Annotated in this window: 62 protein-coding genes (2 of these 62 cut by a window edge); 43 read left to right on the forward strand and 19 right to left on the reverse strand. The window is 66.9% G+C overall.

Annotation, left to right across the window (positions count from 1 at the left end; genetic code table 11):
- The 3 genes in view from QA609_RS08010 to QA609_RS08020 are tightly spaced (each overlapping or abutting the next) and all read right to left on the reverse strand, a layout consistent with a single transcriptional unit that may run on beyond the window.
- Positions 1 to 131 carry the beginning of a Mut7-C RNAse domain-containing protein gene (locus tag QA609_RS08010; protein WP_278302071.1) on the reverse strand. It extends 334 nt beyond the left edge of the window, so only the first 131 of its 465 coding nucleotides appear in the window; it begins with the start codon at positions 129 to 131; the stop codon falls past the left edge of the window.
- Positions 132 to 1,883 (reverse strand): DNA polymerase/3'-5' exonuclease PolX, encoded by a 1,752-nt coding sequence (gene polX / locus QA609_RS08015; RefSeq protein WP_278302072.1) that lies wholly within the window; start codon positions 1,881 to 1,883, stop codon positions 132 to 134.
- Entirely contained in the window at positions 1,880 to 2,320 is a 441-nt protein-coding gene (locus QA609_RS08020) for a DUF5788 family protein (protein WP_278302073.1), read from the reverse strand. Before QA609_RS08020 ends, polX begins: the two co-directional genes overlap by 4 nt.
- A 181-nt stretch (positions 2,321 to 2,501) precedes the next feature.
- Here QA609_RS08020 and QA609_RS08025 point away from each other — a divergent pair, with 181 nt between their 5' ends.
- The 4 genes from QA609_RS08025 (at position 2,502) to QA609_RS08040 (ending at position 6,471) form a co-directional block, all read left to right on the forward strand.
- Complete coding sequence (locus QA609_RS08025) at positions 2,502 to 3,440, forward strand: rhomboid family intramembrane serine protease (protein WP_278302074.1); 939 nt, start codon at positions 2,502 to 2,504, stop codon at positions 3,438 to 3,440.
- 57 nt (positions 3,441 to 3,497) lie between these two features.
- Positions 3,498 to 4,289 (forward strand): endonuclease V, encoded by a 792-nt coding sequence (locus QA609_RS08030; protein ID WP_278302075.1) that lies wholly within the window; start codon positions 3,498 to 3,500, stop codon positions 4,287 to 4,289.
- Positions 4,290 to 4,897: 608 nt separating this feature from the next.
- On the forward strand, positions 4,898 to 5,845 hold the full coding sequence (locus QA609_RS08035) for an SDR family oxidoreductase (RefSeq protein ID WP_278302076.1): 948 nt from the start codon (positions 4,898 to 4,900) through the stop codon (positions 5,843 to 5,845).
- A 59-nt stretch (positions 5,846 to 5,904) separates the two neighbouring features.
- A complete protein-coding gene (locus tag QA609_RS08040) occupies positions 5,905 to 6,471 on the forward strand; it encodes a hypothetical protein (protein ID WP_278302077.1) in 567 nt (188 codons plus the stop codon).
- Here QA609_RS08040 and QA609_RS08045 read toward each other — a convergent pair whose 3' ends face one another.
- A complete protein-coding gene (locus QA609_RS08045; RefSeq protein ID WP_278302078.1) occupies positions 6,472 to 6,702 on the reverse strand; it encodes a winged helix-turn-helix transcriptional regulator in 231 nt (76 codons plus the stop codon).
- Positions 6,703 to 6,855: 153 nt separating this feature from the next.
- Positions 6,856 to 8,658, reverse strand: coding sequence for a DASS family sodium-coupled anion symporter (locus QA609_RS08050; RefSeq protein WP_278302079.1), 1,803 nt, complete (start codon positions 8,656 to 8,658; stop codon positions 6,856 to 6,858).
- Between the two features lie 157 nt (positions 8,659 to 8,815).
- Between QA609_RS08050 and QA609_RS08055 the strand changes: the two genes are divergently transcribed.
- The 3 genes from QA609_RS08055 (at position 8,816) to QA609_RS08065 (ending at position 11,039) form a co-directional block, all read left to right on the forward strand.
- On the forward strand, positions 8,816 to 9,202 hold the full coding sequence (locus QA609_RS08055; protein WP_278302080.1) for a tautomerase: 387 nt from the start codon (positions 8,816 to 8,818) through the stop codon (positions 9,200 to 9,202).
- Positions 9,203 to 9,301: 99 nt separating this feature from the next.
- Positions 9,302 to 10,498 (forward strand): MFS transporter, encoded by a 1,197-nt coding sequence (locus QA609_RS08060; RefSeq protein WP_278302081.1) that lies wholly within the window; start codon positions 9,302 to 9,304, stop codon positions 10,496 to 10,498.
- 67 nt (positions 10,499 to 10,565) lie between these two features.
- On the forward strand, positions 10,566 to 11,039 hold the full coding sequence (locus QA609_RS08065) for a universal stress protein (RefSeq protein ID WP_278302082.1): 474 nt from the start codon (positions 10,566 to 10,568) through the stop codon (positions 11,037 to 11,039).
- A gap of 18 nt (positions 11,040 to 11,057) precedes the next feature.
- Here the strand turns inward: QA609_RS08065 and QA609_RS08070 are convergent, their stop codons facing one another.
- Entirely contained in the window at positions 11,058 to 11,783 is a 726-nt protein-coding gene (locus tag QA609_RS08070) for a glycerophosphoryl diester phosphodiesterase membrane domain-containing protein (protein WP_278302083.1), read from the reverse strand.
- Between the two features lie 145 nt (positions 11,784 to 11,928).
- A complete protein-coding gene (locus tag QA609_RS08075) occupies positions 11,929 to 13,077 on the reverse strand; it encodes a TRC40/GET3/ArsA family transport-energizing ATPase (RefSeq protein WP_278302084.1) in 1,149 nt (382 codons plus the stop codon).
- A gap of 178 nt (positions 13,078 to 13,255) precedes the next feature.
- Between QA609_RS08075 and QA609_RS08080 the strand changes: the two genes are divergently transcribed.
- Positions 13,256 to 13,546 carry a hypothetical protein gene (locus QA609_RS08080; protein WP_278302086.1) on the forward strand — a complete coding sequence of 97 codons (291 nt, stop codon included), beginning with the start codon at positions 13,256 to 13,258 and terminating at the stop codon, positions 13,544 to 13,546.
- A gap of 101 nt (positions 13,547 to 13,647) precedes the next feature.
- On the opposite strand, the gene QA609_RS08085 is transcribed toward QA609_RS08080, so the two are convergent.
- Positions 13,648 to 14,748, reverse strand: a complete 1,101-nt coding sequence (locus QA609_RS08085; protein ID WP_278302087.1) for a pyridoxal phosphate-dependent aminotransferase — start codon at positions 14,746 to 14,748, stop codon at positions 13,648 to 13,650.
- A 123-nt stretch (positions 14,749 to 14,871) separates the two neighbouring features.
- Here QA609_RS08085 and QA609_RS08090 point away from each other — a divergent pair, with 123 nt between their 5' ends.
- Positions 14,872 to 15,390 carry a CinA family protein gene (locus QA609_RS08090; RefSeq protein ID WP_278302088.1) on the forward strand — a complete coding sequence of 173 codons (519 nt, stop codon included), beginning with the start codon at positions 14,872 to 14,874 and terminating at the stop codon, positions 15,388 to 15,390.
- Positions 15,391 to 15,492: 102 nt separating this feature from the next.
- Positions 15,493 to 15,978, forward strand: a complete 486-nt coding sequence (locus tag QA609_RS08095) for a metal-dependent hydrolase (RefSeq protein ID WP_278302089.1) — start codon at positions 15,493 to 15,495, stop codon at positions 15,976 to 15,978.
- 3 nt (positions 15,979 to 15,981) lie between these two features.
- Here QA609_RS08095 and QA609_RS08100 read toward each other — a convergent pair whose 3' ends face one another.
- Complete coding sequence (locus QA609_RS08100; protein WP_278302090.1) at positions 15,982 to 16,851, reverse strand: hypothetical protein; 870 nt, start codon at positions 16,849 to 16,851, stop codon at positions 15,982 to 15,984.
- Between the two features lie 117 nt (positions 16,852 to 16,968).
- Here QA609_RS08100 and QA609_RS08105 point away from each other — a divergent pair, with 117 nt between their 5' ends.
- From QA609_RS08105 to QA609_RS08120, 4 genes are all read left to right on the forward strand, one after another.
- A complete protein-coding gene (locus QA609_RS08105) occupies positions 16,969 to 17,256 on the forward strand; it encodes a DUF5789 family protein (protein WP_278302091.1) in 288 nt (95 codons plus the stop codon).
- A gap of 6 nt (positions 17,257 to 17,262) precedes the next feature.
- A complete protein-coding gene (locus QA609_RS08110; RefSeq protein ID WP_278302092.1) occupies positions 17,263 to 17,961 on the forward strand; it encodes a CPBP family glutamic-type intramembrane protease in 699 nt (232 codons plus the stop codon).
- Positions 17,962 to 18,018: 57 nt separating this feature from the next.
- The gene (locus QA609_RS08115; protein WP_278302093.1) at positions 18,019 to 18,483 is read left to right on the forward strand and encodes a DUF302 domain-containing protein; all 465 of its coding nucleotides are present in this window, start codon (positions 18,019 to 18,021) and stop codon (positions 18,481 to 18,483) included.
- 106 nt (positions 18,484 to 18,589) lie between these two features.
- Positions 18,590 to 19,672 (forward strand): AI-2E family transporter, encoded by a 1,083-nt coding sequence (locus QA609_RS08120; RefSeq protein WP_278302094.1) that lies wholly within the window; start codon positions 18,590 to 18,592, stop codon positions 19,670 to 19,672.
- 69 nt (positions 19,673 to 19,741) lie between these two features.
- Here the strand turns inward: QA609_RS08120 and QA609_RS08125 are convergent, their stop codons facing one another.
- Both QA609_RS08125 and nreA read right to left on the reverse strand, forming a co-directional pair.
- Positions 19,742 to 19,900 carry a hypothetical protein gene (locus QA609_RS08125; protein WP_278302095.1) on the reverse strand — a complete coding sequence of 53 codons (159 nt, stop codon included), beginning with the start codon at positions 19,898 to 19,900 and terminating at the stop codon, positions 19,742 to 19,744.
- A gap of 54 nt (positions 19,901 to 19,954) precedes the next feature.
- Positions 19,955 to 21,313 (reverse strand): DNA repair protein NreA, encoded by a 1,359-nt coding sequence (nreA, locus tag QA609_RS08130; RefSeq protein WP_278302096.1) that lies wholly within the window; start codon positions 21,311 to 21,313, stop codon positions 19,955 to 19,957.
- Between the two features lie 151 nt (positions 21,314 to 21,464).
- On the opposite strand from nreA, the gene QA609_RS08135 reads away from it, so the two are divergent.
- The 3 genes from QA609_RS08135 (at position 21,465) to QA609_RS08145 (ending at position 23,314) form a co-directional block, all read left to right on the forward strand.
- Positions 21,465 to 21,644, forward strand: a complete 180-nt coding sequence (locus QA609_RS08135; RefSeq protein WP_005560033.1) for an HVO_2753 family zinc finger protein — start codon at positions 21,465 to 21,467, stop codon at positions 21,642 to 21,644.
- A 2-nt stretch (positions 21,645 to 21,646) separates the two neighbouring features.
- Positions 21,647 to 21,913 carry an elongation factor 1-beta gene (locus QA609_RS08140; RefSeq protein WP_278293490.1) on the forward strand — a complete coding sequence of 89 codons (267 nt, stop codon included), beginning with the start codon at positions 21,647 to 21,649 and terminating at the stop codon, positions 21,911 to 21,913.
- A gap of 117 nt (positions 21,914 to 22,030) precedes the next feature.
- Entirely contained in the window at positions 22,031 to 23,314 is a 1,284-nt protein-coding gene (locus QA609_RS08145; protein WP_278302097.1) for an MFS transporter, read from the forward strand.
- 42 nt (positions 23,315 to 23,356) lie between these two features.
- Here the strand turns inward: QA609_RS08145 and QA609_RS08150 are convergent, their stop codons facing one another.
- From QA609_RS08150 to QA609_RS08160, 3 genes are all read right to left on the reverse strand, one after another.
- Positions 23,357 to 24,367 (reverse strand): tripartite tricarboxylate transporter substrate-binding protein, encoded by a 1,011-nt coding sequence (locus QA609_RS08150; protein WP_278302098.1) that lies wholly within the window; start codon positions 24,365 to 24,367, stop codon positions 23,357 to 23,359.
- A gap of 176 nt (positions 24,368 to 24,543) precedes the next feature.
- Positions 24,544 to 25,218 carry an RNA ligase partner protein gene (locus QA609_RS08155; RefSeq protein ID WP_278302099.1) on the reverse strand — a complete coding sequence of 225 codons (675 nt, stop codon included), beginning with the start codon at positions 25,216 to 25,218 and terminating at the stop codon, positions 24,544 to 24,546.
- A 49-nt stretch (positions 25,219 to 25,267) separates the two neighbouring features.
- Positions 25,268 to 25,708, reverse strand: a complete 441-nt coding sequence (locus QA609_RS08160) for a hypothetical protein (RefSeq protein WP_278302100.1) — start codon at positions 25,706 to 25,708, stop codon at positions 25,268 to 25,270.
- 92 nt (positions 25,709 to 25,800) lie between these two features.
- Here QA609_RS08160 and QA609_RS08165 point away from each other — a divergent pair, with 92 nt between their 5' ends.
- Entirely contained in the window at positions 25,801 to 26,193 is a 393-nt protein-coding gene (locus QA609_RS08165; RefSeq protein WP_278302101.1) for a zinc ribbon domain-containing protein, read from the forward strand.
- Between the two features lie 69 nt (positions 26,194 to 26,262).
- The gene (locus tag QA609_RS08170; RefSeq protein WP_278302102.1) at positions 26,263 to 27,381 is read left to right on the forward strand and encodes an RNA ligase; all 1,119 of its coding nucleotides are present in this window, start codon (positions 26,263 to 26,265) and stop codon (positions 27,379 to 27,381) included.
- A 13-nt stretch (positions 27,382 to 27,394) separates the two neighbouring features.
- Here the strand turns inward: QA609_RS08170 and QA609_RS08175 are convergent, their stop codons facing one another.
- From QA609_RS08175 to QA609_RS08185, 3 genes are all read right to left on the reverse strand, one after another.
- A complete protein-coding gene (locus tag QA609_RS08175; RefSeq protein ID WP_278302103.1) occupies positions 27,395 to 27,886 on the reverse strand; it encodes a DUF3995 domain-containing protein in 492 nt (163 codons plus the stop codon).
- Positions 27,887 to 28,021: 135 nt separating this feature from the next.
- Positions 28,022 to 28,708 (reverse strand): MBL fold metallo-hydrolase, encoded by a 687-nt coding sequence (locus tag QA609_RS08180; RefSeq protein WP_278302104.1) that lies wholly within the window; start codon positions 28,706 to 28,708, stop codon positions 28,022 to 28,024.
- A 42-nt stretch (positions 28,709 to 28,750) separates the two neighbouring features.
- Positions 28,751 to 29,935 (reverse strand): cystathionine gamma-synthase, encoded by a 1,185-nt coding sequence (locus tag QA609_RS08185; protein ID WP_278302105.1) that lies wholly within the window; start codon positions 29,933 to 29,935, stop codon positions 28,751 to 28,753.
- A 120-nt stretch (positions 29,936 to 30,055) separates the two neighbouring features.
- On the opposite strand from QA609_RS08185, the gene QA609_RS08190 reads away from it, so the two are divergent.
- The 8 genes from QA609_RS08190 (at position 30,056) to QA609_RS08225 (ending at position 36,090) form a co-directional block, all read left to right on the forward strand.
- Positions 30,056 to 30,364, forward strand: coding sequence for a 50S ribosomal protein L21e (locus tag QA609_RS08190; protein WP_005560014.1), 309 nt, complete (start codon positions 30,056 to 30,058; stop codon positions 30,362 to 30,364).
- A 6-nt stretch (positions 30,365 to 30,370) separates the two neighbouring features.
- On the forward strand, positions 30,371 to 30,727 hold the full coding sequence (locus tag QA609_RS08195; protein WP_005560011.1) for an RNA polymerase Rpb4 family protein: 357 nt from the start codon (positions 30,371 to 30,373) through the stop codon (positions 30,725 to 30,727).
- A 45-nt stretch (positions 30,728 to 30,772) separates the two neighbouring features.
- Positions 30,773 to 31,369 (forward strand): DUF655 domain-containing protein, encoded by a 597-nt coding sequence (locus tag QA609_RS08200; protein ID WP_278302106.1) that lies wholly within the window; start codon positions 30,773 to 30,775, stop codon positions 31,367 to 31,369.
- Positions 31,370 to 31,505: 136 nt separating this feature from the next.
- A complete protein-coding gene (locus tag QA609_RS08205; RefSeq protein ID WP_278302107.1) occupies positions 31,506 to 31,979 on the forward strand; it encodes a universal stress protein in 474 nt (157 codons plus the stop codon).
- Between the two features lie 136 nt (positions 31,980 to 32,115).
- Entirely contained in the window at positions 32,116 to 32,955 is an 840-nt protein-coding gene (locus QA609_RS08210) for a 16S ribosomal RNA methyltransferase A (RefSeq protein WP_278302108.1), read from the forward strand.
- Between the two features lie 79 nt (positions 32,956 to 33,034).
- On the forward strand, positions 33,035 to 34,201 hold the full coding sequence (locus tag QA609_RS08215) for a mechanosensitive ion channel family protein (protein WP_278302109.1): 1,167 nt from the start codon (positions 33,035 to 33,037) through the stop codon (positions 34,199 to 34,201).
- A complete protein-coding gene (locus QA609_RS08220; protein ID WP_278302110.1) occupies positions 34,202 to 34,804 on the forward strand; it encodes a HemK2/MTQ2 family protein methyltransferase in 603 nt (200 codons plus the stop codon).
- A 62-nt stretch (positions 34,805 to 34,866) separates the two neighbouring features.
- On the forward strand, positions 34,867 to 36,090 hold the full coding sequence (locus QA609_RS08225) for a PQQ-binding-like beta-propeller repeat protein (RefSeq protein WP_278302111.1): 1,224 nt from the start codon (positions 34,867 to 34,869) through the stop codon (positions 36,088 to 36,090).
- A 27-nt stretch (positions 36,091 to 36,117) separates the two neighbouring features.
- Here the strand turns inward: QA609_RS08225 and QA609_RS08230 are convergent, their stop codons facing one another.
- Positions 36,118 to 36,696, reverse strand: coding sequence for a hypothetical protein (locus QA609_RS08230; RefSeq protein WP_278302112.1), 579 nt, complete (start codon positions 36,694 to 36,696; stop codon positions 36,118 to 36,120).
- A 55-nt stretch (positions 36,697 to 36,751) separates the two neighbouring features.
- Here QA609_RS08230 and QA609_RS08235 point away from each other — a divergent pair, with 55 nt between their 5' ends.
- From QA609_RS08235 to QA609_RS08275, 9 genes are all read left to right on the forward strand, one after another.
- The gene (locus tag QA609_RS08235) at positions 36,752 to 37,072 is read left to right on the forward strand and encodes a hypothetical protein (protein WP_278302113.1); all 321 of its coding nucleotides are present in this window, start codon (positions 36,752 to 36,754) and stop codon (positions 37,070 to 37,072) included.
- 28 nt (positions 37,073 to 37,100) lie between these two features.
- On the forward strand, positions 37,101 to 38,105 hold the full coding sequence (locus tag QA609_RS08240; protein WP_278302114.1) for a 5-methyltetrahydropteroyltriglutamate--homocysteine methyltransferase: 1,005 nt from the start codon (positions 37,101 to 37,103) through the stop codon (positions 38,103 to 38,105).
- On the forward strand, positions 38,102 to 39,175 hold the full coding sequence (locus QA609_RS08245; RefSeq protein WP_278302115.1) for a methionine synthase: 1,074 nt from the start codon (positions 38,102 to 38,104) through the stop codon (positions 39,173 to 39,175). The genes QA609_RS08240 and QA609_RS08245 overlap by 4 nt, the downstream gene beginning before the upstream one ends.
- A 194-nt stretch (positions 39,176 to 39,369) precedes the next feature.
- Complete coding sequence (locus QA609_RS08250) at positions 39,370 to 40,398, forward strand: hypothetical protein (RefSeq protein WP_278302116.1); 1,029 nt, start codon at positions 39,370 to 39,372, stop codon at positions 40,396 to 40,398.
- 163 nt (positions 40,399 to 40,561) lie between these two features.
- On the forward strand, positions 40,562 to 41,389 hold the full coding sequence (locus QA609_RS08255) for a ZIP family metal transporter (protein ID WP_278302117.1): 828 nt from the start codon (positions 40,562 to 40,564) through the stop codon (positions 41,387 to 41,389).
- A 122-nt stretch (positions 41,390 to 41,511) separates the two neighbouring features.
- Entirely contained in the window at positions 41,512 to 42,126 is a 615-nt protein-coding gene (locus QA609_RS08260) for a nitroreductase family protein (protein ID WP_278302118.1), read from the forward strand.
- Positions 42,127 to 42,292: 166 nt separating this feature from the next.
- On the forward strand, positions 42,293 to 43,711 hold the full coding sequence (locus QA609_RS08265) for a TIGR00366 family protein (protein WP_278302119.1): 1,419 nt from the start codon (positions 42,293 to 42,295) through the stop codon (positions 43,709 to 43,711).
- A 5-nt stretch (positions 43,712 to 43,716) separates the two neighbouring features.
- Positions 43,717 to 45,141 carry a TIGR00366 family protein gene (locus tag QA609_RS08270; RefSeq protein ID WP_278302120.1) on the forward strand — a complete coding sequence of 475 codons (1,425 nt, stop codon included), beginning with the start codon at positions 43,717 to 43,719 and terminating at the stop codon, positions 45,139 to 45,141.
- Between the two features lie 49 nt (positions 45,142 to 45,190).
- On the forward strand, positions 45,191 to 46,150 hold the full coding sequence (locus QA609_RS08275; RefSeq protein ID WP_278302121.1) for a carbohydrate kinase: 960 nt from the start codon (positions 45,191 to 45,193) through the stop codon (positions 46,148 to 46,150).
- Between the two features lie 2 nt (positions 46,151 to 46,152).
- On the opposite strand, the gene QA609_RS08280 is transcribed toward QA609_RS08275, so the two are convergent.
- Entirely contained in the window at positions 46,153 to 46,974 is an 822-nt protein-coding gene (locus QA609_RS08280) for a hypothetical protein (protein ID WP_278302122.1), read from the reverse strand.
- Positions 46,975 to 47,184: 210 nt separating this feature from the next.
- On the opposite strand from QA609_RS08280, the gene QA609_RS08285 reads away from it, so the two are divergent.
- The 7 genes from QA609_RS08285 to QA609_RS08315 form a co-directional block, all read left to right on the forward strand.
- Entirely contained in the window at positions 47,185 to 48,261 is a 1,077-nt protein-coding gene (locus tag QA609_RS08285; protein ID WP_278302123.1) for a TrmB family transcriptional regulator, read from the forward strand.
- Positions 48,262 to 48,405: 144 nt separating this feature from the next.
- Positions 48,406 to 49,884 carry an extracellular solute-binding protein gene (locus tag QA609_RS08290; RefSeq protein ID WP_278302124.1) on the forward strand — a complete coding sequence of 493 codons (1,479 nt, stop codon included), beginning with the start codon at positions 48,406 to 48,408 and terminating at the stop codon, positions 49,882 to 49,884.
- A gap of 2 nt (positions 49,885 to 49,886) precedes the next feature.
- Positions 49,887 to 50,906: a sugar ABC transporter permease gene (locus QA609_RS08295; RefSeq protein WP_278302125.1), complete on the forward strand. Its 1,020-nt coding sequence runs from the start codon at positions 49,887 to 49,889 to the stop codon at positions 50,904 to 50,906.
- 1 nt (position 50,907) lies between these two features.
- A complete protein-coding gene (locus QA609_RS08300; RefSeq protein ID WP_278302126.1) occupies positions 50,908 to 51,906 on the forward strand; it encodes a carbohydrate ABC transporter permease in 999 nt (332 codons plus the stop codon).
- 3 nt (positions 51,907 to 51,909) lie between these two features.
- Entirely contained in the window at positions 51,910 to 53,106 is a 1,197-nt protein-coding gene (locus tag QA609_RS08305; protein WP_278302127.1) for an ABC transporter ATP-binding protein, read from the forward strand.
- Entirely contained in the window at positions 53,099 to 53,302 is a 204-nt protein-coding gene (locus QA609_RS08310) for a hypothetical protein (protein WP_278302128.1), read from the forward strand. Before QA609_RS08305 ends, QA609_RS08310 begins: the two co-directional genes overlap by 8 nt.
- Before the next feature lie 161 nt (positions 53,303 to 53,463).
- On the forward strand, positions 53,464 to 54,013 hold the 5' portion of the coding sequence (locus tag QA609_RS08315; protein WP_278302129.1) for a sugar phosphate isomerase/epimerase. It continues 419 nt past the right edge of the window; the window shows 550 of its 969 coding nt (coding positions 1-550); the start codon lies at positions 53,464 to 53,466; its stop codon lies off the right edge, out of view.

Below are 54,013 nucleotides of genomic sequence, written 5' to 3' on the forward strand. Positions count from 1 at the left end.
TCATCCCGCGCGACGGCGAGCAGTGCGTCGTCGGCCTCGAGTCCCCGATCGCCGGCGTAAGCGGTGTCGTGGCCGCACATTCGAAGGTAGGCGGGCAGGCCGCCGCACATGACGTCGAGGAGGATTCGCATTCAGTGCAGGAACTCGCATAGCTCCTCGAGCGTCCAGGTGTTGATCACGTCCGCGGGCTCGGCCCAGCCGCGACGAGCGGTGTGGACGCCCCAGCGCATGTACTCCAGCGTCGTGGGCTGGTGGGCGTCAGTGTTGACCGAGATGGGCGCGCCCGCCTCGACCGCAGCCTGGACGGCGCTGCCCCAGAGATCGAGCCGTCGCGGGTTGGCGTTGACCTCGAGTGCCGTCCCGTGTTCGGCCGCGGCTTCGCCGAGCGCGGTCGCGTCGAAGTCGAGCCCGGAGCGCTCGTTGAGCAGCCGCCCGCTGGGGTGGCCGAGCACGTCGACGGCTGGGTTCTCGATCGCCGCGACGAGTCGAGCCGTGGCCGTCGTGGCGTCCTGGCCGAGCCCGCTGTGGGGCGAGGCGACGATCACGTCGAGGGCCTCGATGACCTCCTCGCCGAGGCCGATCCCGCCGTCGGCGTCGACGTTGGCCTCGATTCCCGCGAAGACCTCGATCTCGGCGGCAGCGGCGACCTCGCGGATCGCCTCGACCTGCTCGAGGATTTCCGTATCAGTGAGACCCATGTCGGCGACGACGCCCGGTCCCTCGGCGTGGTCGGCGACGCCGTAGTAGTCGTAGCCCATCTCCGCGGCCGCCTCGACCATCGCCTCGATCGAGGTGTTGCCGTCGGACCACTCGGTGTGCGTGTGGAGGTCGCCCCGAATATCGTCGCGGGTGAGCAACTCGGGGAGTTCGCCAGCAGCCGCGGCGTCGATCTCGCCGCGATCCTCGCGCAGCTCGGGCGGGATCCACTCGAGGTCGAGCGCCTCGTACATTCCCTCCTCGGTTTCGCCGGCGACCCGCTCGCCGACGCGCTGACCGGCGTCGGGATCGTCGATCTCCGAGACGTCGAACGCGCCGTACTCGTTCAGCTTGACGTCGCGGTCGATCGCGTAGTTGCGAAGCGTGATGTTGTGGTCCTTACTCCCCGTAAAGTACTGCAGGGCAGAGCCGAACTCCTCGGGGACCACGGTCCGCAGATCGACCCGGATCTCCCCGACGCGGACGCTGGCCTTCGCGGGGCCGGACTCGATCTCGCTGTCGACGGAGTCCCAGCCGACGAACGACTCGATGACGTCCTCGGCGTCCTCGGTCGCGACGAGGACGTCGACGTCGCCGATCGTCTCGCGCCACCGTCGAATGGAGCCGGCGACCTCGCAGCGCCGGACGTCCTCGAGGGACTCGAGGAAGGCCAGCACGTCGTCGGCTAGCGGTCGGGCCTCCCCGAGCAGCTGGCGCTGGCCGATCGTGCGGGCGAACTCGAGGTTCTCCGTGATGTTCTCCTCCGTCTTCGGGCCGAACCCCTTGACCTCCTGGATCTCGCCGGCCTCGGCGGCCTCCTCGAGGTCGTCGAGCGTCTGGACCCCGAGTTCGCGGTAGAGCTTGCCCGCCGTTTTGGGGCCGACGCCCTCGATCCGGGTGAGGTCGGCGATGTCGATCGGTAGTTCGGCGCGAAGCTCCTCGAGTTCCTCGATCTCTCCGGTCTCGACGTACTCGACGATCTTCGAGGCGATGGCGTCGCCGACGTGGTCGAGCGTCTCGATCGACTCCCGATCGTCCGCGCCGACGTAGTCGGCGATCGGCGTCGGGTGGGCGCGGACGCTCTCGGCCGCCCGCCTGTAGGCGCGGGGTTTGTACTCGACGTCGTCGGCCTCGAGCAGGTCGGCGAACTCCTCGAACCGGCCCGCGAGTTCTGCGTTGGTCGTCATCGTCCTCGCCCCTGGCTGTTTGCGTCCTTCTGGCCGAGTGCCTTCTTCAGGAACGACATCCAGCGCTTCTTGTCGGCGGCCTGCTGGGCCTTCTGTTCCTGTTCGAGGTTCGTCGGCCCGAGGTTCTCGAGGGCGTTCAGCGCGCGATCGATCCCGATAATCCCCTGGGCGAGCTCCTCGCCCTCCTCGCGGGAGACTGCGCCCTCCTCGATGGCCTCGACGCGCTCGACGCGCTCGCGGCGCAGGTTCCGTTTGGCCTGCTCGACGCGGTCGCGCTCGCCGGGGGGTACCGTGTCGCGGCGCTTGATCTCGAAGACGAACGTTCGGAGGTCGATCTCCTCGCCCTGAACGGTGATCGTCTCCGGGATGTCCGCGCCGACGGTGGCGCCCTCGCGCTCGACGCGCTCGAGCAGCTGCTTGCGCTCGTACTCTTGCACACCCCTCCGTTGGGGGCTGAACGGCAAAAGTGTACGTCACGAGCTCGCCGACCACGGGCCGATCGCCGCTCGAGGCACGCGTCGACCGGGCTCCGCTCTCGGCCACCGTCCAGGAGATTCGCCCGCAAGCGTCGGAGCTGAACCCCAAATCCCTTGAGAGTGCCACTCCTATCTCGGCGCAATGGCCACGTGCGACGTGTGTGGGAGAGAGGAAAGCATGCCCTACAACTGCCGGCACTGTGGGGGCACCTACTGTTCGGAACATCGACTGCCGGAGAACCACGACTGTACCAGTCTCAACAACTGGAACGATCCTCAGGGGGTCTTCGACAGCGGGTTCGACGACAGCGTCGACAACGGGGGGACGGCGAAGAGCTCGGGTCTGACCGACAAGCTCCCGATCGACACCGGGCCGGGCGGCCCCTTGGGGTACTTCCGCGGGAACATGACCTACACGGTGCTGGCGCTGATGTGGGTCACGTTCGCGCTTCAGGGGATCGTCGAGCTTACGCTCGGCTCGGGCGTCCATCGATCGCTGTTCGTTCTCGCCCCCGAGAGTCCGGAGTACGTCTGGACGTGGATCACCTCCATCTTCGCCCACGGCGGGTTCCTGCATATCGTCTTCAACAGCATCGTGATCTTCTTCTTTGGCCCGCTGGTCGAGCGCTACGTTGGCTCGCGGGACTTTCTGGGGCTGTTCCTGATAAGCGGTGCCGTCGCCGGTCTCAGCCAGATCGGGATCCAGATCCTGCAGGGCGTGCCGCCGGGTTTCGGCGGCGTGGTCGGCGCCAGCGGCGCCGCACTGGCGATCATGGGCGTGCTCACGATCCTGAACCCTAACCTCACCGTCTACCTCTACTTCATCCTGCCCGTCCCGCTCTGGATCCTCGCGGCGGGGACGGCGCTGATCAGCGTCATCTTCATCGGCACCGGCGGCGGCGGGAACATCGCCCACGCGGCTCATCTCGTCGGGCTCGTGATCGGACTGGCCTACGGCGAGTACATCAAACGCACACAGAACGTGCGAGCACCCGATCAGTTCCAGCTCGGCGGTGGCGGCCCTGGCGGCCCTGGCGGTCCCGGTGGCCCCGGTGGACCGGGCGGGCGCCGTCGCTTCTGAGCGCGCAGCCGAAAGCCCAGGCACTGATTTTCCCGCGCCGTCAATCCCGCCGTACCGATGCACGTCTCCCGCCCCGACCTCGTTCCCGACGCCTCGCTCGAGCGCTCGGAGATGGAAACCCTCCAGCGCGAGATCGCCGACGCCGCGGTTTTCGAGGACGACCTCGAGTTCGATCCCGCCGTACTTGGCGATCCGCTGGCCGCGTCCTCGAACGCGGGCGACCCCCCGATCGTCGCCGGGGTCGATCAGTCGTTTCTCACGAACGAGGCGGGCGACCAGGATCGAGCGCTGTCGGCCGTCGTCGCCGTGCAGGGCGGCGAGGTGATCGAACGGGTCCACGCGGTGACCCCCCTCGAGATCCCCTACATCCCCGGCCTGCTCTCCTTTCGCGAGGGCGCGCCGATCATCGACGCGCTCGAGGAACTCTCCGTCGACCCCGACCTCTTGCTGTTCGACGGCAGCGGCCGCATCCACTTCCGACAGGCCGGGATCGCGACCCACATGGGCGTCGTGCTGGACGCGCCAAGTATCGGAATCGCGAAGAGCCTGCTCTGTGGTAGCCCGCGCGAGGACCTCGAGGACCTCCCTGAGGGGACGCGTGTCGGAATCGAGGCGAACTCGAGGGTCGACGCCGAGGACGGCACCCTGCTTGGTTACGCCGTTCAGACCCGCCAGTACGACTCGCCGGATCGGTACATCAACCCGCTGTACGTCAGCCCGGGCCATCGCGTCGGCCCCGAGACGGCGGCCGACGTCGCCCTCGCGCTGTCGTCATCGTACAAGCTTCCCGACCCCGTTCGGCTGGCCGACAGCTACGCCGACGAGGCGAAACGCGGGCTCGAGGAGTAGGCGACGGGAACGAGTGTCGCGACGTGCCCGCGTTCGTCAACATCTCGGCGAGTACGGGGCCGAAATCCGAATCCGGAGGACCGACGAGTTCGACGGGAACAGCTCGGGCGTGATCGCCGCTCGGACGGGAGCGAAGGCGGCTCGAGCGAATCGAAAGAGTTCGACGTCGTTTTGCTTCGGAACCCGTCTCGACGAACGAGAACAGCGTTCTGCCGACCCGAACACGGGGAGTCCCCACCTCCTCCCCAACCGACTTCTGCTCACGGGTGCTGTGCACCCGTTCGCACGGTCCGCGGTACCTTCGGTTCCGCGCTACGCTCCCTGCGGTCGCTCGTCCACTGGCAGAGCGCGCTCTGCCAAGCCTTTGCTCGTATTACTCGCAAAGACCTCACACGATGTCGAACCGCGCCTCGCTTCGCTCGTCGCGATTCAGCGTGTGCCACGTCGTTCGGTTCCTCGAGCGCGAGTCCGAACCCGAACGACGGCGCTGCACGCCTCGTCACGGGTCCTCGAGCCAGTAGCACCGGTCCGTTCTCCGCTCGGGGTGACTTTCAGACCGGCACGATAAACCGTCGATACTTAGGTATCCACTCTCGAAACGGTCACGCATGGCCATCGCTGAGGAAGCCGACGACGGGGCGGGCGACGACGCGACCGCCGCAGACGACACTCGCCGGGAACCGACGGACGAGACCGAGACGGCCGACGCGACCGAGGACCGCTACACGCGCAAGAAGTGCGTGCTGATCACCGGCTGCTCGTCGGGGATCGGCCACGCGACCGCGCGAGCGTTCCTCGAGAAGGACTGGCAGGTGATCGCGACGGCCCGGAACGTCGACGACATCGCGGACCTCGAGGAGGCCGGCTGTACGACCCTCGAGCTGGACGTCACCGACCCCGACCAGGTCGCCGACGTCGTCGAGCGCACCGTCGAGATCGGCGGCGCGATCGACTGTCTGGTGAACAACGCGGGCTACGCCCAGATGGGGCCGATCGAGGACGTCTCCACGGTCGACCTTCACCGCCAGTTCGACGTCAACGTCTACGGCCCCCATCGCCTCGCTCGGGCCGCACTCCCGCATATGCGCGCCCAGGGCGAGGGGCGGATCATCAACGTCTCGAGCGTCGCGGGCCGGGTATCCTTCCCCGGCTACGGCGCTTACTCGGGCTCGAAACACGCCCTCGAGTCGATGAGCGACGCGCTCCGGGGCGAGGTCGAGGAGTTCGGCATCGACGTCGTGCTGATCGAGCCCGGTCCGGTCGAAACCGAGTTCTCGGATCGGATGGACGAGGAGCTCCCCGAGTCCCGGCGCACGCCGGCCTACGAGTCGCTGTACGAGATCTACGACGAGGCCCAGCTGATCGGCGGCGGGCAGGGCGGTCCCTTCGCCTCCACGCCCGCGGAGGTCGCGACGGCGATCGTCGAGTCGGCGATCCGCTCGGAGCCGCCGGCCCGCTACCCCGTCGGCCCGCTCGGGCAGTTCGGCGTCTACGCCCGGTTCCTCCCCGACCGGCTCCAGGACGCCCTCTACGGCGTCGTCCGGAAGCTCGTCTGACGCCGCGACCGGTCGTTGCAGAATACTTATACTTCGGCGCGGAGACGATTCGCACATCGATGTCGGACGGTCCCGTCGGAGTCGTCGAGCTCGCCGACAGGATCTCCGAGCTGCTGTACGGGATCGCCGGCTGGCTGACCGTCGGAGTCGGACTGTTGTTGACCGGCGCTGCGTTCGCGTTCGGCTACAGCGTCGCGGCCGGCGCTGCCCGGGTCGACGCCGCCGTCGGCGCCGGGCTGCTCGCGCTCTTCGTGCTCCTGGCGGGGCTCGTGACCGTCGCGCTGGGACTTTTCCTCAACCCCCGCTTTCGGCGTCGCCTGGATCGACGCCACGAACTCACCCAGTTCGGTCGCGTTCGGTCCGTCGATCGGCGGGTCGTCCGACCCGAGGAGGACTGTCTCGAGCGCTGTGTCGACTGCGGCGATCGGGTCGAGAAGGGGCTCGTCCGGCGCTACCGCGAGGAGTACGCGCTCGCGGGACTGCCCGTCTACACGCGCTCGGAGGGGTACAACCACTACTGTCTCGAGTGTGCGACCGCCGAGCTCCGCGGCGAGGACGTCGCCGACTCGGTGTCGGACGCCGTGACCGATCGGTCGGACCGCAGCCTCGAGCGCGCGGAGCGATAGTCAGTCGCCGGCCGCTCGCGCATCGTCCCCGGAGTCGTCGACGGCGAACGCCCCGCCCGGACACCGACGGACGCGCCCGGCCCGCTGGAGGTCGCGACACCGACGGTCGATCGTCAGCGGATGTGCGGCGAGGCGATCGGCCAGCTGGGAGCTCGTCATCGGACCGTCGTCGCTCAGTAGTTCGAGGATCGCGCGCTCGTTCCGGTCGGAAGGCGGTTCGTCCGTCGGCATGGTATACTCCGACATTGGCCGAGCGACGGATGAATGACGCTCCGGTTCCCAGTCGGCGAGAACGGCTCCGAGCGACGCGCTCGAGCCGGGTACCGGGCGCTCGGCGGCGCTCAATCGGTCGGTACGACTCGAGTGAAAGAAAGGAACGCGAACTCAGCCGTCGAACGCTTCGGCGAAATCGGTCGGCAGCGTCCCGATGTCGATCCCCCAGGCCAACGGGAGCCACAGGAGCGCGACGATCGTGATCAGGACGATGCCGATGACGTTGAGCCCGACGCCGACGCGGGCCATCTGCGGGAGGGAGATGTAGCCGCTGCCGAAGACGATAGCGTTCGGCGGCGTCGCGACCGGGAGCATGAACGCGAACGATGCAGCGGTCGCACCGGCGATCATCAGCCCGTAGGGATGGACGCCGATCCCGACCGCGACCCCCGCGAGAATCGGCATGAGCATCGCCGTCGTCGCCGTGTTCGAGGTGACCTCGGTCAGGAAGATCGTCATCGCGACCACGGTGAGGAGGATGAGGACCATCGAGACGCCCTCGAGAGCGGCGAGCTGTTCGCCGATCCAGGCCGCGAGTCCGGTGTCGCCGAAGCCGGAGGCGATGGCGAGCCCGCCGCCGAACAGGAGGATGACCCCCCAGGGGATGTCGACGCCGTTGGTCCAGTCGAGCAGGAACGTGTGGTCGCCGTCCTCGGTCTTGGTCGGCAGGGTAAACAGGACGAGTGCGCCACCGATGGCGACGATCGTGTCGGCGTCCTCCGGTGGTGTGATCCCGAGGGTCGGCTCGAGCAGGCTGGCGCCGATCCAGGACAGCGCCATCCCGACGAAGACGACGAGCACCATCCGTTCCTGGCTGCTCATCGCGCCGAGTCGCTCGAGTTCGCGATCGATCGTCTCGGCGCCGATCGGCAGCTCGTCGAACTGCGGCGACATCGCGAGCCGGGTCACGTAGACGTAGACCGTCGCGAGTCCGACGATCGAGATGGGGACGCCGTAGAGCATCCACTCGGCGAAACCGATCGTCGTCCCGAACAGCTCGCCGGCCTGGCCCGCAAAGAGGATGTTCGGCGGGGTGCCGATGAGCGTCGCGACGCCGCCGACCGAGGCGCCGTACGCGATACACAGCATCAGGGCGACGCCGAAGGAGAACTCTCCCTCGCTGGTATCGATGTCGAGCCCCGTCTCGTCGACGAGATCCGCGGTCTGGTAGATGACCGCCAGCGCGATCGGCACCATCATCATCACCGTCGCGCTGTTGGAGACCCACATCGAGAGGAACGCGGTCGCGAGCATGAACCCGAGAATGAGCCGCGAGGGTTCGGTACCGACGGCCTTGATCGTCCGCAGGGCGATCCGTCGGTGCAGCCCCCAGCGCTGCATCGCCATCGCGAGGAAAAAGCCACCCATGAAGAGGAAGATCAGCGGGCTGGCGTAGGACGGCGTCGTGTCCGCGACCGGCAGCGCACCCGTCAGCGGAAAGAGGACGATCGGGAGCAGCGACGTCGCCGGGATCGGGATCGCTTCGGACATCCACCAGACCGCGACCCAGGCGGTGACGGCGGCGACCGCCTGCCCCTCCGGGGTCAGCCCCTCCGGCGTCGGCGAGACGAAGATCGCCGCAAAGAGCAGCGGGCCGAGAACGAACCCGATCTTCTGTCGCAGTTCGTAGGTGCCGCCGACGTCGAACGGCGACCGATCGTCGCCGTTAGAGCCGTCGCCGTCGTCTCCACCGCCGAGTCCGCCGTTATCGGGATCGTCGTTCGGGTCGCGGCCGCCGTCGGTGAACGCCTCCTCGGCGACGCGTCGTTCCGCCGCCGAGAGCCCGTCCAGGTCCTCGGCGATCGCCCGGCCGTCGAGTCGGAGGTACGCCTTCGTCTGCTCGTTGAGAAACCACAGGTACGCCCAGAACCGCTGTATAGCGAGTTGACACCTGTCGAGGGAGTTCGATACCATCTGCTCGGGCGTTTCGAATCGGGGATTAAAAAACGCCGAGATTCGGCCGTCGGGATGTTAACATCGGACAGTTTCGATCGAACGCGGTCGGACGATTACCCGCGGGTCGACCGGCGCCCGTCGAAACCTACATCTTCGAGCCGGCGGAACTCGAGCCGTGCCCCTGCTACAGTTCGACACGACCCGATCGCTCTCACCCGACGAACGGACGGCGTTCGCAGAGCGGGTGACGGCGATCTACACCGACGAGATGGAGACGACCGCGGGCCACGTCGCGGTGACGATCCGCGAGCGCGAGCCCTCGGCGATGCACCTCGGCCGCGAGGTCGAGGGGCCGCTGCTCTTTCTCGACGCCGAGATCCGTCGCGGACGCCCGTTCGAGCGCAAGCGAGCGTTCGCGCTGGCGACTATGGAGTACGCCGGCGACGCCCTCGAGATCCCCGACGAGAACATGAAGGTGGTGTTCACCGAACACGAGGGCGAGGCGATGATGGGCGTCGATCGTGTCGGCGGCGAGTGGAACGGGGACGACGGGGACGACTGAGCGAGGATGGCTGGGGTCGAGACGCGCCGGAACTCGAGAACGCCGCGCCGTCCGCCGGTTCCGTCACGGTAAAGCGGCCCCGTCGGAAAGGCGCGGTCGATGGATCGGTCCTACTGGCGGACGGTCTCGCTGATCGCGCTCTGGCAGGTCGCCGCGAGCGTCTGTTACTACACCGTCTTCGCGGCGACGCCCTTCTTCCGCGCGGAGTTCGGCCTCTCCCGGTTTCAGGTCGGGTTCGTCGTCACCGCTCTGACGCTCGGCTACGCCGTTTTCCTGCTCCCGGTCGGAGCGTTGATCGATCGCTTCGGCGAGTACCGCTCGCTCGTGCTCGGACTCGTCGGACTCGCCGCGGGCGCGACGTTCGTCGCGGGCGCGCCGTCGGTCGCCCTGCTGCTCGTCGCCGCGTTCTTTCTGGGCTCGACGTACGCGAGCGCGATCCCGGGGACGAACAAGGCCGTCTACGACAACGTCGAAGCGGGACGGCAGAACCTCGCGGTCGGGATCAAACAGGTCGGAGTCACCGCCGGCAGCGGGATCAGCGCCCTGCTCGTGACCGGGCTCGCCGGCGTGCTGTTCTGGCAGGCGGGATTCCTCGTCGCCGCCGGCTTCGGGCTCGTCGTCGCCCTCGTCTTCGCGGTGCTGTACGACGGCTCCGGCGGCGGCGGGACCGCCGAGTACCCCGACTTTCGGTCCCTCTCGAGGAACCGGCCGTACCGCTGGCTGGTCGCAGCGGGCTTTTTTCTCGGCGCGGCGCTGTTCACGACGACCGGCTACACCGTCCTGTTCGTCGAGGAGGAGGTCGGCGCCTCGGTCGCCTTCGGCGGGGTCGTCCTCGCGACGGTCCAGCTGTTCGGCAGCGCGGGTCGGCTCGCAACCGGCTGGCTGAGCGACGCGCTGCCGGGCGACCCCCAGCGTCGGATCGGATCGATCCTGATCGTCCAGGCGCTCGCCAGCGCCGTCCTGTTCGCGGTCGTCGCCGCGACCTCGAGTCCGATCGGCTCGGCGGTCGCGTTCGCGGCGCTGGGCTTTTTCGTCCTCGGGAACACGGGCGTCTACTACTCCTGTATGGCGACGCTGGTCGGGAGCGAGGAGATGGGCGGGGCGACCGCGGGCGGGCAGCTCGCGCTGGTCGCCGGCTCGATCGTCGCTCCGCCCGCCTTCGGCTACCTCGCCGATGTCGTCGGCTACCGGGCCTCGTGGTGGCTGCTCGGCGCCGGCTGCGTCGTCGCCGCGGGGCTGCTGGTCGTCGCGGTCCGGAGCGATCCCCCCGTCGACGACCCCGCGATGGACGATTGAGACGGATTCCCGTACGATCCGAGTCGAAGAACGAACCACTATGAACTCGGCGGGCGAACCCCCGTCCATGTACCGCGTTCTGCTGCCGATCGACGACAGCGAGGCCCGTGCCCGCGCACAGGCCCAGGCCGTCCTCGAGTTGCCCCGCGCCAGCGACGAGATCACGGTCGACGTCCTCCACGTCCACGAGGAGGTGTCGGGGCCCGACGCCGAGTGGGCCGCGGGCGGGTTCTCCGAGGAGTACGCCGAACAGATGGACGAGAACCTTCGGAATCGGACGAAACTGCCCGACGCCGCCGAGGTCGTCACGGCGCTGCTCGAGGAAGGTGGCGTCGACTACGAGGTCCACGAGTCGGTCGGTAAGCCCGCCGAGACGATCCTCGCGGCCGCGAGCGAGCGCGACAGCGACGCGATCGTCATCGGGATCCAGAAACGCTCGCCCGTCGGGAAGGTGCTGTTCGGCAGCGTCGCTCAGGGCGTAATTCTCGACAGCGATCGTCCGGTGACGACCGTTCCCGCGGCCGAAGAAACGGAGACGTAGCGTCCGGTACGAGAGTCCCTACCAGTGGGCGTCTTCGGCGTTCGTTCGCGTCTCGTCTCCCGTCGATCCCCACGGGTCGTCGTCTCGATCGGCCGGCTCGGGCTCGGAACCGGGACGGTTCTCGAGGTAGACCCGGGCGTACGACAGTTGGACGATCGGCGAGACGATCGCCGTAACGACGGCACTGATGGCGGCGACGACGGCAACCGATTCGAACAGCGCGCCGACGATTCCGGCGACGATCCCCGTCGAGAACAGAGCCACGAACGCGAGCACGGAGATCCCGAGCAGTTTCAGCAGGTTCCCCTTAGCGACGCTCCAACTCGTCCCGAGCCCGTCGAACGCGTTCTCGTCGTCGATGACGATAGCGGGGAAGGCAAGCGAGAGCCGAATCGCGAGGTAGATCCCGGGGAGGATCAACAGGAGAAGCCCGATCGTGACCGCCACGAAGTAGATCAGCGTCGCGCCGACCAGCGACAGCAGCCGTCCGAGGACGTGGTCGATCTCGTCGCCGATCGACGTCGCCCTGTCCCGGACTTCGGCGTACGCGAACCGGTGGGCGATCGCGTCCGCGACGATGAGCAACAGGAATCCTAGCAGCCCGAACAGGAACGACACCTCTCCTAGCCCGTCGACGAGCCCGACGACCAGGAACAGGAGCATTAGCTCCGGGTTGCGTTTGAGCCACCCGAACGCCTCGGCCATCGTGTCGACGGAGTTCTTTCGCTGGGGCCTCGTTGTCATCGACCCTGCATTTCTACGTACTTTATAAAAATCGTATGGTCGCCAGAACGAGTCCCGTGTCGGGAGCGCTCTCGAGCGGCGTTCCCGACCTCGCACCGGAGTCGAAGGGAACCCGACGTCCGGACCCGCGGAGCTCGCCAGGGGCCTACCGCAGACAGGCCGCGACGACCTCGAGCATCCCCTCGCCCTGGACCTCGTCGGCGAACAGCGGCACTCGACGAACGTCGGTCCCTCGGAACAGCTCCTGGGCCTCCGTGAGCGCCGACTGCTGGACGTCCCACCGTCGCTGGCAGAACTCGCAGCTCTCGAGGTCGGGCTGGAGGAAGTCGCCCTCGACGTCGTCGGTGACGTCGGAGAGGGGTTCCATCACGCGGTTGACGACCACGGTACCGACCGGAATCCCGAACTCCTCGAGCTGTTCGCGCAGCCGTTTGGACTCGAGGACGCTCATCTCCTCGGGAACCAGCACGATCCGGAAGTCCGTCCGTGCGGGATCCCGCAGGGCGGCACGCAGGCGCTCGATGCGCTCGCGGAGCTCTTCGAGGTTCTCGAGGTCGGGCTCCTCGTCGGGCATCTCCTCGCCGCCGAACATCCCCTTCATCCCGTCGAGCATCCCGCCGATCCGCTGGCGGAATTTCATGATCCGACCCATCATCGTGTCCATGAGTTCGGGAAGCTGGAGCAGGCGCAGGGTGTGGCCCGTCGGCGCCGTGTCGACGACGACGCGCTCGAACCGATCGTCGTCCAGGTACTCGAGCAGAAGCTGCATCGCGGCGGCCTCGTCGGAACCCGGCATCGGCCCGCCCAGCAGCGACTCCATCGGGGAGTCCTCGCCGAACATCCCCTCGAGGCCGCCGAACATGCCGCCCTCCCCCTGTGCCTGCGCCTGGGCGGCGAAGCCGGCGTCCTCGACCGCGGCCTCGGGGTCGATCTCGGCGGCGTACAGCGGGACGTCCTCGCGGATCCGGGCCGGCTCCGACGGGATCTCCGTCTCGTAGGTGTCCGACAGCGAGTGGGCCGGATCGGTCGAGACCACGAGCGTCGAGACGCCCCCACGGGCGCTGTCGAGTGCCGTCGCGGCCGCCATCGTCGTCTTCCCGACGCCTCCCTTCCCGCCGTAGAGCACGTAGTCCGGGCCCTCGATGTCGTCGTCGGACGGGCGAACGGAGATCGTTTCCTCGTCCTCACCGACCGACTCCGTCGGTGTCACTTCGATCGTGTGGTCCCCGTCGTCGGTGCCCCCTGCGCCGCCTTCGTCCGCCTCGTCGACCGGCTCGACGTCGATTCCGCTCATGCGGACCGGTTTCCGGTGCGCACACGAGTACCCGTCGGTCTCGAGTCGGAGGTGGCGTCAGTCGAATCGATGTTGCATGATACTAACACGCAGCACTCGATATAAGGTGTTGAGAGTATCCTTATCTGTATATTCATATTAGTATCAGCATTTAATGCCGATGACAGCGTCGGAACACGTGTCCGAAGCCGGTGGTGGCGCTTCGAACGTCCCGATCATGAACGCACAACTCGCCGAACCGCGATCCGAGGAATCGACCACGAACGACCTTCCGTTCCCCTACGACGGCGACGAACGGGGACTGACCCTTCCGCAGGCGAACGCCCGCGGCGTCCTCCGACCCGACGACCCGTCCGGTGCGGTCGGCGCTGCCGGTTCGACGGACTGTCCCGACTGCGGCGGCGAAACCGTCAACGGTGCGGGACTGTTCGCGTGTGCGGACTGCGCCTGGAACGGCTCCCTACGGTAGACGACTGAGCTTTCTCTGCGATGCTCGAACCCTCGAGCGGCGGCTACGAGAGGCGACTATCTTGACTATTTTGTAATAGGTAAGTTAGATAGAACAGGTCGCTATTCGAAGTACGCCGCGAGCCGTTCCGCAGCTTCCGAGACGCGGGGCGTGACGAGGGCGAAGCGGAGCCACTCCGATCGCGAGTCACCGAACGCCTCGCCGGGCATCCCCGCGACGCCGGCCTCGTCGATCAGCCGCTCGACGTTCTCGAGGGTTCCCGGATACCCCTCGAAGCGGGCCATCACGTAGAACGAGCCCTGGGGCGTGGTGTAGTCGGCGCCCGCGGCCTCGAGCGCGTCGGTGAACGTCTCGACGCGCTCGGCTAGCAGCTCCCGACTTCGCTCGTAGTACTCCGGCTCGGTCTCCCGGAGCGCCCGCAGAACCGCGTACTGCGAGGGGCGGCTGCCGGCGACGTTGACCAGCATGTGGCGGCTCTTGGCGTTCTCGACGAGCTCCGGGGGAAAGATCGCGTACCCCACGCGGAATCCAGTGATCGCCATCGACTTCGAGAAGGCGTTGGTGACGATCCGGTGGTCGGAGTCGACCCCGAGCGCGCTGGAGAACCTGCCCGAGAGGTCGAAGTGGTCGTACACCTCGTCGCTGACGAGGAGGGCGTCGTTCTCCTCGGCGATGGCGACGAGTTCCCGAATCGTCTCCTCGGGATAGACCGCCCCCGTCGGGTTGTTCGGCGAGTTGACGACGATCGCGGCGGTCTCCTCGCTCGCCGCTTCGCGGACGTCGGCCGGATCGAGCTGCCCCGCATCGTCGGCGGCCACGAACCGCTGACGGCCGCCGAGCATCGTCGTCTTCCCGGGGTAGTAGGGGTAGACGGGATCGGTCAGCACGATCTCGTCACCGCGGTCGCGCTCGAGCGCGCGGGCCATCGCGAGGTAGTTCGCCTCGCCGGCGCCGTTGGTGACGACGACCTGCTCTGCGTCGACGTTCCGTCGGGCGGCGATCTCCTCGCGCAGCTCTCGCAGCCCCTCGCTGGGCGGGTACTGGAACTGGTCGGGCTCGAGGTCGGCGTACTCGTGCAGTCCCTCGCGCAGCGCCTCCGGGGGCTCCCAGTCGGGGTTCCCGCTGACCATGTCGATGACGTCCCGGTCGGCCCGGTCGGCGTACTGCATCACGCGAAAGAACAGCGGCGTCTCGTACTCCATGCGGCCCACTGAGTGCTCGCACATCGTCGTTCTTTCGTCGCGCGCTCGAGGTCCACTCTCGAGCGAGGATGTCCCGGCGGCGCAATCCTGACTTTGAAACGCGCTCGGCGCCTCGGATCGGATATGAACGACGACATCGACCGCGAACTCCCGATGGACGTCGCCGACAGGATGCGGGACGCCGGCGACAGCCTCGCCGTCGCTGAGTCCTGTACGGGCGGGCTGATCGGCGCGGCGATCACCGCAGTTCCGGGGGCCAGCGACTACTTCGACTCGGGGCTGACGACCTACGCCTACGACGCTAAACGGCGCCACCTCGGAGTCAGCCGCGAGGCCCTGGACGAACACGGCGCCGTCTCGGAGCCGGTCGCCCGCGAGATGGCCCAGGGGATCCGCGACGTCACCGACGCAACGTGGGGCGTCGCGACGACCGGCGTCGCTGGGCCCACCGGCGGTACCGAGGACGACCCGGTCGGAACGGTCTACATCGGGATCGCCTACGCCGGCCCGTGGGGGACCCAGTCCTCGTTCGCGACCGTCTCCCGGTACGTGTTCGACGGCGACCGCGCGACGGTGCGAGCGAAGACCGTCGACCGGGCGCTCGAGGACCTGCTCGCCGCCGTCGCGGAAGTGCGGGGGTAGCGATCGCGCGGCGAGCGGGACGCGGTGAACCGCGACGAATTCTCACCGACGCTGACCGTCCTCGAGAGAAAACTATTCGAGGGTCCCCCCGCGACGTCCCCCATGAACAAGCGGGGTCACGTGCTCAACGCCGTCCTGTTGAGCGTCGGGCTCGGAATTTTGCTCGAGCCCGCGGGGGATCTAGGGACCCTCGAGTCCGTCGTCGCGATCACGGTCCCGGTGACGCTGGGTGCACTGTTTCCGGACGTCGACACCGCGTTCGGCCGCCACCGCAAGACGCTGCACAACCTCCCCGTGCTGGCGCTGTTCGTCGCCTTTCCGTTCGTCTTCGGCAACCTCCACTACGTCTGGATCGGCGTCCTGACCCACTACGTCCTCGACGTCACGGGTAGCAGACGCGGCATCGCGCTGTTTTACCCGCTCTCGAGCCGGGAGTTCGACCTGCCGACCGGGGTCCCGGTCAGCAGCGGCCGGACGGACCTGGTCACGGTGCTCGTGACGGGGCTCGAGCTCGCCGTCGCCGTCCTCCTGCTCTACGAACTTCCCCGTCGCGGGTTCGACGTCGCGGAGCTCGGTATCTGGCTGTAAGAACTAGCGGCGGTTCGGCGTCCACTCCTCGCAGGCGTCCATCCCCGTCATCGCCTCCTCGTGGTGGGTGCAGTACGGAATCAGCTCGTCCGATCCGCGCTCGCGGGCGTACGCGAACTGGCTGCAGTTCCCGCAGTAGCGATCCGTCGGCGACCGGGGTCGATCGTCCCCGCTGTCGATCAGTTCGGCGTCGGTTCCCTCGCCGTCAGCCGGGGGAGCAGCGGTCTCGACCGGACCGCCGTCCCGCCGAGCGTCCGCCCGGGGTTCGATCTCCCCGTCGGGTTCGGCGCCGAGAACGCCGATCCCGCCGAGTCCTCCGAGTCCGCCCGCCTCGTCGTCGGGTCGCTCCACGATCGTTCGATTGTGGCGGGTGACGTTCAGCTCGAGGGTCCCGCCGGGATCGTTGCGGGTCTTGAAGTTGACCACGCCGACGAACAGACACCACACCGCGGCGAACAGCCCGAGGAGGTATATCGCGGCGACCTCGAGGGTCAGGTCGGCACCGACCCCGCGCCAGTGGTAGGGGTAGGCGAGCCAGAACAGCGCGACGCCGAGCAGGCAGAGCCCGGCGCCGACCGCGCCGGTGGCTCGGACGCGGCGACTCGCCGGCAGGACGAGAAAGAGGCCGACGAGGGCGACCGGAACGCCGACTCCGGCGAGGGCGCCCGCGATCCGGACGGTCGCGTACTGGATCGCCATCTCCCAGTCGGTGAGCGCGGCGACGATCCCGTTGAGAAGTTCGGTCGCCGCGACGACGACCCCGAGGACGGCGAGGACTGCGCCGACGGCGACGAGCGCCGCCCCCGCGTACCGCCGTCGGCGACCCGGACCCGCCCGCGCGTCGCCCCGGTAGACTTCCGTCAAACTGGTCATGAATGTATATTTGAACTTCAGTTACAAAACAATAACGTCAGACATAGGTCAGATAGTGGAGTGGTTGGCACCCGCGGAAGCGAAAGGTTGAATCGCCGGGCTCGAAAACTCCCGGTCATGAGCGACGACGAGGAAGAAGACGAGCCCGCCGTCGAACTCGGCGACCGAACGCCCGTCGAGGGAGCGCCGCTGGCCCGCATCAGTTCGCGGCTCTTCTGGCCCAAGGAGAAAAGCGAGATCGACCGCCTCGAGGGCGACAGCGTCATCCGGACGCCCGACGGTCCGCGGGAGCTCTCGGCGGTGCTCGAGGAGGTCGACGAGACCTACTTCCAGCGCCACCAGGAGTTCGAACGTCACGTTCGGGCGGTCATCGGCACCGGCCCGGTCCCGACCGCCGACGAGTAACTAGCCGTGTCGGCCGAGGGCGAACAAAGCGGCGTCGACTGGCTTCCGGACCGGCTCGACGGGCTCAGCTGGTTCCAGAAGTCGCTGCTGACCGGGGCCGTTCTCACCCTACTATGGATGCAGCTGGTTCCCGGCGAGCTCGGGCGCCGCGTCGTCGTCGATTCGATCCTGCTGATCGGCGGCCCGCTCGTTCTCGGGCTCACCCACGGCAACCACATCGGCTGGAACGTCAACCGAACCGCCGTCCGAAACGCCGTCTTGCTCTCGCTTTTCGTCCTGCCGTTCTATCTCGTGGGATCGACGCTCCCGACGATCCGGGCCTTCTACCCGATGTGGGAGACCTCGGCCGCGCCCGGCGAGTTCGTTCCCCACGCGATCCAGCTGTTCGCGCTCGCGCTGGCCGCCGAGACCTACTATCGGGGACTGCTCTGCGTCGGCGTCCGAGAGATCGGGTTCAAGGCCGTCCTGATCAGCCCCGTCGTCTACATGATCCACCACATGTCGAAACCACCCCTCGAGTTCCTGCTGTCGGGGCCAACGGACATCCTCTTCGGCGCCGTCGACTACAAGTCCAACTCGATCCTTCCGTCGGTGATCGCCCACGGTGCCGGGCTCGTCCTGCTGGACTGGCTGGTGCTGCACGACCCGCTGTTCGACCCGACGCGCTTTCTCCAGTACCTCGAGTGGCTGCCGATCCCGATCTGAGGACGGACGGCAGCCGCGACGGTGGAGCTTTTGTGGCTCCCGACCGACTGTCCGGATATGAGTCTCCCAATCGATCCGGCCGAGATCGATCCCGACGACGTCGGCGAGAAACAGGCCGTCCTCGAGATGGACCACGAGGAAGCGATCGAACACGTCCGCGAGGTCTGCGAGGAGGTCGGCTTCGGCATCCCCGTCGAGTTCTCCCCCTCCGAACTGCTGAACGAGAAAGTCGACGCCGACCGGGATCCCTACTACGTCCTCGGCGCCTGCAACCCCGAGATCGCGGACCGGGCGCTCGATCAGACGCTGCGGATGGGTGGGCTCTTCCCCTGTAACGTGATCGTCTGGGAGGAGGAACCGGGCCGCCAGCGAGTGTACCACCTCTCGATCATGAGGATCGCGCGCCTGCTCGACATCGCCCCCGACAACGAGGAGTGGGCCGACATCGTCGACACCACGGGCGAGCTCACCGAGGAAGCCTTCGAGAAGTTCGACTCCGTCGACGCCGAGACGACGGACTGAGCCGGCTCGAGACCGTACGCGTCCGACGACCGCACGACGGCCGTCGGACGTTACGTTAGTATTCCTAAAGGTCAAGATTTACATACATTCATAACATGCGTAGAGTATGGGCGTCAGAACCACGTTCTTCGCCCTCCTCCTTCTCGCCCTCGCGGCGGTCACGACCCTCATCCTCGCGCCGCTGTTGCAGTACGTGCTGGCCGCTGCGTTGCTCGCGTTCGTGCTCTACCCCGCCCACGAACGGCTCGAGCGGCGGATCGGTTCCCGACCGTCGGCGCTCGTTCTCACCGGCGTCGCGATCGTCGCCGCGGTCCTTCCGATCCTCTATCTCTCGATCGTCACCGTCCAGACGGTGTTCTCCTTTCTAAATCGGTTCGACGAGGCTGCAGCCGTCGAGACGGCAAGCGAGTGGGCGATCGGGCTCGGGATCGATCCCGAACTGGTCGCGACGATCCGCGCACAGTTGCTGGCCGAGGTGAACGGACTGTTCGACAGCGCCGTCGACCTCGCACTGGGGGAGCTGGTCGGACTGCTCGACGCGAGCGTTCGGCTGGGGCTCGGACTGCTGGTGCTCGTGTTCCTGCTGTACTACCTGCTCGCCGACGGACGGACGTTCGTCGGCTGGCTGGCGGCGGTGGCCCCGCTCGAGGACGAGGTGCGCGACGAGCTGTTCGCGGAGGTCGACGTCGTCACCTGGGCCGTCATCAAGAGCCACGTCTTCGTCGCCGTCGTCGAGGGACTGCTCGGCGGGCTCGGCTTCTACCTGCTCGGCGTCCCCAACGTCGCCTTCTGGACGATCGTCATGGTCGTCGTCTCCTTCCTCCCGGCGATCGGCGTCTGGCTCGTCTGGGGACCCGCGGTCGCCTACCTCCTGATGACGGCTGGCCCGCTTCCGGGGATTGCGTTGCTGCTGTACGGACTCGCCGTGCTCTCGGTCGTCGACAACTACCTGCGGGCGATCTTCGTCGACCGTCGCACCGGACTCCACCCCGCCGTCGTCCTTATCGGGGTTATTGGCGGCATCTACCTGCTCGGAATCATGGGCCTGTTCCTCGGACCCGTGTTGCTCGCCGTGTTCAAGGCCGGCCTGAACGTCTTCAACGAGACCGCGCTTACGGCCGACGACGTCCGCCTCGAGTCGACGTCGCGGGACGTGCCCGGTGCCGATCCCAGTACGGCCGACGACTGACTCACGGTCGATCGAATCGGCGAAGACGGGCGGCCCCTGGCTTTCCGAATGGCCGTCGGTCAGGGCGGACTACTCCTCCTCGAGTTCGGACAGTCGCTGCTCCGCGTCGTGGCGAATGTACCCCGAGACGACCGCCAGAACGACGACGACGAAGGCTGGGACCCCGACGAGGAGGACGAGCACCGCCAGGATCGGGACGAGGTCGGGACCGAGGAGCGCGAGCCACATGGTTCGTCCACGTTCGGCGTCCGCTTAGAGGAATGGGTTTCGGAATCCCACGAATCAGCCGTCGGTGCTCGAGAAGGCGCTCAGGTTCGACTGCAGCCCCGCGGCGAGTTCGGACTTCCGACGGAGTCGAGCCGCGGAGATCGGCAGCTGAGGCGCGAGGCCGGCGACCGCGTCGTGGAACGTCTCGGCCTCGCCGTACTCCCCGGCGAGGCCCTCCCTGCCCTCGATGGACAGCTCGCTGGCCTCGCCCGGAACGCCGTCGAAGGCGTTTCGAACGCTCTCTCGGACCTGCCAGACGCCGACGGGCGCCCAGTAGTGGTCGCTGACCTCCCGGAGCACCAGACACTTCGCCTGTCGGCCGATCGACTCGAGGAACTCGAGGACGCCCAGGCGAGCGGCGTAGTAGGCACCCGCGGTCTCCTCGACGTAGCTCGTCCGTCCCTCGTACCCCTCGCTGGCGCTCTGGAGCCAGACCCCGTCGTCGGGGTTGGGGTTCCAGATGCTGCCCGGGGCCTTCATCTCGACGAGCTCGAACTCCCAGTTTCCGGGGGCGAGGACGATCCAGTAGCGGTTGCCCATGTACTCGTTGACCCGAACCTGGACCTCGTCGATGCTCGGCTCGTTCCGGATGCGACCGCGCAGGAACTGCCCGACCGTGTCGTCGACGGCCGTGATCGACCACCGGGTCGGGACGAGCCGGCGCTGGTCGCGCTCGCCGAGGGCGCCCGCCGAGAGAATCGAGTTGATCTCGTAGACGTCGAACCCGCGCCGGTAGAGGTAGGTCATCGCGCCCTGGGCCTGCCAGTCGTCGTCCTCGAGCGTCTTCTTGACCGGGCGCGGAACGTGGGGGTTCTCCCGAAGCTCGGCGTTCCGGGCGTTCGCACGGGGACCGCGGGGTGTCGCGACGTCGGTCCCCGGCTCGAGCCCGAGATCCGGCGTATCGTCGAGGCCGATCTCGAGGTCGACGGGGCGGTCGGCGATGGCGACCTCGCGTTGCACGCCGACGAACCCGTCCCAGCTGTCGTGGACGGTCGGCGCCAGCCGACTGGCGATGCTCGGGGAGTCGACGTTCGCGCGCTTGTTCGAGTTCAGGAGCCCGGTGCGGCGCTGGAGCACGTCGTCGATCCCGTACCCCTGCCGGTACCAGTCGCCGTCGGTGACGTACTCCTCGGCGGCGTCCTCGTCGCCGACCGGCGAGAGCACGCCGATCGGGATGTCGGGGTAGTTCGAGCGCCCGACGAAGATCGAGGGCGCCGTCGAGCCGACGAGGGTATCGCCCGACAGCGCCCGCTCGAAGTTGCGCTCGAACTCCTCGAGGTGGTCGGTGATCGCGTAGGACTTCTCCTTCGCGAGCCGCCGTCGCTCGGCCTCCTCGTCGGGCTCGAGGCTCTCGATGTAGTCGTCGAGGCGCATTCGACGATGGTTCGAGCTACACGAATTTGAATGTTGAGTTCGAGGTGCCCCTCCTTCGGCAGTAGCAGGCGAGGCGGTCGCCTCGAGCGGGGTTTCGCCCGGCGAGAGCGACCTCGCAAGGGTTAAAAACGACGGGCAAAAAGGGAGGGGTATGAGTACGACGGACGGGCAGGACAGACGCTCCTGTGTCTCCTGTGGAATCAACATCGCGGGCACGAACGCTGCCGCGTTCAAGTGTCCCGACTGCGGCACGCGCGTCTTCCGCTGTGCCAAGTGTCGCAAGCAGAGCAACCTCTACGAGTGTCCCGACTGCGGATTCACCGGACCATAACAATGGGAAAAGTCGCTGCCAAGATCAAGGTCATGCCGGACAGCCCCGAGATCGACCTGGACGCGCTCCAGGAGCGCCTCGAGAGTGCCCTCCCTGAGGGCGCCAAAATCAACGGCGTCGAGCGCGAGGACGTCGCGTTCGGCCTCATCGCCCTCTACCCGACCGTCATCGTCCCCGACGGCTCGGGCGGCACGGAAGCCGTCGAGGAGAACTTCTCGGAGGTCGACGGCGTCGAGAGCGTCGGCGTCGAGAACGTCGGCCGCATCTAATCGGGCTCGAGCGATAGTCGTTTTCCGACCGCAAACCCGGGAGCGGCCGCGCTCTCGAATCGGCAAGACCGACGGGTCTCCGAACGCTTACCTCACCCCTCGAGAAACGTCTCCGGCGTGAACGTGCTGTCGGACCCGACGAAGCGGCGGTGGCTCGCGTGGGCCGCGCTGGCGACCGTCTTCCTGCTAGTCAATCTTCATCGGCTCTCGACGGCCGTCATCTCCGAGGAGCTGACGGTCGATTTCGAGACCAGCGCAGCCCAGCTAGGGACGCTCCACGCCTCCTTCTTCCTCATCTACGCGGCCATCCAGATTCCCACCGGCGTCCTCGCCGACCGGCTCGGCCCCCGTTACGTCGGCTCGATCGGCGGGATCGTCCTGAGTCTGGGCGCGGTCGGGTTCGCCCTGAGCGGGAGCTACCTCGCGGCGTTCGCCTCGCGGGCGCTCATCGGGCTCGGGAGCGGCGTTATCTTCGTCTCGATCCTGCGGTTCTGTGCCAACTGGTATCGCCCGGACGAGTTCGCGACGATGACCGGGCTGACCGGTAGCATCGCCGGCCTCGGGGCGATCCTCGCGACGACGCCGCTGGCCGTCACCGTCGGTCAGTTCGGCTGGCGCGCGACGATCCTCTCGCTTGGTGGCGTCGGCATCGTCGCCGCGGGCGCCGTCTTCGTCCTGGCGCGTCAGTCCCCGTCCGCCGCGGGGCTCGAGCCGATCGAGGGCGTCCCCGAACAGCCCGACATTACGCTCGCGGAGCTGGGTACCCACCTGCGGACGCTCGCGCGGGATCTCGACCAGTGGCTGCTGTCGGTCGTCTTCTTCGCCGGTAACGGAGCGATGTTGACCCTCGTCGGGCTGTGGGGCGTCCCCTACATCGTCGTCGTCTACGAACTCGACGTGACGACGGCGTCTTACTTCACCCTCCTCGCGTCGGTCGGCGTGTTGCTCGGCCCGACGACGATCGGCTGGTTCTCCGATCGGATCGAACGACGGCTGCTGCCGATGACCGTCGGGATCGGGCTGTTCGCGGTCGCGCTCGCCGCCGTCCCCGTCTTCGGTCAGCCGCCGTTGGCGGTCGTCGCCGTCTCCTATCTGGCCTGTGGCTTCCTCTTCGGCGCCGCAATGTTGTCGCTGTCGGTCGTCAAGGAACGCTACCCGCCGAGCGCGAGCGGGATCGCGACCGCTACCGTCAACACCGCGGGGTTCGTCGGCGGCACGATCCTGCCGACGGCGATGGGCGTAGCACTCGACGCCTACCAGACCGGCGAGACCGTCGAGGGCACCGTCGCCTACACCGAGTTCGGCTACCGGATCGCCTTCGGCATCCTCGCGGCGACGGTCGCCGTCGGCTTCTGCTGTGCGTGCTGGCTCATGGTACGAGAACGGTCCCGCTCGGCGTGAGAAAAGCCGACGCGAGGAAACTCGCCGACGCGGTTCGACCCGCTACTCGTCGTCCTCGATCTGCTGCTGGAACTCCTCGAAGTCGATGTTCTCCTCGAGTTCCTCGAGTGCGCCCTCCATGTCCTCGGCGGCCGCGTCCATGTCACCGAACTCGAGGATGTTCCCCGTCTCCTCGGCCCACTCCTCGGCGTCCTCGTGGGTCGCGGCGTGCTCGGTCGCGGCCTCGAGTTCCTCCCGGACGTCCTCCGGCGTTCCAGGCGGTGCGATCTGGGTCTGACGGAACTCGGTGAGATAGGCCATGCTGTCGCCGTAGTCCGTGATCTGGTCGATCTCGGGGAAGGCGTCGAGCTCGGTGTCCATCAGGTTGACGACCGCCGAGACGTTGCCCGACTCCTCGGCCGTGAGCGCGGAGGTGTTCGTCGCGATACCGGCCGGCGCCTCGCCGGAGATGACCGCCTCGTTGACCTCGCCCCCGCCGTCGTAGGGGACGACGTTGTCCCACGCGAGGTCGTAGTCGTCCCGCAGCAGGTAGGCCGCGACGTGGCTGTCGTGGCCGACACCCTGAACGGCGAAGTTCTCGAGCTCGCCGTCGGCGTAGGCGTCCTGTAGGTCGGCGTAGTCGTCGACGTCATGATCGTCGTTAACGATGATCGTATAGCCGAAAACGCCGAAGTACGCGATCGGTTCGAACTCGGTCGGTTCCCAGGCCTCGACGTCCTCCATCCGCCAGGCGAACTGCCAGCTCGGGGTGTTGGCCGTCCCGAACGTGTAGCCGTCGTCGTCCTGGCCGTGGAGCCACTCGATGCCGAGCAGGCTCGCCGCGCCGGCCCTGTTGTCGATCTCGATCGGCTCGCCCAGCTCCTCGCTCACCAGCGGCTCGAGCTGGCGCGCGTAGGTGTCCGTCCCGCCACCCTCAGACCACGGGATCATCCACGTAAGCGAGTCCGAGGGGAACTCCCCGTCGCCCGACTCGTCGTCGAGACAGCCCGCGAGACCGGTAAGCGAGATCGCAGACGTTGCACCGATACCTTTCAGAAGATGTCGTCGGTTCACGACCGACCGTAGCCGCCGAAGCGGTGATAAGGGTGGTCGCACCTGCAAGAGTTACAGCTATTTCGTACACGAACGACCATTGAGAGAAGTTGTAGGCGGACGAACGTTTGATAGTCCTGCCCAAGGGTAGATATATCACGGTTTCGTGTGACACAGCCGGGGCGTGAAGCCGCCGATCAGTCGATCGTTCGCTTCGAGTCGGAATCGACCGCGGTGAGGTACTGCTCGAGCAGGTCCGGGAACTCACGCCCGCGGATGTATCGGAGTCCGAAGTCCTCCGTCCAGTCGATGATCCCCCGGTCCTCGGTGACGACGCCGGCCTCGAGTTCGCGGGCGAGGATCAGCAGGTCGAAGTCCTCGCGGGAGTCGAGCACGCCGGTGCGCATCGCGTCGCGGTACTTCTCGCGCAGTTCGGAGATCACCGCGTCGACCTCGGTCTTGTGCTCGTGGTCCTCGAGGAGTTCGTCGGCGCTGTCCTCGGCGCGACGGACCGCCCGCTCGGAGACCCGGAGCCCGCGGTCGACCCGCCCGCTCATCTCGTCGACGAAGCTGTAGACGACGTTGGCGGGAATCGAGACGGCGTAGCGGTCGGGGTGTTTGCGGATCACCCAGGTGTTCAGCTTCGAGTAGACCTCCTCGCTTACGCCGCGGGCCTCGAGCATCGTCGTCAGCTCGTCGTGGATCGTCGGCGGAACGTAACAGGAGATGCCGAGGTTGAGGCGGGCGTTCGCGATCAGCTCGAGCAGTCGCAACACCGCCTCCTCGAGGGACTCGTCGTCGCGACGGATCTCCTCGGTGAGAAACAGCGAGGTGTCGAGGACGAACCGCTGCTTGAACGCGTCGACGGACATAGCCGGGGATACGCCCCCAAGATGGAAATAACTGGGCTCGGCGAGTGGGTCAGTGCTCGTCGGTGTTCGGGCCTCGGGCCCCGAGGTCGGCCTCCGAGATCATCTCCGCGCTGGTCGAGGAGAGGTCGACGGTGACGTCCTCGTGGACGGCTTTGCTGATCTCGTCGACGTTGCCCGCGAGGACGGTCATGATGTCCTGAGGATCGACGTACATGAGCATGTTCCCGTCCGGCCCCTCGGTGACGAGCTGGAGGTCGTTGAGCACGATCTGATCGTCCTGGATCGTCGCCGAGACGACCGGCAGGGACTCGGGTTTGCCGGGATCGGTCTCGGTCACCCGACGGATGACGACCTCCTCGAGGTCGATGACCTCCTTGTGCTCGCGGATTCGCTCCGCGCAAGCGACCATATCGTTGATAACCTCGGTGCGACGCTCGTTGCCGTGGTCGCCCTCGAGACAGTGCTGGCAGACGCGGAGTTCGATGCGCATGGCCGCGAGTTGTCGCCGCGCACCGATGAGAATTCCGCTTCGAGACCCCCTTCGGAAAGAAAGCTTATCCGAAGCAACTCGACACAAACGGTATGAGCGTTCACAACGCCCTCCAGGCGATCGGCCTTCTCGCGCTCGCCTACGTGCTGTTCTGGTCGTTCGTCGCGCTGGGTCCGATCGGCTGGGTCGCCTTCGGAACCCTGTTCCTCGTCGGCGTCGTGCAGGTGTCTCGGGAACGACGCCGAGGCGGGAGCGACGGCGACCCCGACTGGCCGAACTACTGCACCCGCTGCGGGACGGCCCTCGAGTTCGACGCCGACGGAGCCGAGCCCGGGGAGTCGGTCCGGTACTGCGGCGAGTGCGGCACGCCGGTTCAAGCCGAAACGCGGAACGAAGCCGCCAGTGCGGCGGTGAACTGCGCCGACTGCGGCGCCCCGAACGATCCAGGTCGAACGGCGTGTACCCACTGCGGGCTAGAGCTGTAGCCGGCCCGATCGTCCGTTCTCCTCGAGCGCCCCGGCAGTTATTTCGCTCGCCGTCGTACCCCCTTCATGATGAGTGATACCGAGTACCACAGACCGCTCGGGATCGGCGAATCTGCGTTCGAGGGTCTCGAGGACCACCTCGAGGACCGCAGCTACGAGGGTCGGGAGTACCGCCACGTCCCGGACTACCGCCGCGGGATCGAGCGTGGAACCGCCCTGATCGGGGGCGAGGTCGTCCGCGGGTTCCCGAAGGTGCCCCGCACCCTCGTCCTCGAGACCGGGATCCCGACCCAGTTCAAGGATCGAGTCGTCGTCGAGGAGAAGCTCAACGGCTACAACGTCCGCGTCGTCCGCCTCGAGGGCGAGCAACTGGCGTTTACCCGCAGCGGGATGGTCTGTCCCTTCACGACCCGGATCATAGAGCGCCTGGTCGACCTCGAGGCGCTGTTCGACGACCACCCGGAGGCGATGGTCTGTGGCGAGATGATCGGCCCGGAGAACCCCTACACCGCCCACGACTACCCCGAGGTCGACTCGCTCGCGTTTCGGGCGTTCGACTGGCGGAATCGACAGTCGGGTGAGCCCCTCCCCGTCGGAGAGCGCCGCGAGCGCTACGATCGGTACGGCGTCCCCCAGACCCGGCTGTTCGGCAGCTACGACGTCGACGAGGCGGCGGGCGAGGTGCTTGGGATCGTCGAGGAACTCGAGGCCGAGAGCCGGGAGGGCGTCGTGATGCGCTCGCCCGACGCGACGAGGCTGCTGAAGTACACGACGTCGGTCTCGACCCGGAGCGACCTCGCGTACGCGTTCTCGCTGCCGTTCGACTACGGACAGCCGTTCATGTTCCGGCGCCTGCTGCGGGAGGGGTTCCGGACGATCGAGGCCGACGAGCGCGGCGAGGACGCCTGCGAGCGCGCTCACGAACTGGGCGAGGCGATCCTGCTGTCGATGCGCGAGGCCATCGACACCGTCGACGACGGGGGTTCGGTCGGCGAGCGCCACACCGTCCGCGCCAGCCCCGAAACGGTCGACGCCCTGCTCGAGCACCTCCGCGACCAGGGACTGACCCTCGAGATCGAGAGCGACCGCCGCGAGGACGGCGATCGGGTCCTCACCTTCTGCAAGCGGGTCCAGTCGAGCAACGACAAGATCCGCAACTACCTCGAGGGCCACGTCGTTACGGAGTGATGGCGAGGCGACGTCAGTGTGGTTCGTCGCTCGGCTCTCGGCGTGAGCGTACCGCTACGGCGCACAGCAACGCACCACCGAGCACCCAGACCGGATCCCAGACGAGGAGATGTCCCCAGAACCCTCGAGCGTCGATTCCGCCGGGGTCGACGATACCGGCGAGCACGAGCAGTTTCGCCGCGATCCCGACCGCGCCGTACAACATCGAGAGAACGCCCAGTCCGCCGACCGCGACGACGCGGAGCCGACGCGAAAGCCGGTCACCCCACGGTCGGATCAACGAGAGCGCGAGCACGGCCGGAACGAGTTTCAGGACGCCCGTCGCCGTGACCGTCGCGACGAACCAGGGCTCTCGCTCCGCCGCGAGCGAGCCGATGCCCTCGCCGAGCGTCGAAACCCCGAACGTCCCGCCGGCCGCCCAGTAGAAGCTGAGCGCCGCGAACGCGACCCACCAGCCGGTGGCCGCGTACGCGATCTGAATCGTCGACGAGCGGTGAGACGGCACGGTACGCCTCCTACTCGAGCGGGGAGCATAGCGCTGTCAGTCGCACAGGCGGCGTGTTCGACAGTCACGCCGAGCGGACGACGTCGCTGCGCTCGACGGGCGTTTCGGTCGAAACCCGGTGCTCGTCGATCCCGATTAACCGCGCAGTTCCTCGTGGATCTCCGCGAGTCGCTCGCTCCCGGCTGCGACGTGGCCGCCGTGGAAGCAGACGACCTGCTCGACCGCGAGGTCGGCGAGCCGGCCGACCGACTCCGTCGCGTGCTCCATATCGGGCGTGAACTCCGGTTTCGGACCCGACAGCGGCTTCTCACCGTCGGCGACGAGCGCGTCGCCGGCCAGCAGCAGGTCGTGATCGGAGAAGTGCAGGGAGACGTGACCCGGCGAGTGTCCGGGCGTCTCGACGACCTCCATCGGCCCCGCAACCGTCGGCACCCGGGCACCGCCGGTGAGCTCCAGGTCGACGAGAGTGGCTCGGTACGCGTCCGGATCGCCCTTGATCGGGTCCCGATCGCCGCGGACGTACGGCGCCTCCTTGCGGTGGGTTACGACGATCGGATCGATCCGCTCGAGCAGCTCCGCGAGCCCGCCGACGTGGTCGCCGTCGTGGTGGGTGAGGAGCACGAGCCAGACGTCCTCGAGGTCGAACCCCAGCTGGCGGAGGTGAGTTCGAAGCCCGTCGACCGCTCCCGGCGGGCCGACATCGATCAGGACCAGCCCGCGGTCGGTCTCGACGGCCGTCGGGGTGACCGTCAGCTCGCGACCGCCGTAGTCGACGGTGATCGGCAGGAGGTAGACGCCGGGATCCTCTCTATCGGTACTCATGGCCGGTGGCTCGAGACGCCGAGAGGAAAGGATTGTGGCCGATCAGCGCAGTGCCGACTCGATGGCCGTCTCGAGGTCGGCGATCAGGTCGTCGGCGTGCTCGATCCCCACCGAGACGCGGACGAGGCCGTCGGTGAGTCCGGCCTCGAGTCGCTCCTCGCGCGGGATGGCCGCGTGGGTCATCGGCGCGGGCTGTTCGATCAGGCTTTCGACGCCGCCGAGGCTCTCCGCGAGGGTGAAGACGTCGGTGTTCGAGACGACCTCGCTCGTCTCCTCCAAGCTCGCGTCGAGTTCGAAACTCAGCATCCCGCCGAAGTCGTCCATCTGCTCGCGGGCGATCTCGTGGCCGGGATGGGACTCGAGCCCGGGGTAGTAGACCCGATCGACGTCCGGGTGGTCGGCGAGCCAGTCGGCGATCTGCCGGGCGTTCTCGCAGTGGCGATCCATCCGGACGGGCAGCGTTTTGGTCCCGCGAAGGACGAGGAAGCTCTCGAAGGGGCCCGGGGTCGCGCCCACGGCGTTCTGGTAGAAGCCAAAGCGTTCGTCGAGATCGGCGTCGTCGGTCAGCAGGGCGCCACCGACGACGTCGGAGTGGCCGCCGAGGTACTTCGTCAGCGAGTGCGAGACGATGTCGGCGCCCAGCTCGAGGGGGCGCTGGAGGTACGGCGTCGCGAACGTGTTGTCGATCGCACAGAGCGCGTCGTGGGCGTGGGCGATTTCGGAAGCGCCCTCGATATCGACGACCGACATGAGCGGGTTGGTGGGGGTCTCGAGCCACAGCAGTTCCGTGTTCTCCCGGAACGCCGCCTCGATGGCGTCGAGATCGGTCATGTCGACGAACGTAAACTCGATATCGTAGTCCTCGTACACCTGCGTGAAGATGCGATGGGTGCCGCCGTAGACGTCGTTGCCCGTGACGACGTGGTCGCCGGAGTCGAGCAGGTTGAGGACGGTGTTGATCGAGGCCATCCCGCTGGCGAAGGCCCGGCCGTGGTCGGCGTTCTCGAGGGAGGCGAGGTTCGCCTCGAGGTCCGTACGCGTGGGGTTGCCGGTCCGGGAGTACTCGTAGCCGCGGTGCTCGCCGGGGGCGTCCTGCTCGTAGGTCGAGTTGGCGTGGATCGGCGTCATCAGCGCGCCGGTGTCCGCGTCGGGTTCCTGTCCGGCGTGGATCGATCGGGTCTCGAACCGGAAGCGCTCGTGCTCGTCGCTTGCGGGGTCGTCGTCCATATCCGGCCCAACGAGGTCGGGGAGGGTTACTCTTGCCGTTCGTTCTCGGTCGGCGACGGGCGCGCTCGAGGAACAAACGTGCGTTTTATAACTGTCACGAGGTAAGGGAGCCGTACGACTATGCCGAACTCTAATGGACCTCGCCAAGGAACCCGGGACAAGCTCTCGAACAATCCGCGAGACCGCGGCGCTTCGCCGCCCCAGCGCGCGATCCAGCAGTACGACGAGGGACAGAAAGTCCACCTGAAGATCGACCCCAGCGTCCAGAACGGCCGCTTCCACCCCCGCTTCGACGGGCTCACCGGCGAAGTCCTCGGGAAACAGGGCAACGCCTTCAAGGTACAGATCACCGACGGCGGCAAGGACAAGACCGTGATCGTCACCGCCGCTCACCTCCGCGCACAGGACCAGGACGAAGTTCAGGTCTGAGAACCGATGACGATCTTCAAAGAGATCGTCGACGAGGAGTTCCTGACCGTCTCGGAAACGAAGGAACTGCTCGCCGACATCGAGACCGAGCGCGCGATGGACGAGGACCGCGAGCTGCGCTACGAGCTCGCGCGAGCGATCGAACACGCCAACCGCTTTGCGGTCCTCGAGCCCGAGGAATCTCTCGAACTCGTCGCGGACCTGCAGGAACTCGAGTACGTCGACGAGCCGACCGCCTACAAGATCACCGACCTCCTGCCCCGCAACCGGGACGAGCTCCGATCGGTGTACGCCCAGCAGCGCTACTCGCTGTCGGGCGACGAACTCGACGAGATTCTCGACGTCGTCGCGAAGTACGCCTGACGGCGGGCCGATTCTTTAAGTGTAACGTCGCCGTACCCTCGGCCAATGAGCGAAGTCGATAGCGACGAGACGGACGTTCGACGCGCAGTCGTGTTGGACTACCTCGCACACGGACTCTCGGACGACGGGCGACCGCAGTACGCGAAGTCGCCGGCGGGGTACGCACTGGACGTCGAGGACTTCGGGCTCTATCAGGTCGCGTTCGACGAGGACACCCGGCTCACTATCGGGAGCGAGGTCGTCATCGAGCCGGCCGACGAACGGGACGTCGTCGTCGACTGCCAGGCGGTCGAGTACGGGGAGCTCTCCTCGGGCGCCCAGACCGAACTCGAGTACGTCGTCGAGGATCTCGTCGAGGAAAACGAGGAGCGGTTCGTCGACTTCTACAACGACGCCCAGCCGATCACGCTGCGGCTCCACCAGCTGAACCTGCTGCCGGGGATCGGCAAGAAGCTGCGAAACGGCATCTTAGACGAGCGAAAGCGAAAACCGTTCGAGAGCTTCGAGGAGCTCTCCGAGCGCGTCTCGGGGCTTCACGACCCCAGCGACATCCTCGTCGAGCGCATCCTCGAGGAGCTCCGGGACGACGACCTGAAGTACCGGACGTTCGTGGGCCGCCAGCAGGACCAGAACCAGGGGTAGGGGGAGGAGCACCGATCGTCGGGACGGCGTCCGGGCGTTCGATCGGGCGGTCCGAACGGAGCGGGAGATCCGGCCGTTCGACGTCGCAACTGCGGTATCCAGTACGTTTAACACAGAAACGTGAAAAGTAGTACCAATGCTCTCGACGATCCTGCTTCCAGTTGGAACGAGCGATACCGAACGAGTCGACGAACTCGTTTCCCACGCGATCGATGTCGCCGAGCCGGCCAACGCCACCGTCGTCGTCGCACACGTCGTCAGCGCCGACGAACACGACGTCGACGGCAAGAACTACCCGTATGCGATCGCGGAGATCGGGTTCGACGCGCAGAGCCGGGACCTCCCGTCCGAAAAGATCGCGAGGGATATCGAACCGATCAGTGATATCGTCGACCGCCTGGAGGAGGCCGGCGTCGACGTCGAGATCAGGGCTGCCGTCGGCAACCGCGAGTCCGAGATCCTCCGGATCGCCGAGGAGACCGGTGCCGACAACATCATCGTCGGCGGACGAAAGCGCTCGCCCGCGGGGAAGGCGGTATTCGGCAGCACCGCACAGAAGATCATGCTCAACGCCCCGTGTCCGGTGACGTACGTCCGCGACCGGTCGTAGCCATCAGCCAGATCCTGATCGTCAGTTCCCGAGTCCATCGCTCTACCAAGCCCTGGTCGGCCGTCCACCAGTCGAAACGACACGACGCCGAAGCCGAGACGGTGCGTTTACACCGCCCCCGCCGCTAGCACCGGCAATGAGAGATCCCGACGGCCTGATCGCGCGCGCCGGCGTTCGCGGCGATCCGGACCACGACCAGCACTTTCTGGTCGACGACCGCGTCCTCGATCGACTGCCGACCTACCTGACCGAGATAGACGCCGATACGAGCCACGTCCTCGAGATCGGTGGCGGAACGGGCGCGCTGACCGACCGCCTGCTCGCGGTCGCCGACGAGGTGACCGTCGTCGAGCGCGACCGCGAACTCGCCGCCTTCCTCAGCGAGGAGTTCGCCGAGGAGATCGACGACGGCCGGCTAACGGTGCTCGAGGGCGACGCCCTCGAGGTCGATCTGCCCGACTTTACCGCGTCGGTCTCGAACCTCCCCTACGGCGTCTCGAGCGAGATCACGTTCCGGCTGCTCCCCGAGAAGCGCCCCCTCGTGTTGATGTTCCAGCAGGAGTTCGCCGAGCGGATGGTCGCCGACCCCGGAACCAGCGAGTACGGTCGGCTCTCGGTGTCGACCCAGCACTACGCCGAGCCCGAACTGGTCGAGTCGATCCCGAAGGAGGCGTTCTCGCCGCCGCCGGCGGTCCGGAGTGCAGTCGTCAGACTCGAGCCCCGCGAGCCCGACTACGCGGTCGACGACGAGGAGTTCTTCCTCCGGTTCGTGAAGGCGATGTTCACCCAGCGCCGCAAGACAATCCGCAACGCGATCCGGAACACTGCCCACATCACCGATCTCGACGCGCCCGATGCGGTCGTCGAGGCGGCCGACGACGACCTCCTGCAGAAGCGCGCCGACGCGATGACGCCGACGGAGTTCGCCGAGCTGGCGACGCTGGCGCTCGAGGTGGGCGAACCGGCCGAGGGCTAATACGATCGAAACGGCTCACGAAACGAACTGACCGACGGATACAGGTAGCTGGATCGCCGACTCGCTCGAGAACGGAACGATGACCGAGACGACGGGACTCGACTGGCTGGCCGACGTCTTTCAGGCGACGCCGCTTCGGATCGCGGTGACGCTTGTAGCGATCGGTGCGCTCGTCGCCGTCGTGCTCTCCTTCCAGCGGCTCCAGGAGCGTCTCGAGAAGCGCATACGACCGCTGTACAGCGACATCGTCTCGACGGCGGTGCTGGTCGGAACCTTCCTGTTCGCGCTCGCGGCGATCGTCGGCGTCTGGGGGCAGACCGACCAGCTTCGATTCATCGCCACGGAGTACGATATCGGCGGCGACGCCGTCGCCCGCGCAGTCGTCACGTTCGTCATCGGCGTCTCCGCGCTGATCGTCACGCGGGTCGTCCACCGCCTGATCGACGAGGTGCTCGGGTCGGCGGCGGCGGTGACCGACCACCAGCGCGAGGTCACCCACCGGCTCTCGCAGGTGATCATCCTGACCGTCTCGGTGATCGTGATCCTCGCGCTCTGGATCGACGACCTGGGCGGATTGCTCGTCGGGGCCGGCTTCCTCGGGATCATCATCGGGATGGCCGCCCAGCAGGTCCTCGGAACGATCCTCGCCGGCTTCGTGCTGATGTTCGCGCGACCGTTCGAGATCGGCGACTGGATCGAGGTCGAGGGCGATCAGGGGATCGTCACCGACATCTCGATCATCAACACCCGCATTCGGTCGTTCGACGGCGAGTTCATCATGATTCCCAACGACGTGATCGCGAGCGAGGTCGTCACGAACCGCTCGAAACAGGGCCGACTCAGAGTCGAGATCGACGTCGGCGTCGACTACGCGGCGGACGTCGAGGAGGCGAGCGAACTCGCAAGAGAGACCGTCGCCGATCTCGAGGAGTCGATCGGCGCCCCCTCGCCGCAGGTCGTCACGAAGTCGTTCAGCGACTCCGCGATCACCCTCGGCGTGCGCTTTTGGATCGACAAACCGAGCGCGAGACGCCACGCGGAGGCCCGGACGGCCGCGATCCACGCGATCAAGGAGACGTTCGGCGAGGCGGGGATCAAGATCCCGTACCCGCAGCGCGAACTCTCGGGGCGGGCCGAAACCGGCGGCTTCCGAGTCGCCGACGAGGGTGAACCGGAGGCGACGACGCGGACGGACCGAGAACCGACCGACGACAGACGGCAGCCGTCACCACCGGAGGAAGAGTAAATGGATCTCGGAGAACGACGCGGAGTCGAGACGGACGTCTACCAGCCCGCGGAGGACTCGGAGTTGCTCGCGGACGCGGTCTGTGAGCGCCTCTCGAGCGATTCGCGTGGTGGCGACGAGAGCGGACGAACCGTCCTCGAGGTCGGCACGGGCTCGGGCTACGTCGCCGGCCGAATCGCCGAGGAGACCGACGCACGCGTAATCGCCTCCGACCTCAATCCCCACGCGGTTCGCCAGGCGCGAGAGCGGGAGAAGGGACTCGAAACGGTTCGCGCCGACCTGGTCTCGCCGTTCGTCGACGACGCGTTCGACGTTGTCACGTTCAATCCGCCGTACCTGCCGACCGAACCCGACACCGAGTGGGACGACTGGATGGAACGGGCGCTGTCGGGCGGCGAGGACGGGCGAGCGATCATCGACCCCTTCCTCTCGAGCGTCGCCCGCGTACTCGCTCCGGACGGCTCCGTCTACCTGCTAGTTAGCAGCCTTACCGACGTCGACGCGGTCGTCGAGCGCGCGGGCGAAGAGGGCTTTAGCGCCGCCGCCGTCGCCGACCACTCCTTCCCCTTCGAGACGCTGACGGTGCTCGAACTGTTTCGCTGACCGTCCTCGAGCGAGAGGCTGAAGCAGAAAACACTTGCTCGCTACGTCAGGTGGGAAACACGATGACTCCCTCACGACGCGTGTTTCTCGCGGCTTCCTGCTCCGGCAGCGCGCTGCTCGCCGGCTGTTCGCGGTTTCTGAGCGCCGACACCGACGAATCGCCGGAGCCCCGCGAACCACCGGACTCGGGCGTCGACGAGGAACCCGATCCGAGCAACAGCGTCCACGGCGCCGACGGCTCGTGGTCGAGTTTCGGCTGCAACGCCGCTAACACGCGGGCCATCGCGGACGGGAAGGCACCCGTCGACGGCGTTTCGGAACGCTGGCGCGTCGAGGTTCCCGAGATCGGATTCGCCGAACCGATCGTCGCCGACGGGCGCGTCTACTTCGTCGAGAACAGGGGACTGCGCGTCCTCGACGCCGACGACGGAAGCGAACTGTGGACGCTCGAGGACGCGTGGAAACCGCCGCTGGTTCTGGAGGGAACCGCCTACGTCTCGACTTACGAGGGTGTCTCCGCCCTCGAGGCCGAGACCGGTGACGAGCGCTGGAGCCGAGAGCTAGACGCACCGGGCAGCGTTACGGCGCCGGCGACGATCAGGGGACACGGGGTGCTCTGTGGCGTCGGTGAACGGATCCTGGAACTCGACCCCGAGGACGGTTCCGAGCGCTGGCGACGCGACCTCCTGGGTCAGGCCCTCGACCACCCGGCCTACGCGGGTCCTCGCGGCGTCGCCGTCGCGACCGAGGCGGGGATGGTGTACGCCCTGTACGACGGCGTCGCGCACGCCCGGTGGGAGCTGCCCGCCCGCCCGAGCGGTCCTCCAACCGCGGATAAGGACGTCGTCTACGTCCCGTGCCACGACGGCGAGACGTACGCACTGGCGGTCGACGACACCGGCAACACCGTCTCGGAGACGGCCTGGGCCGCGGAAACGGGACAGGTCTCGACGGGTCTCGCCGTCGCGGACGATCTCGTCCTCGCCGTCGCCGGAAGCACGTTGCGCGCCGTCGACGCCGACTCGGGGTCGCGCCGCTGGGAGTTCGGTATCGGCGACTCGAGCCGGACGGCACCGGTCGTCGGTCGCGAGACGGTGTTCGTCGGCGGCGACCGCCTCTGGGCGCTCGATCCCGCGCCGACCGGAGACCCGAGCGACGGGCCGGCGATCCGATTCGAACGCGAGTTCGAGGGTGCCGTCGGTCGCGGACCGATCCTCGACGACGGTGTGCTCTACGTCGTCGCGGAGATCGACGACGACGAGGTCGCGTTAGTGGCACTCGAGTAGCGCCGACTCGAGGACGGCTCGCCGGTCTCAGACCCGTTCGACGACGCCCAGCCGTCGGCCCAGCAGTTCGGAGTCGAAGAAGGCGACGCGGCCGTCGGGCCACTCCTGGATTTTCTCCAACGGGTATGTCTCGCGTGCGGCCGCGAGATCGTCGGTCGCGAGGAGACAGCTACAGGGACCGTCGGGAAAGCGCTCGAGTCGGTCGGTGAGCCAGCCGTCCTCGCTTGCGGCGAACGCGACGGGCTGGCCGGGCACCGACGCAACCGTTCCGAAGGCGGGGACCTCGCTTCGGACGGGCGTTGGGATGCGGTACGCAGTACGGAACCGATCGATCGCGTCCTCGAGATCGGAGACGGCGAGGACGACCTGCCCGATCCCCGAGAGCGGTCCGTCGGCGACGCTCGGCGATGGCTCGACTCGGTACGGGAGGGGCGTTCGGTCCGCGATGGCGAACGGGAACAGGAGCCGGCGATCGGGTCGGCCGAACTCCGCGCGGTCCCATTCGACGAGGGTGCCGTCCTCGCGCTCGCGGGCGCCGGGCAGGGGGCCGCGAACCGGAATGCCGCGCTCGAGCAGCCGCCTGCATTCGTCGACGATATCGGACACGCGGACGCACCACGCGGCCGGCCGCGTCCGCGCGGATGTGCTCGGGCCAGAACTCGTGGTCGCCCTCGTCGCGCTCGGCGATGAGTTCGACGTACGACCGGTCGTCGAAGCCGAGGACCGACATGTGGGTGACGCCGTTGTCGTGGGCGCCGCCGTACTCGGGAGCGAGACCGAGTCGCTCGAACTCCGCGGTGATCGCCTCGAGGTCCGCGAACGCGAAGGGGACGTGGTCGACGGTGAGGGCCATACTGACCGTCCGCAAGCCGGGAGTATAGTTCCTCGTTCGGTCCTCGAGTGGCCGGAGACGGGAGGGGAGCCATCCCCCGGAAACGTACGGGAATTACTCCAGTGTATTAGATCGGATGGAAAATATTAAGCCCCGGCATAGCCTAGCCGCGTCCACGATGACCGAATACGTCTCGACCACGCCGGGGCTCTTCCCGCTCCCGGACTGGGCGAAAGACGACCTCTCGGACCTGAAGGGTCACCAGAAGGGCGACCTCGTCAGCGGCGACGAGGGCGAGGAGATCACCGCGGCCTACGACGAGGCTCGCGCGGAAGTGATCGAGGTACAGCAGGAGGCCGGCCTCGACCGAGTCAGCGAGGGCCAGCTTCGCTGGGACGACATGCTCGCCCATCCGCTGGCCGTCCACGACGCCGTCGACACCCAGGGGATCGTCCGCTACTACGACAACAACAACTTCTATCGCGACCCCGTCGTCCAGGGCGACCTCGACTTCTCGGGCGACGTTGCGAACGAGCTCGAGGCCGCCGCGGAGCTCTCGGGCGACGACGACCTGCAGGCAGTTCTGCCCGGTCCGTACTCGCTGGCTGACCTCGCGACCGACGAGCACTACGGCGACGACGAGGAGTTCCTCGCCGCGGTCGGCGAGTTCCTCGCCGGCGAGGTCGACGCCTTCCCCGACCACGAGACGCTGTTCCTGCTCGAGCCGTCGCTCGTCGAGAACGCCCCCGAGGACGGCGTCGACGAGCGCGCCAGCGAGGCGATCGACGCGGTCGCAAGCGCGACCGACGCCGACGTCGTGGTCCAGCCCTACTGGGGCGCCTTAGAGGAGAAGGTGTACGCGCACCTGCTCGACGCCGACATCGACGCGGTCGGCTTCGACTTCGTCACGGACCAGGACGACAACGTCTACAACCTCCAGGAGTACGGCGCGACCGACCAGCTCTCGCTCGGGCTGGCCGACGGCCAGAACACCCTCGTCGAGGACGCCGAGGCGATCCGCGACCGCGTCGACTGGGTGTACGATCAGGTCCCCGTCTCGGAGTTCGAGACGGTGTATCTGACGACGAACACGGAGACGTTCTACCTCCCCTACGCGAAGTTCCAGGAGAAACTCGCCGTCCTCGCGGAAGCCGCGGACCTCGCGGAGGTGAAAGCCGCATGAGCAACGAGAACAAGGATCAGTTCCGACCGGAGAATCACGAGAACGATCACTTCCTGCTGACGACCGTCGTCGGCTCCTACCCGAAGCCCAAGTGGCTCAACCGCGCGAAGGAGCTCCACCAGGACCCCGACCACAGCTTCGACGACGACGACTACCAGGAGGCCCTCGACGACGCCTCGCGGCTCATCACGAACGAACACGAGCGCGCGGGCTTAGACGTCGTCGTCGACGGCGAGATGCGACGCAACGAGATGGTCGAGTTCTTCGCCCACCGCATCGAGGGCTACGAGTTCAACGGCCCCGTCAAAGTCTGGGGGCACAACTACTTCGACAAACCTTCCGTCGTAAGCGAGGTCGAGTACACCGACAGCTGGCTCGTCGACGAGTACGAATTCGTCGCCGAGGCGAGCGACCGTCCCGTCAAGGTTCCGATCACGGGCCCCTACACGCTGGCGAACTGGTCCTTTAACGAGGCCTACGACGACGACGACGAGCTCACGCTGGCGCTCGCCGACCTCGTCAACGAGGAGATCGAAAAGCTCGTCGACGCCGGCGCGCGCTACATCCAGATCGACGAGCCCGCGCTCGCGACGACACCGGACGACCACGCCATCGTCGGCGAGGCGCTCGAGCACATCGTCGCCGACATTCCTGAGGAAGTCCGCATCGGCCTCCACGTCTGTTACGGCGACTACTCCCGGATCTACCCCGAAATTCTGGAATTCCCCGTCGACGAGTTCGACTTAGAGCTCGCCAACGGCGACTACGACCAGCTCGACGTCTTCAAGGATCCCGACTTTACGAAGGATCTCGCACTCGGCGTCACCGACGTCCACGTCGGCGAGGTCGAATCCGTCGAGCAGATCGAGGAGAACATCAAGAAGGGACTCGAGGTCGTTCCACCGGAGCAGCTCGTCGTCTCGCCGGACTGCGGCGTGAAGCTGCTGCCCCGCGAGGTCGCCTACGGCAAGATGGCGAACATGGTCGAGGCCGCCCGCAACGTCGAGGCCGCCCTCGACGCGGGCGAGATCGACGTCGAACGCGGCGAGCCGGCGCCCGCCGACGACTGAGACGATCTGTTGGAACGGTTTCCCGGCACAACCGCGAGACGGTCGCGGTTACACCGGAACTGAGCCACAACAGTCCGTGTGACGACTCGAGCGACGGATTTCTATTTTTACACCGGACGGAGCGGAGCGTTTCGACACCCACGGATTCCGCTTCCAAGCTCAACGGCTTTTCATCCGGAGGCTGAACGACCGGTATGGAAAACCCGCTGTCGACGGATACGCTCAGGGGGCGAACCGGCGAGAGTCGGATCGCCCACTGGATCCTCCTCGACGCGAACCGGTGGCTACTCGCGGGACTTCTCTCGGCCGCGGCCTTCGCCACGTTCGTCGGACTCGGAGCGGTCGCCCTGCCGCTCCGGGAGATGATGACAAACGGCTCGCCGGTAGATACGGCGTTCCAGGCGCTGATAGCCGCGATCCTCACCGGAGTGACGCTCGTCGTCTCGATCAACCAGCTGGTGCTCTCACAGGAACTCGGTCGGCTGGGCGACCAGCAGGCGTGGATGAACGAGGCGATGGAGTACCGACGCAGCGTCGAGGAGCTGTTCGAAACGGTCGGTCCGCCCGATCCCTCCCAGTTCCTGCAGGCGCTCGTGGAGACGAGCAGCGAACGGGCCGAGGCGCTCCAGGAGGCCGTCGCCGACAACGCCGACGAGACGCTTCGGCGCCGAACCGATCGCCTGGTCGAGAACGTTTGTCGAAACTCCGAGGAGATCTATTCGCAGCTCGAGACCTCCAGGTTCGGCGAGTTCGGCGTTCTCCGGTCGGGGTTGAACTACAACTACTCCTGGAAGATCTACGCGGTCAGGCGGCTTCGACACGAACACGAGGACAGTCTCGAGGACGACGAACTGGAGACCTTCGACGAGCTGATCGACGCCCTGCGGCTGTTCGGTCCGGCGCTCGAGCACTTCAAATCGCTGTACTTCCAGTGGGAGCTCGTCCGCCTCACGCGCTCGATACTGTACGCCGGGCTACCGGGCGTCGTCGTCGCGACGGCGACGGTGTTGTACCTCGAGCCGGACTCCGTCCCCGGGACGTTCCTCGGCGTCGATAACATGGTGTGGGTCGTCAGCGCCAGCACGACGATCACGCTCGTCCCCTTCTTCCTTCTCGCGGCCTACGTGCTGCGGATCGCGACGATCTCGAAACGAACCGGTTCGCTCGGGCCGTTCATCCTTCGTCAGGCGGAGCGGACTGACGCGATCGACTGGGAAAAGTAGCGTTCCACGCGCCACGTCAATTGTATGTGGTGCGGCGTGCCTGTCGTTTCTTTCCGCTCGAGGGTGTATCGAGTTTCGTCATGGCTCATCGAAAGCGGCGGTGCTGTCCGTTCGATCGCCGCCGTCGCCTCGACAGCGGGGATACGCAGCCGAGGTGGAGCGCGTGGTAGTCGACCTGTTCACGGAATTGTTCGGCTCCGATCCGATCGTACACGGGCTCGTCGGCGGGCTCGTTATCGCCACGCTGAACCTGCTGGGCGCGTCGCTGATCTTCGTCTGGCGCGATCCGTCAGAGCGGGCGATGAACGCCGCGCTCGGCTTCGCCGCGGGGATCATGCTCGCTGCGAGCTTTACGAGCCTCATCATCCCCGGCATCGAAACCTACTCGGACGGGAACCCGATTCCCGTCCTCGTCGGCGTCGCGCTCGGAGCCCTGTTTCTGGACCGCTCGGACCTGCTCGTCCCCCATGCCCACTTCCTGCTCACCGGTCGGCGGCGCCGAGACGCCGCCGATCCGGGCACCGATCTCCCGGTCGACGACGAGCGGCTGGCGGCCGTCGTCCTCTTCATCCTCGCGATCACGCTCCACAACATGCCCGAGGGACTCGCCGTCGGCGTCGGCTTCGGCAGCGGCGACCTCGAGACGGCGATCCCGCTGATGCTCGCGATCGGCATCCAGAACGTCCCGGAGGGGTTTGCGGTCTCGCTGGCGGCCGTCAACGCGGGCCTTGACAGGCGGTTCTACGCCGTCCTCGCCGGCGTGCGGGCAGGGATCGTCGAGATTCCGATGGCCGTGCTCGGCGCCTACGCCGTCGTCTCGGTTTCGGCACTCCTGCCGTACGCGATGGGGTTTGCGGCGGGCGCGATGCTGTTCGTCATCAGCGACGAGATCATCCCCGAGACGCACACGAAGGGGTATGAGCGGGTCGCGACTCTCGGAACGATCCTCGGCGTGATCGTGATGCTGTATCTCGACATCTCGCTGGGGTGAGGCGGCTCGAGCAGCGCTACCGGCTACCGAGAGAGGCGTGAACACGAGCCGACGACACGACCGTTACCGGGTGACTCGAGCGTCCGGGAACGACCATGTATCGCGAGCGTCTCCACTCGAGTATGCAAGAGTTCGCCGAGAGACGCGAGATTCGAGACGAGGTCGCCGCCCACCGCGAGCCCGATCACGAGATCGACCCGCTGTTCGTCAACCGCTGGTCGCCCCGCGCGATGACCGGCGAACCGCTCGAGGAGGCCGACTACCTGCCGGTGTTCGAGGCCGCCCGCTGGGCGCCGTCGTCGTTCAACAACCAGCACTGGCGGTTCGTCTACGCGACCCGCGAGGACGAGGAGTGGGAAACGTTCCTCGACCTGTTGGTCGAGGGAAACCGGGCGTGGGCGACCGACGCCGCCGTGCTCTGTGTCGTCGTCTCGAAGACGACGTTCGACCACAACGGCAAACCCGTCTCGGTCCACTCCTACGACACCGGCGCCGCCTGGCAGAACCTCGCGCTCGAGGCCGCCCGCCGCGAGCTCGCGATCCGCGGAATGGCCGGCTTCGACTACGAGCGCGCGGCCGAGGAGCTCGACGTTCCCGAGGAGTACGAGGTCGAGGCGATGTTCGCGCTCGGCGAGCGCGCCCCACCGGAGACGCTCGATGACGACTACCGCGATCAGGAACAGCCCAGCGGGCGCAAACCGCTCGAGGAGATCGTTCACCGGGGCGGCTTCGAGTAGGGCGAAGAGCCGTCGTCCGTCGACCGGAAGCCGGCAAGACTTCCAGTCAGGCTGCATCTTTTTCCGGTTTCGGGATCCGTAGCCGGTAGATGACAGTGCCGAGTCACGACCGCCGAACGGTTTCGAGACGGCGGGTCCAGACGTCGGTGCCCGCCCGGAGCGAACGATGAGCACGGTCGGCTCGGAAGGGAAGGTCGGTCGCTTCTTTACCCAGTTAGGTGACGTCGCGAGCAGGCTGATCAAGCGGTACCTGCCCGACGCCTTCATTTTCGCGTTGCTGTTGACGCTGCTGACGATGGTCATCGCGGTGGTCGTCACCGACGAGGGACCCGCCAGCGTTGCGACCCACTGGGGTGAGGGGTTCTGGGAGGTCATCACGTTCTCGACGCAGGCCACGCTCGCCCTGCTGACGGGGTGGGCGCTGGCCGACTCCCCGCCGATCAAGCGGGGGCTGCGCCGGATCGCCTCGATCCCGGACAGTCAGACCCAGGCGATCTTCGTGGTCGCGATCTGTGGCCAACTTCTGGGGCTGTTCCACTGGGGGGTCGTCCTGATCGCCGGCGCGATCCTGGCCCGGGAGGTCGGGATCGCGATGGCCGAGAAGGACATCAAGGTACACTACCCGCTGCTGGTCGCTGCCGCCTACGCAGGGCTGTTGCCCTGGCACCAGGGCCTCTCGGGCGCCGCGCTGTTGCTCGTCGCGACCGACGGTCACTTCGCCGAGGAGACGATGGGGGTCATTCCGGTCTCGGAGACGATCTTCCACCCGATCAACCTCGTGATGATCGCCGCCGTCGTCGCGGTCGTCGTCGTCCTCATGCCGCTGATGGCGCCCGACCGGGAGAACGTCACGACCGTCCCCGAACAGAAGTTGCGGGCCGCCCGAGGAGAGGGCGCACAGGGCGGCGACGTCGGCGAGCGCCCCCACCGACTACGGGACTCGCGGCTCAAGGCGGCCGTGCTCGATAGCACGCTGGTCTGTGTCGGCGTCGGCGTCGCCATCTGGGCCTACCTCCTCTACCTGTTCTCGACCCAGCCGTTCATGGACGTCCTCGACATCAACGTCCTCATCACGGCGATGTTCGGGCTGGGCTTTCTGGCACACATGTCGTTGCGGAGCTACATCGACGTCTTCCACGAGGCGATCCGCGGAGCCAGCCAGATCATCATTCAGTTCCAGTTCTACGGCGGAATCATGGGGATCATGGTGTTCTCGGGGCTGGTCGAACTGATCGCGACCACGGCAGCCCAGTACGCCACCGACACGACCTGGTACGCGCTCGTGTTCGTCTCCGGCGGGATCGTCAACTTCTTCGTCCCCTCCGGCGGCGGCCAGTGGGTCGTCATGGGCGAGATCTACGCCTCCGCGACCCAGTCGATCGAGGGGACCGAGATGAACCACATGATGATCGCGTTCGCGATGGGCGACCAGTGGACGAACATGATCCAGCCGTTCTGGGCGATCCCGGTGCTCGGTATCGCCGGGCTCACGATCCGTGACATGATGGGGTACGTCGCCGTGTTGTTCGTCTTCTCGGGGGTCGTGATGGGAACCGGCGCGCTCATGATCGGGGTGCTCGGGTGATCCCGATGGCGGGAGAACCAACCTCGGCGGAGAACGAACTGCCCGCGGACGGCGCCGACGCTGCCGACACTGACCGCGAAACCGAGGCCGACCTCCGGACCGCGTTCGTTCCGACGTTCGGAAAGTACTTCCCCGAGTCGCTGGTCGGCGCGCTGTTGCTCGCCATCCTCGCGATCGTCGCAACCGTCCCCGAACTCGAGCCGACGACCCAGCTCGAGCTGCTCGGCGGCGGATTCTACGTCTACGATCTGTTCGCGTTGCACATGCTGTTGCTCCTCTACTGGATCCTCAGCGCCTCGGCCGTCGAATCGCCGCGGGTCGGCGCCGCCTTCGACCGCCTCGCGGCCCTGCTGCCGACGAGCCAAACTGGCGTGATCTACGCGACAGGGGTCACTTCGCTCGCGCTCGGCTGGTTCAACTGGGCGCTCGGCCTGATCGGCGGCATCCTGCTGGGCCAGCGGCTCTGTCAGCGCGCCCGCGAGAACGGCACCGCGGTTCACTACCCGTCGGTCCTGACGGGCGGGCTGCTGGCGCTCGTCGTGGCCAACCAGGGGCCCTCGAGCCCCGGCGCCCTGATCGCGGCCGACGACACCGGGCTGGCGAACGTCATGGTCGACGACGTCGGGACGGTCGGGATGAGCGAGTTCCTCCTCCACCCGGCGAACGTCGCCCCGACGCTGCTGCTCGTGCTGACGTTGCCGCTCCTGTTAGTGTGGCTGGCGCCCGACGACGACGGCGAGATCGAACCGCTCGAGGACCGGGATCGTATCCTCGAGGGCTCGATCGCCGAGACCCTCGACCACTACGCGCCCGTTCGCGATCCCGTCGACTGGGAGCCCGGGGACCGCCTCGAGAACGCCGAATCGCTCACCTGGATCGTCGTCGCGATCGGCGTCGCCTCGCTGGGGTGGCACTTCGGTACCGGCGGCGCGCTGACCCTGCCCTGGCTGGCGTTCGGCCTGGTCGTGGTCGGACTCGCCGTGCAGGGGCCGCCGATGGCGTTCCGCGAAAAAACCGAGGACGCGACGCGGTGGGCCAACCACATGGCGATCCCGTTCCTGCTGTACGCCGCGACGTTCGCGCTGTTGACGGAGGCGGAGCTGTACGCCCCGCTGGGCGACGCGCTGGCGGCGACCGGGCTGCCGTACGTCGGCTCCTACGTCGCCGCGTTCGCGCTCGGCCTGCTGGTGCCCGACCCCGGTTCGCTCTGGCTGCTCCAGGGACCCGCGGTGGCGGCCGCGGGAATCGAGCAGGTCCCCGCGCTGGTGGCGACGATGTACGGCGCCGGCGTCTCGAACCTCTGGCTCGCGTTTCTCTTTGCCAGCGTGCTCTCGATCTACGGCTTCGACTGGCGGGAGTTCGCGACCTACGCCGCCATCGTCACGCTGTACGTCTCGGCCGTCGTGCTGGGACTGCTGCTCGTGTTCTGACCCGGAGCGGTTCGTAACTCCTTATCACCGGGGAGCTCAACGGGAGCGTATGACACGCGACATCCTGGTCGCCGGCGAGACGCTGATCGACTTCCTGCCCGAGCATCCGGGGCCGATCTCGAGCGTCGAGCGCTTCGACCGACGGCCCGGCGGCGCGCCCGCCAACGTCGCCGTCGCCCTCGAGCGCCTCGAGCGGACGCCGCTGTTCTGGACCCGCGTCGGCGAGGACCCGTTCGGCCGCTACCTCGTCGAGACCCTCGCAGATCACGGACTACCCGATCGGTTCGTCGAGCGCGATCCCGCGGCCCAGACGACGCTCGCCTTCGTCACCCACGACGAGACCGGCGACCGGGAGTTCTCGTTCTACCGCGACGACACCGCCGACACCCGCATGGAGCCCGGTCGGATCGACGACGCGGTACTCGAGGAGCTCGAGTGGGTCCATGCGGGCGGGGTCGCGCTCTCGGCGGGCTCCTCGCGGGAGGCGACGCTCGACCTGCTCGAGCGGGCCGGGAGCCTCGACTGTACGGTCTCGTTCGATCCCAACGCCAGACCGGAGCTGTGGCCCGACGACGACGAGTTTCGCGAGGTCGTTCGCGAGGCGCTGGCCCACGTCGACGTACTGAAGGCCGCCGAGGAGGAGCTCGAGGCGCTCGGATTCGCGGGAGCGGGCGTCGATGAGATGGCCCGGGATGCCCTCTCCCTCGAGGCGGGACCGTCGACGGTCCTCGCGACGCGGGGCGGGGAGGGCGCGCTCGCCGTCGCCGACGAGGACGCGCCGTGGGCCGGAACTGCCAGCCACCCCGGGTACGATGCCGACGTCGTCGACACGACGGGGGCGGGCGACGCCTTCGTCGCCGGCGCGATCGCGTCGCTCTCGGACGGAGACGATCTCGAGGAGATGCTCGCGTTCGCCAACGCCGTCGGTGCGACCGCGACGACGGCCGCGGGTGCGATGACGGCGCTGCCGGATCGCGAGGCGGTTCGGGCGATCAGAGACGCCGAGTAGCGCTACTGCTCCCGGTCGAACGTAAACAGGCGGACGTTACAGTCCGGGCAGTACAGCTTCTCCGACGGCAGCGAGCCGATCGGCGTCACCTCGCCACAGCAGGCCGCCTGCGTGATCTCCAGGGCCCCCTCACAGAGCGGACACGTCTCGAGCAGCGAGCGCAGCGGTCGGCCGGCCGCGCGCCGGATCGCGGGGTCGTCGACCCGCGACTCGAGGGCGCGTGCGGCGCCGAGCTCGGCGACCGCGATCTCCCGGCGGAGGGTGACGATCCCGCCGGCCTCGCCCTGCAGGACGAGGTAGGACCGTCCGAAGCTGCTACCGACCCACACGTCGGTTTCGGGCGCGGTGTGTCGGTCGGCGAGCCGGGCGAGTGACTCGAGGTCGTCGTCGCGAAGCGACCGCATTTCCTCGCGCCAGGCCGATCTGAACGCTGGGTCGAGACGGAGTTCCTCGCCGTCGGGGACGACGACGTCCGCCTCGACCAGCGCGGCGAGAACCGTCTCGCCGGAGACCGCGTCGTCGTCGACCCCGTCGCCGTCGGCAGCTCCCGAGAGCGAGCCGGGTTCGTCGACGTCGTGGGGATCCAGCGAGAGGGCGCCCGCGAGCTGCGGCGCGAAGCGGGGCGTGTACGGGACGACGTAGCCCCGAAGCCCGATCGAAGCGATTCCGGCGATCCCGACCGCGGCAGCCAGTCGGCGGCGGCGGGCCAGAGCGAGCGCGGTGGCGGCGACCGCGACCAGTGCACCGTTGGTGATCGTACAGGGCCAACACCGGTTCGAGCCGGTGTACTCGGGTCGCCGAATCCGCTCGAGGAGAGAGGTCATACGCTCGCGTTCCGACCGGATCGCCTTCAGTGTAGCGACAACGAGAGTCTTTTTACAATTACTGTTGTATATCGCTGGTATGCGACAACTGGTCACACGGTGTGGGGGACGTACTCGGCGGGGTGGTTCGGTCGATCGCTTGCGGACGGGTCGGCGCGGTCTCTCGCTCGCTCGCTCCGCTCGGCGGTCGACTCCCCCGGTGATCGCGGGATGAACCCCGACGAGCTCGTGGCGACCCTCGAGGAGGCGGGACTCTCACCGTATCAGGCCGACGCCTTCGTGACCCTGCTCGAGCGTGGCTCGGCGTCCGCGACCGACATCGCGCAGGCGAGTTCGGTGCCGGATCCGCGGATCTACGACGTGCTGCGGGGGCTCGAAGAGCGCGGCTACGTCGAAACGTACGAACAGGAGAGCCTTCAGGCGCGGGCGCGTGACCCAACGGAGGTCCTCGGGGACCTTCGGTCGCGGGCGACCCGTCTCGAGAGCGCGGCCGACGAGATCGAAACCCGATGGACCCGTCCTGACATCGAGGACCACGCCGTCAGCATCGTCAAACGATTCGACACCGTCCTCGCCAGGGCGAACGAACTCGTCCGGTCGGCCGACCACCAGGTGCAGATCGGGCTCACTCCCGCCCAGTTCGACGCGCTCGAGGAGGCTCTCGAGGCCGCCCGCGAGAACGGTGCCGACGTCAAGGTGTGTCTGTTCCCGGAAACGGCCGAGGAGTCGTCGCTGCCGTCGACAGAACGCCTCGCCAGGACGTGTACCGAAGCCCGGCACCGTCGGATACCCGCACCGTTCGTGGCGCTCGTCGATCGATCCTGGACGTGTTTCGCCCCGAACAGACACTCGGCGAACGAGTACGGCGTTCTCGTCAACGACCGTACCCACACGTACGTCTTCTACTGGTACTTCAGCACCTGCCTCTGGGACGTCTACGACCCCGTCTACTCGGCCCGGGACGATCGACCCTCGACCACGTACGTCGACATCCGCGAGTGTCTGCGTCGGATCGAACCGCTACTCGAGGACGGTGGCCGCGTCGAGGCCACCGTCGAGGGGTTCGAAACGGACACCGGCCGCGAAACCACCGTTTCCGGCACGATCACCGACGTCACCTACACCGGAACGTCCGGCGGCGACGGGGGATCGGTACCGATCACGCAGTTCGCGGGGAAAGCCGCTTTCACGCTCGAGAGCGAGAACGAGACCTACACCGTCGGCGGCTGGGGAGCGATAGTCGAGGACGTCGAAGCGGTCCGAATCGCGATCGACTCGTCGGCGTGATCGCGACCGCCCCGGTCGATCGCCGGCATTGCGGCGGTTCGAGGACCGATTCGGCCTTGTTCCTTGGTGTGGCCGAGAGAAGTTAACTACAGCCGTTGTACTAACCCAGCAATTATAAATAGGTACAATTCAATATTCTCGTTCATGAGTGGTAGATATTCACGGGGGAGTACCGAATCCGAATCCAGCGTCTCGCGGCGGACGTTCGTCGCCGCGGCCGGTGCAACCGGCGCGACGGTCAGCCTCGCCGGCTGTATCTACGGCGACGGTGACGACGGCGACGGCGACGTCGTCATCGCGATGGGATCGACGACTATCGAGGACGTCGAGGACGGGATGCCGGAGCTGCTCTACGAGAACGGACTCGACGAGGACATCGAGATCAGCTTCAGCTCCCAGTCGGACGACACTGGCGACCAGCGGGACACCTACTCGCAGCTGATCGAGGCCGGTGAGTCCGAGCCGGACCTCATGATGTGTGACACCGGCTGGACGAACGTCCTCATCGAGAACGGCTACCTCGCGAACCTCTCGGAGGAGCTCGACGACGAGACGCTGAGTCTAATCGACGAGGAGTACTTCGAGGCGTTCGTCGACACCGCCCGGGACCCCGAGAGCGACGACCTCATGGCACTGCCGTTGTTCCCGGACTACGGCTGCATGTACTACAACAAGGAGTACGCGCGCGAGGCCGGCTACGACGACGACGACTTCGACGAGTGGGCGACCGAGCCGATGAGCTGGGAAGAGTGGGCCGAGCTGACCGAGGAGATGCTCGAGGCCTCCGACGCCGAGGCCGGACTGGCGACCCAGTTCGACATCTACGAGGGGACTTCCTGCTGTAGCTTCAACGAGGTCATGACCTCATGGGGCGGCGCGTACTTCGGCGGTGAGGATAACCTCGGCGGCCCCGTCGGCGACCGACCCGTCACCGTCGACGAGGAAGAGTTCATCGACGCGCTCGCGATGATGCGGACGTTCGTCTCCGACGAGCAGGACGACGATACCCTCGACGAGTTCCCGACCGGGATCGCCCCGACGGACATCACGTCCTGGGACGAGGAGGGCGCCCGCGAGCCGTTCTCCTCGGGACAGACCGCGATGCTACGCAACTGGCCCTACATCGTCCCCACAACGCTCGACGGCGACGACTACCCGTTCGAGGACGAGGACGACCTCGGCGCGATGCCGGTCCCCTATGCGGTCGAGGAGGGCGAGGCCGCCCAGCCCGGCGCCGGCGGCACCGCGTCCGCACAGGGTGGCTGGCACATCGGCCTCAACCCGAACTCCGAACGCACGGAGGAGGCGGTGCAGGTCATGCAGGCGATGACGGAGGACGACTTCAATCTCGGGATGCTCGAGATCGTCGCCTGGCTGCCGCCCAAGCCCGAGCTCTTCGAGGACGAGGAAGCGACCGACCCCGACGACGTCGGTCCGATCGGCCACTACATGGAGACGCTACGCGTGGCCGGCGAGAACGCGATGCCCCGGCCCGTCACCGAGCAGTGGCCGTCCCAGGCCGAGATCATCGCCGAACAGGTCAACCAGGCCGTCGCCGGGGATCAGAGTCCCGCGGACACCGCGGCCGACCTTCAGGAAGCGCTCGAAGATAGCGAGTCGTAAGGATGAGCACCGAACAAGAACCGGACACCGCAACCCAAGAATCACAGCGCTCGGGGCCGCTGGTAGCGGTCACGCGGTGGCTGGAAAACCTCGGCGAAACCGCCTTCGCCTACCTGCTGTTGACGCCCGTCTTCGTCATCCTGGGGGCGATCGCGCTCTACCCGCTGTTGCGGACGCTCGAGCTGTCGATGTACATCAACGTTCTGGGCACCGGCGACCCGGAGTTCGTTGGACTCCAGAACTACATCGATATGTTCACCGGCGCCCGCGACCCCGACTTCCCTGGATCGACGACGTTCCTGCCCGACATCGCGACGAGTTCGAGTTTTCCGTTCGTCCACGTCGGAGGCTGGTTCCGTAGCGCCCTGGTCGTCACGCTCGTCTTTACCGTCGTGAGCGTCTTCTTCGAGACGCTCATCGGATTCGGGCAGGCGCTGATTCTCGACCAGGAGTTCCGCGGTCGGCGTCTCGTCCGCGTCGCGATCATCATCCCGTGGGCCGTCCCGCTCGTCATCCAGGGGATGATCTTCTACCTGATGTTCCACCCGAGCACCGGGTTCCTCACGGAGTATCTGGCGAACCTCGGGCTTCTCGCGCCGACGAACACGCTCAACGATCCGTTGAGCGCCCTGATCATCGTTACCGTCGCCGACATCTGGAAGACGACGGCGTTTATGGCCCTGCTGATCCTCGCCGGGCTCCAGAGCGTCGACCGCAGCCTCTACGACGTCGCGAAGGTCGCCGGCGCGAGCCGCTGGCAGCAGTTCAAGCTGATCACGCTGCCGCTGGTCCTGCCGGCCGTCGCTATCGCCGTGCTGTTCCGGACGATCGACGCAATGCGCGTGTACGGCCTGATCGACATCGCCTCGAGCTGTACGGTCGTCCCGTCACTGTCGTGTATGGTCGTCGAGACGTTCAACACGAACCGCGGACTCGCATCCGCGATCGCGTTCGTGACGGCGGGGATCATCGGCATCCTCGCAATGGTCGTGATCTACAGACAGTACAAGGAGGGATTCTGATATGGCTACGACAACTGAACAACAGTCTGACTCCTCGGACTCCGAGAACGGCATTCTCGCGCAGTGGACCCAGGGCGTCATCGGAGACGACGAGAAGCGCAGCCGCCTCTACCGGGCGCTGTTTTACGTCGCGTGTGGCTTCTTCCTCGTGACGACGCTGTTCCCGTTCTACTGGCTCCTGGTGCTTGCGCTGACGCCTAACAGCCAGATCCTCACGGGTGACTGGTCGCTTCCGGTTATCGGGCTCGAGTTCCCCCATCCACAGGGGTTCAACCCGCAGGCGTTCGTCGAGGTGTTCCAGCAGATTCCGTTCCACCTCTACGTGTTCAACAGCTTCGTGCTCGCGACGATCACGACCATTATCGTGTTGCTGGTCGCGAGCCTCGCGGGGTACGTCTTCGGGCGACTCGAGTTCCCCGGGAAGGGACCGCTCATGCTCGCCGTGTTGATGGTGTCGTACTTCCCGCCGGCGGCGTTTCTGATCCCGCTGTTCGACGCGTTCCTCGGGAACGCCGTCGTGATCCCGTTCCTCGGGATCGAGCTGTTCCAGCCGCCGCGGCTGGTGAACACGCCGGGGTCGATGATCCTGCCCTTCAGCGCGCTGTTCATGCCGCTGGCGATCTTCATCCTTACGACGTTCTACGCCCAGATTCCCGACGGGCTCGAGGACGCCGCACGGGTCGAAGGGACGACCCGGCTGGGCGCGCTGTTCCGGGTCATCATGCCCCTGTCGGCACCGGGGGTCGCGACGGCGGCCGTGTTGACGTTCATCGCGGTCTACAACGAGTACTTCTTCAGCTCGATCATGGCCCTGGAGAACGTCCCCGAGAACTGGTCGCCGCTCGTCGGTGGGATCCTGAGCTACCAGGACCAGTACACGACCGACTTCAATCTCATGGCAGCCGCGAGCATCGTCGGGGTCATCCCGATCCTGATCCTCGTGGTCGTCGCACAGGAACGAATCGTTAGCGGACTAACTGCGGGAGGACTCAAGGAGTAACCTATGGCACGCGTATCACTCAGCAACGTCACGAAGCGCTACGATGACGTCGTCGCGGTCGACGACATGAATCTCGAGATCGAGGACGGAGAGTTCGTCTGTTTCGTCGGCCCCTCGGGTTGTGGGAAGTCGACGACGATGGAGACGATCGCCGGGCTCACGAAGCCGACCGATGGAACGATCCGGATCGGCGACGCCGACGTCACCAACCTGCCGCCAAAGGATCGGGGTGTGTCGATGGTCTTCCAGAACATCGCGCTGTTCCCCCACATGGACGTCTACGAGAACATCTCGTTCGGGCTTCGGCTGCGGAAGTACGACCAGGACGAGATCGACCGTCGGGTCGACAACGCCTCGGAGATCGTCCAGCTCGAGGGGATGCTCGATCGCGAGCCCAACGAACTCTCGGGCGGCCAGCAACAGCGGGTCGCGATCGCACGGGCGATCGTTCGCAACCCGGACGTCTTCCTGATGGACGAGCCGCTGGCGAACCTGGACGCGAAGCTCCGGGTCCACATGCGAACCGAGCTCCAGCGCCTGCACAAGCAACTGGACACGACGATCATCTACGTCACCCACGACCAGGCCGAGGCGATGACGATGTCCGATCGGATCGCCGTCCTCAACGCGGGACAGCTCCAGCAGATCGATCCGCCGCTGGTCTGTTACAACGAGCCCGCGAACCTGTTCGTCGCCGGCTTCATCGGCTCGCCGTCGATGAACTTCACCGACGGCGAACTCGTCGACGGCGGCATCACGACCGAACACTTCGATATCGAGTTCGACACGACCGAACTCGGCGTCGGGCCGGGCGACGAGATCACGGCCGGGGTCCGCCCGGAGGACATCTACCTCACCAGAAACGAGGACGAGGTCGACTACCCCTCCGAAGTGATCGAGGCGACGACCGACGTGCTCGAGCCGATGGGCGACGAGATCTTCGTCTACCTCTCGCTGGACGGCACCAGCGGCTCCTCGATGACCAGCGACGAGGCCGCCGGCGCCGCCAACCAGCTGTTGATGAGCGTCGACCCCGACACGGAGATCGAGGAGGACGAGTCGGTCTCGATCGTGCTCGATCGTTCGAAGGTCCACCTGTTCGACACCGCGTCGGGCGACGCGCTCGCACACGGCATCATCGACCTCTCGGAGGCCGAACGAACGAGAGCGGCGGCCGAATCCGGTGGTCAGCATGAGTAGCCTCGTTCCCGTCGTCTACTACGGGGGCTTTCTCGTGCTGTTTTTCTTCTGGATCTACGGGATCGTCTCGTTCGGTCTGGACGTCAAGAACAAGGTCATCCCCGGTATCAGACAGTACCGTCGCGGCCGCAAGCGCCAGCAGGCAAAACAGGAGCGCGACCAGGAGCAGAACGAGCAAGAACAGCAGCTGTACTGAACGGCTGACCGAACGCGTTTTCGATCTCGGCTCGAGCGATGCGTGGAGACCGAACGCCTAACTGCATTTTCCGGAAACGCCGTTTCATAGGCCGTCTATCCGCCGTCCGCGAATCTGACTCCACCCGGATTTATTGACTCTCGTCACGACGGTTTGCCCGCATGGATATCGGCGTACACACCCCACCGCTCGCTGACGAATCGCTCGAGGGCGCCCTGGCGTACCTCTCGGATATCGGCGTCGACGCGATCGAACCCGGCGTCGGCGGCTTCCCCGGCGACGACCACCTCGCTCGTGAGGAGTACTTGGACGACGAGGACGCCCGGCTCGAGCTCGAAGAGCTGCTCTCCGAGTTCGACATGCGTATCAGCGCGCTCGCGACGCACAACAACCCGCTGCACCCGGACGACGAGCGAGCCGACGAGGCCGGCACCGAGCTCCGCGAGGCGATCGAGCTCGCCGATCAGCTCGACGTCGGGACCGTGACCTGCTTCTCCGGGCTCCCCGCGGGCGGCCCCGACGACGAGGTGCCCAACTGGATCACCGCACCCTGGCCGACCGAGCACGCCGACGCCCACGACTACCAGTGGGAGGTCGCCGTCGACTACTGGTCGGATCTCGCCGAGTACGCCGACGACCACGGCGTCGACCTCGCGATCGAGATGCACCCGAACATGCTGGTCTACGAACCACACGGGATGGCCCGTCTGC

The organism is Natronococcus sp. A-GB7, assembly GCF_029688865.1.
Lineage (GTDB): Archaea > Halobacteriota > Halobacteria > Halobacteriales > Natrialbaceae > Natronococcus.

What these genes read in the sequence shown, in the direction of transcription:
- polX (WP_278302072.1), bottom strand. Translation starts at nt 1,883, where the DNA reads ATGACGACCAACGCAGAACTCGCGGGCCGGTTCGAGGAGTTCGCCGAC.
- QA609_RS08025 (WP_278302074.1), top strand. Translation starts at nt 2,502, where the DNA reads ATGGCCACGTGCGACGTGTGTGGGAGAGAGGAAAGCATGCCCTACAAC.
- QA609_RS08030 (WP_278302075.1), top strand. Translation starts at nt 3,498, where the DNA reads ATGCACGTCTCCCGCCCCGACCTCGTTCCCGACGCCTCGCTCGAGCGC.
- QA609_RS08035 (WP_278302076.1), top strand. Translation starts at nt 4,898, where the DNA reads ATGGCCATCGCTGAGGAAGCCGACGACGGGGCGGGCGACGACGCGACC.
- QA609_RS08040 (WP_278302077.1), top strand. Translation starts at nt 5,905, where the DNA reads ATGTCGGACGGTCCCGTCGGAGTCGTCGAGCTCGCCGACAGGATCTCC.
- QA609_RS08045 (WP_278302078.1), bottom strand. Translation starts at nt 6,702, where the DNA reads ATGCCGACGGACGAACCGCCTTCCGACCGGAACGAGCGCGCGATCCTC.
- QA609_RS08050 (WP_278302079.1), bottom strand. Translation starts at nt 8,658, where the DNA reads ATGGTATCGAACTCCCTCGACAGGTGTCAACTCGCTATACAGCGGTTC.
- QA609_RS08060 (WP_278302081.1), top strand. Translation starts at nt 9,302, where the DNA reads ATGGATCGGTCCTACTGGCGGACGGTCTCGCTGATCGCGCTCTGGCAG.
- QA609_RS08065 (WP_278302082.1), top strand. Translation starts at nt 10,566, where the DNA reads ATGTACCGCGTTCTGCTGCCGATCGACGACAGCGAGGCCCGTGCCCGC.
- QA609_RS08070 (WP_278302083.1), bottom strand. Translation starts at nt 11,783, where the DNA reads ATGACAACGAGGCCCCAGCGAAAGAACTCCGTCGACACGATGGCCGAG.
- QA609_RS08075 (WP_278302084.1), bottom strand. Translation starts at nt 13,077, where the DNA reads ATGAGCGGAATCGACGTCGAGCCGGTCGACGAGGCGGACGAAGGCGGC.
- QA609_RS08085 (WP_278302087.1), bottom strand. Translation starts at nt 14,748, where the DNA reads ATGGAGTACGAGACGCCGCTGTTCTTTCGCGTGATGCAGTACGCCGAC.
- QA609_RS08090 (WP_278302088.1), top strand. Translation starts at nt 14,872, where the DNA reads ATGAACGACGACATCGACCGCGAACTCCCGATGGACGTCGCCGACAGG.
- QA609_RS08095 (WP_278302089.1), top strand. Translation starts at nt 15,493, where the DNA reads ATGAACAAGCGGGGTCACGTGCTCAACGCCGTCCTGTTGAGCGTCGGG.
- QA609_RS08100 (WP_278302090.1), bottom strand. Translation starts at nt 16,851, where the DNA reads ATGACCAGTTTGACGGAAGTCTACCGGGGCGACGCGCGGGCGGGTCCG.
- QA609_RS08105 (WP_278302091.1), top strand. Translation starts at nt 16,969, where the DNA reads ATGAGCGACGACGAGGAAGAAGACGAGCCCGCCGTCGAACTCGGCGAC.
- QA609_RS08115 (WP_278302093.1), top strand. Translation starts at nt 18,019, where the DNA reads ATGAGTCTCCCAATCGATCCGGCCGAGATCGATCCCGACGACGTCGGC.
- QA609_RS08120 (WP_278302094.1), top strand. Translation starts at nt 18,590, where the DNA reads ATGGGCGTCAGAACCACGTTCTTCGCCCTCCTCCTTCTCGCCCTCGCG.
- QA609_RS08125 (WP_278302095.1), bottom strand. Translation starts at nt 19,900, where the DNA reads ATGTGGCTCGCGCTCCTCGGTCCCGACCTCGTCCCGATCCTGGCGGTG.
- nreA (WP_278302096.1), bottom strand. Translation starts at nt 21,313, where the DNA reads ATGCGCCTCGACGACTACATCGAGAGCCTCGAGCCCGACGAGGAGGCC.
- QA609_RS08135 (WP_005560033.1), top strand. Translation starts at nt 21,465, where the DNA reads ATGAGTACGACGGACGGGCAGGACAGACGCTCCTGTGTCTCCTGTGGA.
- QA609_RS08140 (WP_278293490.1), top strand. Translation starts at nt 21,647, where the DNA reads ATGGGAAAAGTCGCTGCCAAGATCAAGGTCATGCCGGACAGCCCCGAG.
- QA609_RS08155 (WP_278302099.1), bottom strand. Translation starts at nt 25,218, where the DNA reads ATGTCCGTCGACGCGTTCAAGCAGCGGTTCGTCCTCGACACCTCGCTG.
- QA609_RS08160 (WP_278302100.1), bottom strand. Translation starts at nt 25,708, where the DNA reads ATGCGCATCGAACTCCGCGTCTGCCAGCACTGTCTCGAGGGCGACCAC.
- QA609_RS08165 (WP_278302101.1), top strand. Translation starts at nt 25,801, where the DNA reads ATGAGCGTTCACAACGCCCTCCAGGCGATCGGCCTTCTCGCGCTCGCC.
- QA609_RS08170 (WP_278302102.1), top strand. Translation starts at nt 26,263, where the DNA reads ATGAGTGATACCGAGTACCACAGACCGCTCGGGATCGGCGAATCTGCG.
- QA609_RS08180 (WP_278302104.1), bottom strand. Translation starts at nt 28,708, where the DNA reads ATGAGTACCGATAGAGAGGATCCCGGCGTCTACCTCCTGCCGATCACC.
- QA609_RS08185 (WP_278302105.1), bottom strand. Translation starts at nt 29,935, where the DNA reads ATGGACGACGACCCCGCAAGCGACGAGCACGAGCGCTTCCGGTTCGAG.
- QA609_RS08190 (WP_005560014.1), top strand. Translation starts at nt 30,056, where the DNA reads ATGCCGAACTCTAATGGACCTCGCCAAGGAACCCGGGACAAGCTCTCG.
- QA609_RS08195 (WP_005560011.1), top strand. Translation starts at nt 30,371, where the DNA reads ATGACGATCTTCAAAGAGATCGTCGACGAGGAGTTCCTGACCGTCTCG.
- QA609_RS08200 (WP_278302106.1), top strand. Translation starts at nt 30,773, where the DNA reads ATGAGCGAAGTCGATAGCGACGAGACGGACGTTCGACGCGCAGTCGTG.
- QA609_RS08205 (WP_278302107.1), top strand. Translation starts at nt 31,506, where the DNA reads ATGCTCTCGACGATCCTGCTTCCAGTTGGAACGAGCGATACCGAACGA.
- QA609_RS08210 (WP_278302108.1), top strand. Translation starts at nt 32,116, where the DNA reads ATGAGAGATCCCGACGGCCTGATCGCGCGCGCCGGCGTTCGCGGCGAT.
- QA609_RS08215 (WP_278302109.1), top strand. Translation starts at nt 33,035, where the DNA reads ATGACCGAGACGACGGGACTCGACTGGCTGGCCGACGTCTTTCAGGCG.
- QA609_RS08220 (WP_278302110.1), top strand. Translation starts at nt 34,202, where the DNA reads ATGGATCTCGGAGAACGACGCGGAGTCGAGACGGACGTCTACCAGCCC.
- QA609_RS08225 (WP_278302111.1), top strand. Translation starts at nt 34,867, where the DNA reads ATGACTCCCTCACGACGCGTGTTTCTCGCGGCTTCCTGCTCCGGCAGC.
- QA609_RS08240 (WP_278302114.1), top strand. Translation starts at nt 37,101, where the DNA reads ATGACCGAATACGTCTCGACCACGCCGGGGCTCTTCCCGCTCCCGGAC.
- QA609_RS08245 (WP_278302115.1), top strand. Translation starts at nt 38,102, where the DNA reads ATGAGCAACGAGAACAAGGATCAGTTCCGACCGGAGAATCACGAGAAC.
- QA609_RS08250 (WP_278302116.1), top strand. Translation starts at nt 39,370, where the DNA reads ATGGAAAACCCGCTGTCGACGGATACGCTCAGGGGGCGAACCGGCGAG.
- QA609_RS08260 (WP_278302118.1), top strand. Translation starts at nt 41,512, where the DNA reads ATGCAAGAGTTCGCCGAGAGACGCGAGATTCGAGACGAGGTCGCCGCC.
- QA609_RS08265 (WP_278302119.1), top strand. Translation starts at nt 42,293, where the DNA reads ATGAGCACGGTCGGCTCGGAAGGGAAGGTCGGTCGCTTCTTTACCCAG.
- QA609_RS08270 (WP_278302120.1), top strand. Translation starts at nt 43,717, where the DNA reads ATGGCGGGAGAACCAACCTCGGCGGAGAACGAACTGCCCGCGGACGGC.
- QA609_RS08275 (WP_278302121.1), top strand. Translation starts at nt 45,191, where the DNA reads ATGACACGCGACATCCTGGTCGCCGGCGAGACGCTGATCGACTTCCTG.
- QA609_RS08280 (WP_278302122.1), bottom strand. Translation starts at nt 46,974, where the DNA reads ATGACCTCTCTCCTCGAGCGGATTCGGCGACCCGAGTACACCGGCTCG.
- QA609_RS08285 (WP_278302123.1), top strand. Translation starts at nt 47,185, where the DNA reads ATGAACCCCGACGAGCTCGTGGCGACCCTCGAGGAGGCGGGACTCTCA.
- QA609_RS08290 (WP_278302124.1), top strand. Translation starts at nt 48,406, where the DNA reads ATGAGTGGTAGATATTCACGGGGGAGTACCGAATCCGAATCCAGCGTC.
- QA609_RS08295 (WP_278302125.1), top strand. Translation starts at nt 49,887, where the DNA reads ATGAGCACCGAACAAGAACCGGACACCGCAACCCAAGAATCACAGCGC.
- QA609_RS08300 (WP_278302126.1), top strand. Translation starts at nt 50,908, where the DNA reads ATGGCTACGACAACTGAACAACAGTCTGACTCCTCGGACTCCGAGAAC.
- QA609_RS08305 (WP_278302127.1), top strand. Translation starts at nt 51,910, where the DNA reads ATGGCACGCGTATCACTCAGCAACGTCACGAAGCGCTACGATGACGTC.
- QA609_RS08310 (WP_278302128.1), top strand. Translation starts at nt 53,099, where the DNA reads ATGAGTAGCCTCGTTCCCGTCGTCTACTACGGGGGCTTTCTCGTGCTG.